This is a genomic window from Sphingomonas yabuuchiae (assembly GCF_001477495.1).
GTDB classification, from domain to species: Bacteria; Pseudomonadota; Alphaproteobacteria; order Sphingomonadales; family Sphingomonadaceae; genus Sphingomonas; species Sphingomonas yabuuchiae_A.
Window position 1 is genome coordinate 1 of sequence record NZ_LDTF01000028.1, and the last position, 57,671, is coordinate 57,671.

The 57,671-nt window shown below is 66.9% G+C and carries 45 protein-coding genes (1 of these 45 running past the window's edge); 15 read left to right on the forward strand and 30 right to left on the reverse strand.

The features are described from left to right. From NS355_RS06800 to NS355_RS06820, 5 genes are all read right to left on the reverse strand, one after another. On the reverse strand, positions 1–3,811 hold a 3,811-nt coding region (locus NS355_RS06800), incomplete at its 3' end, for an Ig-like domain-containing protein (protein WP_167345419.1). A gap of 168 nt (positions 3,812–3,979) precedes the next feature. Beyond that, on the reverse strand, positions 3,980–4,975 hold the full coding sequence (locus NS355_RS06805; protein ID WP_058745019.1) for a family 43 glycosylhydrolase: 996 nt from the start codon (positions 4,973–4,975) through the stop codon (positions 3,980–3,982). Between the two features lie 110 nt (positions 4,976–5,085). Continuing rightward, entirely contained in the window at positions 5,086–6,426 is a 1,341-nt protein-coding gene (locus NS355_RS06810) for a glycoside hydrolase family 28 protein (protein ID WP_244489581.1), read from the reverse strand. A gap of 50 nt (positions 6,427–6,476) precedes the next feature. After that, the gene (locus NS355_RS06815) at positions 6,477–7,841 is read right to left on the reverse strand and encodes a glycoside hydrolase family 27 protein (protein ID WP_084787625.1); all 1,365 of its coding nucleotides are present in this window, start codon (positions 7,839–7,841) and stop codon (positions 6,477–6,479) included. 95 nt (positions 7,842–7,936) lie between these two features. Further along, a complete protein-coding gene (locus tag NS355_RS06820) occupies positions 7,937–10,222 on the reverse strand; it encodes a TonB-dependent receptor (RefSeq protein WP_084787627.1) in 2,286 nt (761 codons plus the stop codon). A gap of 193 nt (positions 10,223–10,415) precedes the next feature. On the opposite strand from NS355_RS06820, the gene NS355_RS06825 reads away from it, so the two are divergent. Next, on the forward strand, positions 10,416–11,903 hold the full coding sequence (locus tag NS355_RS06825) for a sensor histidine kinase (RefSeq protein ID WP_058745020.1): 1,488 nt from the start codon (positions 10,416–10,418) through the stop codon (positions 11,901–11,903). A 1-nt stretch (position 11,904) separates the two neighbouring features. Here the strand turns inward: NS355_RS06825 and NS355_RS06830 are convergent, their stop codons facing one another. Genes NS355_RS06830 through NS355_RS06840 form a run of 3 tightly spaced genes read right to left on the reverse strand, consistent with a single transcriptional unit; the run spans position 11,905 to position 14,778 of the window. After that, positions 11,905–12,693 (reverse strand): kinase, encoded by a 789-nt coding sequence (locus NS355_RS06830; protein ID WP_153008092.1) that lies wholly within the window; start codon positions 12,691–12,693, stop codon positions 11,905–11,907. Then, positions 12,683–13,654, reverse strand: coding sequence for a 2-hydroxyacid dehydrogenase (locus tag NS355_RS06835; RefSeq protein WP_058745021.1), 972 nt, complete (start codon positions 13,652–13,654; stop codon positions 12,683–12,685). The genes NS355_RS06830 and NS355_RS06835 overlap by 11 nt, the downstream gene beginning before the upstream one ends. Positions 13,655–13,698: 44 nt before the next feature. Further along, positions 13,699–14,778 carry a PLP-dependent cysteine synthase family protein gene (locus NS355_RS06840; RefSeq protein ID WP_058745022.1) on the reverse strand — a complete coding sequence of 360 codons (1,080 nt, stop codon included), beginning with the start codon at positions 14,776–14,778 and terminating at the stop codon, positions 13,699–13,701. Positions 14,779–14,893: 115 nt separating this feature from the next. Here NS355_RS06840 and NS355_RS06845 point away from each other — a divergent pair, with 115 nt between their 5' ends. Together NS355_RS06845 and NS355_RS06850 are read left to right on the forward strand one after the other, a co-directional pair. Then, positions 14,894–15,913, forward strand: a complete 1,020-nt coding sequence (locus NS355_RS06845; protein WP_058745023.1) for an SMP-30/gluconolactonase/LRE family protein — start codon at positions 14,894–14,896, stop codon at positions 15,911–15,913. A gap of 190 nt (positions 15,914–16,103) precedes the next feature. Continuing rightward, positions 16,104–16,949 carry a fumarylacetoacetate hydrolase family protein gene (locus tag NS355_RS06850; protein ID WP_058745024.1) on the forward strand — a complete coding sequence of 282 codons (846 nt, stop codon included), beginning with the start codon at positions 16,104–16,106 and terminating at the stop codon, positions 16,947–16,949. A 216-nt stretch (positions 16,950–17,165) separates the two neighbouring features. Here the strand turns inward: NS355_RS06850 and NS355_RS06855 are convergent, their stop codons facing one another. The 3 genes from NS355_RS06855 to NS355_RS06865 are packed head-to-tail and all read right to left on the reverse strand — an operon-like array spanning position 17,166 to position 18,876. After that, positions 17,166–17,432, reverse strand: coding sequence for a hypothetical protein (locus NS355_RS06855; protein ID WP_058745025.1), 267 nt, complete (start codon positions 17,430–17,432; stop codon positions 17,166–17,168). Between the two features lie 37 nt (positions 17,433–17,469). Continuing rightward, entirely contained in the window at positions 17,470–18,258 is a 789-nt protein-coding gene (locus NS355_RS06860; RefSeq protein WP_058745026.1) for an SDR family oxidoreductase, read from the reverse strand. Between the two features lie 60 nt (positions 18,259–18,318). After that, complete coding sequence (locus NS355_RS06865; protein WP_058745027.1) at positions 18,319–18,876, reverse strand: TetR/AcrR family transcriptional regulator; 558 nt, start codon at positions 18,874–18,876, stop codon at positions 18,319–18,321. 98 nt (positions 18,877–18,974) lie between these two features. Here NS355_RS06865 and NS355_RS06870 point away from each other — a divergent pair, with 98 nt between their 5' ends. The 3 genes from NS355_RS06870 to NS355_RS06880 are packed head-to-tail and all read left to right on the forward strand — an operon-like array spanning position 18,975 to position 21,339. Then, entirely contained in the window at positions 18,975–19,661 is a 687-nt protein-coding gene (locus NS355_RS06870) for a DUF1349 domain-containing protein (protein WP_058745028.1), read from the forward strand. A gap of 2 nt (positions 19,662–19,663) precedes the next feature. Then, on the forward strand, positions 19,664–20,215 hold the full coding sequence (locus NS355_RS06875; protein WP_058745029.1) for a sugar O-acetyltransferase: 552 nt from the start codon (positions 19,664–19,666) through the stop codon (positions 20,213–20,215). After that, complete coding sequence (locus NS355_RS06880; protein ID WP_058745030.1) at positions 20,212–21,339, forward strand: acyltransferase family protein; 1,128 nt, start codon at positions 20,212–20,214, stop codon at positions 21,337–21,339. The genes NS355_RS06875 and NS355_RS06880 overlap by 4 nt, the downstream gene beginning before the upstream one ends. A 151-nt stretch (positions 21,340–21,490) precedes the next feature. Here NS355_RS06880 and NS355_RS06885 read toward each other — a convergent pair whose 3' ends face one another. Further along, positions 21,491–22,297, reverse strand: coding sequence for a transglutaminase-like cysteine peptidase (locus NS355_RS06885; protein WP_244489582.1), 807 nt, complete (start codon positions 22,295–22,297; stop codon positions 21,491–21,493). Between the two features lie 127 nt (positions 22,298–22,424). Here NS355_RS06885 and NS355_RS18635 point away from each other — a divergent pair, with 127 nt between their 5' ends. Beyond that, positions 22,425–22,871: a hypothetical protein gene (locus NS355_RS18635; protein ID WP_153008093.1), complete on the forward strand. Its 447-nt coding sequence runs from the start codon at positions 22,425–22,427 to the stop codon at positions 22,869–22,871. A gap of 50 nt (positions 22,872–22,921) precedes the next feature. After that, the gene (locus NS355_RS06890) at positions 22,922–24,241 is read left to right on the forward strand and encodes an exopolysaccharide biosynthesis polyprenyl glycosylphosphotransferase (RefSeq protein WP_244489583.1); all 1,320 of its coding nucleotides are present in this window, start codon (positions 22,922–22,924) and stop codon (positions 24,239–24,241) included. Between the two features lie 154 nt (positions 24,242–24,395). Here the strand turns inward: NS355_RS06890 and NS355_RS06895 are convergent, their stop codons facing one another. The 3 genes from NS355_RS06895 to NS355_RS06905 form a co-directional block, all read right to left on the reverse strand. Next, entirely contained in the window at positions 24,396–25,622 is a 1,227-nt protein-coding gene (locus NS355_RS06895; RefSeq protein WP_058745033.1) for a glycosyltransferase, read from the reverse strand. A 47-nt stretch (positions 25,623–25,669) separates the two neighbouring features. After that, positions 25,670–26,761, reverse strand: coding sequence for an acyltransferase family protein (locus NS355_RS06900; protein ID WP_058745034.1), 1,092 nt, complete (start codon positions 26,759–26,761; stop codon positions 25,670–25,672). Between the two features lie 63 nt (positions 26,762–26,824). Continuing rightward, on the reverse strand, positions 26,825–28,168 hold the full coding sequence (locus NS355_RS06905) for an oligosaccharide flippase family protein (RefSeq protein WP_058745035.1): 1,344 nt from the start codon (positions 28,166–28,168) through the stop codon (positions 26,825–26,827). A 415-nt stretch (positions 28,169–28,583) separates the two neighbouring features. Between NS355_RS06905 and NS355_RS06910 the strand changes: the two genes are divergently transcribed. Further along, on the forward strand, positions 28,584–29,033 hold the full coding sequence (locus NS355_RS06910; protein WP_058745036.1) for a PilZ domain-containing protein: 450 nt from the start codon (positions 28,584–28,586) through the stop codon (positions 29,031–29,033). A 52-nt stretch (positions 29,034–29,085) separates the two neighbouring features. Here the strand turns inward: NS355_RS06910 and NS355_RS06915 are convergent, their stop codons facing one another. The 8 genes from NS355_RS06915 to NS355_RS06950 form a co-directional block, all read right to left on the reverse strand. Continuing rightward, positions 29,086–29,859: a WecB/TagA/CpsF family glycosyltransferase gene (locus tag NS355_RS06915; RefSeq protein WP_058745037.1), complete on the reverse strand. Its 774-nt coding sequence runs from the start codon at positions 29,857–29,859 to the stop codon at positions 29,086–29,088. Further along, positions 29,856–30,899, reverse strand: coding sequence for a glycosyltransferase family 4 protein (locus NS355_RS06920; RefSeq protein WP_058745038.1), 1,044 nt, complete (start codon positions 30,897–30,899; stop codon positions 29,856–29,858). Before NS355_RS06920 ends, NS355_RS06915 begins: the two co-directional genes overlap by 4 nt. Continuing rightward, the gene (locus NS355_RS06925) at positions 30,896–31,903 is read right to left on the reverse strand and encodes a glycosyltransferase (protein ID WP_058745039.1); all 1,008 of its coding nucleotides are present in this window, start codon (positions 31,901–31,903) and stop codon (positions 30,896–30,898) included. The genes NS355_RS06920 and NS355_RS06925 overlap by 4 nt, the downstream gene beginning before the upstream one ends. 28 nt (positions 31,904–31,931) lie before the next feature. Beyond that, positions 31,932–33,275, reverse strand: coding sequence for an O-antigen ligase family protein (locus tag NS355_RS06930; RefSeq protein ID WP_058745040.1), 1,344 nt, complete (start codon positions 33,273–33,275; stop codon positions 31,932–31,934). 83 nt (positions 33,276–33,358) lie between these two features. Beyond that, the gene (locus NS355_RS06935) at positions 33,359–34,531 is read right to left on the reverse strand and encodes an acyltransferase family protein (protein ID WP_058745041.1); all 1,173 of its coding nucleotides are present in this window, start codon (positions 34,529–34,531) and stop codon (positions 33,359–33,361) included. A gap of 213 nt (positions 34,532–34,744) precedes the next feature. Then, positions 34,745–36,091: an O-antigen ligase family protein gene (locus NS355_RS06940; protein ID WP_058745042.1), complete on the reverse strand. Its 1,347-nt coding sequence runs from the start codon at positions 36,089–36,091 to the stop codon at positions 34,745–34,747. Beyond that, positions 36,088–37,221, reverse strand: coding sequence for an acyltransferase family protein (locus NS355_RS06945; RefSeq protein ID WP_153008094.1), 1,134 nt, complete (start codon positions 37,219–37,221; stop codon positions 36,088–36,090). The genes NS355_RS06940 and NS355_RS06945 overlap by 4 nt, the downstream gene beginning before the upstream one ends. Before the next feature lie 294 nt (positions 37,222–37,515). Then, positions 37,516–40,173 (reverse strand): acyltransferase family protein, encoded by a 2,658-nt coding sequence (locus NS355_RS06950; RefSeq protein WP_084787639.1) that lies wholly within the window; start codon positions 40,171–40,173, stop codon positions 37,516–37,518. A gap of 285 nt (positions 40,174–40,458) precedes the next feature. On the opposite strand from NS355_RS06950, the gene NS355_RS06955 reads away from it, so the two are divergent. From NS355_RS06955 to NS355_RS06975, 5 genes are all read left to right on the forward strand, one after another. Continuing rightward, positions 40,459–41,034 (forward strand): polysaccharide biosynthesis/export family protein, encoded by a 576-nt coding sequence (locus NS355_RS06955; RefSeq protein WP_058745045.1) that lies wholly within the window; start codon positions 40,459–40,461, stop codon positions 41,032–41,034. Positions 41,035–41,071: 37 nt separating this feature from the next. Further along, positions 41,072–41,530, forward strand: coding sequence for a hypothetical protein (locus NS355_RS06960; RefSeq protein WP_058745046.1), 459 nt, complete (start codon positions 41,072–41,074; stop codon positions 41,528–41,530). 120 nt (positions 41,531–41,650) lie between these two features. Beyond that, positions 41,651–42,958, forward strand: a complete 1,308-nt coding sequence (locus NS355_RS06965) for an outer membrane beta-barrel protein (protein WP_058745047.1) — start codon at positions 41,651–41,653, stop codon at positions 42,956–42,958. A 72-nt stretch (positions 42,959–43,030) separates the two neighbouring features. After that, positions 43,031–45,142: a GumC family protein gene (locus tag NS355_RS06970; protein ID WP_084787643.1), complete on the forward strand. Its 2,112-nt coding sequence runs from the start codon at positions 43,031–43,033 to the stop codon at positions 45,140–45,142. A gap of 49 nt (positions 45,143–45,191) precedes the next feature. After that, entirely contained in the window at positions 45,192–45,866 is a 675-nt protein-coding gene (locus tag NS355_RS06975; protein WP_058745049.1) for a hypothetical protein, read from the forward strand. On the opposite strand, the gene NS355_RS06980 is transcribed toward NS355_RS06975, so the two are convergent. The 7 genes from NS355_RS06980 to NS355_RS07010 all read right to left on the reverse strand — a co-directional run bounded on the left by NS355_RS06980 (position 45,804) and on the right by NS355_RS07010 (position 56,353). Then, positions 45,804–47,156, reverse strand: a complete 1,353-nt coding sequence (locus tag NS355_RS06980) for an O-antigen ligase family protein (protein ID WP_153008095.1) — start codon at positions 47,154–47,156, stop codon at positions 45,804–45,806. The two genes, NS355_RS06975 and NS355_RS06980, sit on opposite strands and share 63 nt — an antisense overlap. Further along, on the reverse strand, positions 47,122–49,425 hold the full coding sequence (locus tag NS355_RS06985) for a WD40/YVTN/BNR-like repeat-containing protein (RefSeq protein ID WP_058745051.1): 2,304 nt from the start codon (positions 49,423–49,425) through the stop codon (positions 47,122–47,124). The genes NS355_RS06980 and NS355_RS06985 overlap by 35 nt, the downstream gene beginning before the upstream one ends. Positions 49,426–49,572: 147 nt before the next feature. Then, complete coding sequence (locus NS355_RS06990; RefSeq protein WP_058745052.1) at positions 49,573–51,198, reverse strand: hypothetical protein; 1,626 nt, start codon at positions 51,196–51,198, stop codon at positions 49,573–49,575. Beyond that, entirely contained in the window at positions 51,198–51,647 is a 450-nt protein-coding gene (locus tag NS355_RS06995; RefSeq protein WP_058745053.1) for a hypothetical protein, read from the reverse strand. Before NS355_RS06995 ends, NS355_RS06990 begins: the two co-directional genes overlap by 1 nt. Before the next feature lie 96 nt (positions 51,648–51,743). Beyond that, positions 51,744–53,054 (reverse strand): cell wall hydrolase, encoded by a 1,311-nt coding sequence (locus NS355_RS07000; RefSeq protein WP_058745054.1) that lies wholly within the window; start codon positions 53,052–53,054, stop codon positions 51,744–51,746. Positions 53,055–53,217: 163 nt separating this feature from the next. Beyond that, positions 53,218–54,624 (reverse strand): HlyD family type I secretion periplasmic adaptor subunit, encoded by a 1,407-nt coding sequence (locus tag NS355_RS07005; RefSeq protein WP_167345420.1) that lies wholly within the window; start codon positions 54,622–54,624, stop codon positions 53,218–53,220. Positions 54,625–54,655: 31 nt separating this feature from the next. Then, positions 54,656–56,353 carry a type I secretion system permease/ATPase gene (locus NS355_RS07010; RefSeq protein WP_058745056.1) on the reverse strand — a complete coding sequence of 566 codons (1,698 nt, stop codon included), beginning with the start codon at positions 56,351–56,353 and terminating at the stop codon, positions 54,656–54,658. A 252-nt stretch (positions 56,354–56,605) separates the two neighbouring features. On the opposite strand from NS355_RS07010, the gene NS355_RS07015 reads away from it, so the two are divergent. Continuing rightward, on the forward strand, positions 56,606–57,671 hold the 5' end (the start) of the coding sequence (locus NS355_RS07015; protein ID WP_058745057.1) for a GH12 family glycosyl hydrolase domain-containing protein. 1,505 nt of this gene lie beyond the right edge of the window; 1,066 of the gene's 2,571 nt are visible here — the first part of the coding sequence; it begins with the start codon at positions 56,606–56,608; its stop codon lies off the right edge, out of view.

Below are 57,671 nucleotides of genomic sequence, written 5' to 3' on the forward strand. Positions count from 1 at the left end.
CGCCGGGCTCACCGGTGCCGTTGACCAGCGTGCCGTCCGCCGAGACGGTGCCGATGGGGGCAAGCGGCGCGGTGAGGTCGGGCGCGGTGGCGGGGCTGGGCGGGGAGGTGTTGCCCGCTGCATCCGCCTGCGTGACCTGAAGGACCTGACCGTTCAGCTGCCCAGTGGTCAGGGTCAGCGCATAGGCGCCGGAGGCCCCCGCCGTGCCGGTGCCGATGATCGTGCCATCGGGCGCGCGAACGGTGATGGTCGCGCCCGCCTCCGCCTGGCCGCTGACGATGGTGCCGGTCGCGTCGACGCTGGCGGTCAGCCCGATCGGTGCGGTGGTGTCGAGTGCGGTCAGTGCCAGCGGCGGCGAGACATTGCCCGCCGCATCGGCCTGGACCACCGACAGGGTCTGTCCGTTGAGCTGGGCGCTCGCCAATGGAACCGAGAAGCTGCCATCGGCGGCGACCGTGGCCGTACCGAGCGGCTGGCCGGCGGCGTCACGCACCGTGACGGTCGCGCCCGCCTCGCCCGTGCCGGTCACTAGCGTGCCGTCTGCCGAGATGGTGCCGATGGGGGCAAGCGGTGCGGTCAGGTCCGGCGCCACGGGCGCGAGCGGCTGGGAGACATTGCCCGCCGCATCGGCTTGGGTCACCTGCAGCGTTTCACCGTCGATCTGTGCAGGGGTCAGCGGCACGGCATAGCTGCCGTTCGCGCCGACCAGGGCGGTGCCGATGATCGTGCCATCGGGATCGCGGACGGTGACGGTCGCGCCGACCTCACCCACGCCGGTCACGAAACTGCCGTCGCCGCTGATCGTGGCGGTCAGCCCGGTCGGGGCGGTAATGTCTGGTGCGGTGACCGCGACGATGGGCGAGGCATTGCCCGCCGCATCGGTCTGGACCAGCTGAAGCGCCTGGCCATTGGCCTGGGCGGGGTTCAGCGTCACCGCGAAACTGCCGTCCGGGGCGACCTGACCGCTACCCAGCAGCGTGCCGTCGGCGGCGCGGATGGTGACGGTCGCGCCCGGCTCGCCGGTGCCCGACAGGGTCGCGCCCGCATCGACCACCGATCCGGTTGGGGCGAGCGGCGGGGTGATGTCCGGCGCGACAACGCTGGCGGGGGCGGAGACATTGCCCGCCGCGTCGGCCTGGGTCACCTGAAGCGTTTCGCCATTGATCTGCGGCGTGGTCAGCGTCGCATTGTAGATGCCGTTGGCGGCGACCGTGGCAGTGCCCAGCACCGTGCCGTTCGCATCGCGGATGGTGACGGTCGCGCCCGCTTCACCCGAACCGGTGACGATGGCGCCGTCCCCGCTGATCGTGGCGGTCAGGCCCGTCGGGGCCGTGATGTCGGGCGCGACCAGCGGCGTCGCGGGCGACAGATTGCCGCCGCGATCCGTCTGGTCGAGCGACAGTGCCTCCCCATTGGCCTGGGGCGGCGACAGCGGCGTGGTGAAGCTGCCGTCCGCGCCGACCGTCACGGTCGCGATCACCGTGCCATCGGCGGCGCGCACGCGGACCGTGGCGAAGGGCTCGCCGGTGCCGGTCACGCTGGTGCCGTCTGCGGTGATGGTCGCGAGTGGGGCCGGGGGCGCGGTCAGGTCGGGCGCGGCGACGGTGGCGGGCTGCGACGGGTTGCCCGCCGGATCGGTCTGCACCGCCGACAGGGTCTGGCCGCTGGTCTGCGGCGGGGTGAGGGTCAGGCTATAGCTGCTGTCCGCCGCCACGACCGCACTGCCCAGCAGCGTGCCGTTACCGTCGACGATCCGCACCGTCGCGCCAGGCTCGCCATTGCCATAGACCGCCGTCCCGTCCGCCGACAGCGTGGCAAGCGGCGGGGCGGGGGGCGTGATGTCAGGCGCGGTGACGGTGGCGACGGGCGACACATTGCCCGCCGCATCGGTCTGCGTTACGGTCAGGGCTTCGCCATTGGCCTGCGGCGTGGCGAGCGGCGCGCTGAAGCTGCCATCGGCGGCAACGGTGACGGTGGCGAGCACGCTGTTGTCGGGGGCGCGCACGATCAGGGTCGCGCCCGGTTCACCGGTGCCGCTGATGCTGGTGCCGTCCGCGCTGACCGTCGCCAACGGGGTGGCGGGAGCGACGAGATCGGGCGTGACCGCCGCAGTGGCGGGCGAGGCGTTCCCCGCGGCATCGGTCTGGATCGCCGAAAGCGTCTGGCCGTTGGCGACCCCCGTGGGCAGGGGCAGGCTGAAACTGCCGTCGCTGCCGACCGTCGCGGTGCCGACCGGCTGGCCGCCCGCATCGACGACCTGCACAGTGGCACCCGGCTCGCCCGTTCCGGTCAGCTGCGTGCCGTCCGCGCTCACGGTGACGACCGGGGCGGCAGGCGCGGTGATGTCGGGCGCACTGACCGTCGTGGCGGGGGAGGTGTTGCCCGCCGGATCGCTCTGCGTGACGGTCAAGGTGCCGCCATTGGCCTGCGGCGTGATTAGCGGCAGCGTGTAGTTGCCCTGCGCATCGACGGTGGAGGTGCCGAGCGGCTGGCCGGCGGAGTCGCGCACGGTGACGGTCGCGCCGGGTTCGCCGGTGCCGGTGACACTGGTGCCGTCGCCCGCGATGGTTGCGGTCGGGGCGGTCGGCGCGGTGATGTCGGGCGCGGCGATCGTCGTCGCGGGGGAGGTGTTGCCCGCCGGGTCGCTCTGCGTGACGATCAGGGTGCCGCCATTGGCCTGCGGCGTGGTCAGCGGCAGCGTGTAGTTGCCCTGCGCGTCAACCGTGGCGGTGCCGAGCGGCTGACCGGCGGGATCGCGCACGGTGACGGTCGCGCCGGGCTCGCCGGTGCCGGTGACACTGGTGCCGTCGCCCGCGATGGTTGCGGTCGGGGCGGTCGGCGCGGTGATGTCGGGCGCGGCGATCGTCGTCGCGGGGGAGGTGTTGCCCGCCGGGTCGCTCTGCGTGACGGTCAGGGTGCCGCCATTGGCCTGCGGCGTGGTCAGGGTCAGCGTATAGCCACCCTGCGCACCGACGACGGCGGTGCCCAGGACCTGTCCGGCGGCGTTGCGCACCGTCACGGTCGCGCCCGGCTCGCCAGTGCCGCTGACCGTCCGGCCATCGCCGGTGATCGTCGCGGTCGGGGTGGCGGGCGGCGTGATATCGGGCGCCGCCGCCGTGGCGGGGGGCGAGACATTGCCTGCCGCGTCGCTCTGCACGACGGTGACGGGCTGGCCGTTGGTCTGGGGCGGGTTGACCGGGATGGTGAAGGTGCCGTCGGCACCGACCGTGCCGGTGCCGATCACGTTGCCCGCGCCGTCGGTCACGCGGACAGTCGCGCCTGCCTCGCCGGTGCCGCGGATGCTCGAACCGTTGGCCGTGAAGCTGGCGGTGGGGGTTGCGGGGGGCTGGGTGTCGGCGGTGGGGCCGCCGGGCTGGTTGCCGCCATTGCCGCCGCCCGACACCGCCGCGACCAGGCCGCCGACCCCGGCCACGCCCAGGATGGCGGGCAGGACGAAGGACGAGCCGCCGCCCTCGCCGGTCGCCGCCGCGCCCATCAGGTCGTCGAGATCGGTGATCGCGCGGAACCGGCCTGCGCCGCTGGCCGATGGGTTGGCGAGCCACTGGCTGCCCCGATCGTCGCGCAGCACCAGGTCGCTGGTCTTGCCCTGCTGCTGGTCATAGAAATGGTCGATGCGAATGGTCTGGCCATCGGTCAGGCGGATGATCAGGTCGTTGCCCTCGCGCTCCATCGTCGCGACCTGCGCCCGGTCGATATTGAGCCGCACGACGCTGGGCGCGCTCAATTCGATGACGTTGGCGCTGGTCGTGGTGGTGGTGCCGGTCGCCTTTGCGATGATCTCGGTCTGCATGGCCTGTTCCTCCCATTGCATGTCGTCATGCCCCGGCACGTGGTGCCGGGCAGGGGGGCTCGGTCATGGCTGTCCTTGCGCACACACGCGGCCTCCCCTTGCGCAAATCCTAACCGCGAAAAGGAGGGAGTGATGCGAGTGGACCGTTTTCGGAATTAATTCAGATGGTTAACGGTTGTTAACTTTTTTCGTATCGCCATGGCGGGCGGGCAGGACCGGCGCGTCGTCGTCGGTCATCCGTACGGGCCGGATGCGGCCATCGGGGGCATAGGTGATCCGGTCGATCGCCACGACCCGCTCGCCCTGGAACGGACCGGGGCCGGGTGCGCGGTCCCAGCGGTGATAGACGATCAGCGAACGGCCGTCGGGCAAGGTGACGAAGCTGTGATGTCCCGGCCCCTGATGCCGCGCATCGCCGGTCAGGATCGCACCGCGATAGCGCCATGGCCCGACCGGCGAGGGTGCGGTGGCATAGTGGACCGAATAATCGGGACCGTTGAACCGGCCATGGCTGTAGGACAGGTAATAGGTGCCGCCGCGTTCGTGCATGAAGGCGCCTTCGGTAAAGTGCGGCGGAGTCGCGACCTTCACCTCGCGCGCGATGCTCACCATGTCGGGCTTGAGTTCCCAGACCCGCAGGGTCGCGCCCGCGCTGCCGCCCGCATAGAGATAGATCCTGCCCGACCTGCGATCGGTGAAGACCATCGGATCGATCGCCTCGAACCCCTTGTCGCCGGTGATCAGCGGGCGACCGCTGTCACGATAAGGACCTTCGGGTCGGTCGGCGACGGCGACGCCGATGCGACTGGGCGTCGGGTTCTGCGGTCCGACCGAGTAATAGAGATAGTAACGGCCGCCTCGCGTCGCGACGCCGGGGGCCCAGAGGAAATGCTCGGGCGCGCCGTCATCCTTGATCCAGCGTATCTGGTCGCGCCGGATCAGTTCGCCGCGTGGTCGCCAGGTCTTCAGGTCCCGGCTGGAAAAGGCGCCGAACCGGTCGGCCGCCCAGCTACCGCCCGGCCCTCCGGTCGGGAAAATCCAGAGCTCGTCGCCGATCATCATCGCATGGGGATCGGCCCCCTCGAATTGCGGGTTGCGGGCGATCCCCGCCGCCGCGACGGTCAACGCCAGCCCGGCGGCGGCGATGGCGCTCAGTGTCTTCATGATGATCCTCTCCCGCATCGTCGCGACCGCTCGTCCCGCTGATCGCGGTGTCCGGCGCGCGTGCGGTTGCAGGCTATTGCCGAGGAGGGATTTGTCCACCCGTAACCATCTTAACGGTCGCTCGGGAAGGGCATCCACGAAGAGGTGCAGTCCGGGGTGGTTCCCGCCAGCGCCAGCGACGGTCGCAGGCCCGGTGGCGTGGGGGAGACGCCGCCGGGGCCGGTGGTAATATCGGCATTCTCGATTTGCCAGACCGCCGCCGGATCGAAGCGCACGCTGTCCAGCGTCACCGCCAGCGGATGGCCCGCATCATGGCCGCGCAGCACCATGGTCCCGTCACCACCGGTCACGCCGGTCAGGACGATGTCGCGATAGACCGGAATGGCGCCGCCCCTGGCGTCTGCGTCATAGCGGGTGTCGAAGTCGATCGGCCACCGATTGCCGCGCAGGCATATCCCCTCATAGCGGACCCGCGTCACCAATCCGCCCCGGCTGGCATCGCTCTTGATCCGAAGGCCCGAGGTCGTGCCGTCGAGCGTGACGTTGCGGACCAGAATGTCGCTGACCCCGGCATTGGTTTCGCTGCCGATCGACAGGCCATGACCGGCATAGAGATGATCGTCGAGGATCGAGATGTAGCGGGTCGTGCCATGCCCGGCCTTGATCGCGATATCGTCGTCGCCGGTGCGGATGAAGCTGTGCGCGATGGTGACGTCCTGCGACGCGCCGGGATCGATGCCGTCGGTGTTGCGTGCGTCCGCCGGGGTGTCGATCCGCACGCCCCACAGGGTCGCCCCCTGCACGTCGTTCAGCACGACATGGAAATTGGGCGCGTTGCGAAAGGTGGTGCGGTAGAAGACCAGGTCGCGGGCATGATCGGCTTCGACCAGGCGAGGGTTGTTCTGCTTGCCGCCCTCGCGTTGCGCCCGTCGCGCCAGCTGCCACCAGCTTTCGCCGTGCCCGGTCATGACCGCGCCGCCCGATCCGTCGATCGCGCCGTCGCCCATGATCCCGCCGCCGCGCGTGTCTTCGAAGGAGATGAAGGGCAGGCAGGCATTGCCCTTGTCCGCGATCGTACCACAGAGGCCCTGGCCGCGATCATAGGCACGCGGGTCGGGCACGGCGACCAGCGTGGCGCCTCGATCGAGCCACAGCGTCACGCCCGATTTCATATGCAGCGGGCCGCTGACGAAACGCCCATCGCCTGCCCCCGAGACCAACCGGACGGCAGCCCCCGAGGGGCAATGGTCGATCGCCGCTTGAAGTCGCCCTGTTTCCGCCTGCCAGTCCGCCCCGTCCGGGGAAAGGCTGGTGCAGACATTTGTCGGCAGGCTGGGCTCGCGCATCGATCGGCGATCCTGCGCCATGGCGGGCGCGGTCAACAGGAGCAGCACGGGCAACAGGCGAGGGGAAAGCGGCATGACCTGATCCTCGAAGAGCATCGGCGTCATGCCACCGCCGCCCCTGATGCGGCATGGCCGTTTCAGGACGCTTTGTTCATTCAGGCCCGGAGGCGATACAATCCCGAACCGTGCGGCGGCAGCGTCTGTGCGAAGCGGTCTTTCGCGCGGCCGAGCGAGGTTCCGCTCCACAGATCGGTCACGCCGACCTCGCCCGACAGGCCCAGATCATGGAGCGCCAGACCGACCTCCCTGGATTTGTCGCCGGTGTTGAACAACGCCAGATAGCGATCCTGGGCTGCCTCCTCGGGTTTGGCGGACCAGATGCGCGCGCCGTCCTGAACGAAATGCGGCTGGTTGTCGGTCGAGGCCTGGTTGACCGCGATGACCGCGCGGTTGGTCAGCAGCGCCAGCGTGGGGGCGTCCAGATAGCGCAGGTCGCCGCCCATGATCAGCGGCGAGCGCGCGATCGACCACAGGGTCATCAAGGTGCGCTGTTCGTCGGGCGTGAACTTGGTGTCGCGCTTGCCCAGTGCCAGCCGACCCAGCGGCAGCATGTCGGCATCGGGCCACGTCCCCGGCCCGCGATAGGGTGTCCAGTTCTCCAGCCGGGTGAACTGCGCCTCCAGCATCGACCATTCGTCCCAGAAATCGTCCGAGATGCGCCACATCTGCGCGAAGCGGCGCACATGGGGCCCGCGGATCACCGGCGTTTCTCCGGGCGACAGGCTGAGGACGATCGGGCGGCCGCTGTTCTGGATCGCCTTGTGCGCCGCCTCGATCTCGGGGGCATGCGCGTCATAGGGGCGGCTCATATCGTCCATCTTGACGAAATCGACGCCCCAGGAGGCGTAGAGCGCGAACACGCTGTCATAATAGGCCTGCGCGCCGGGCCTGGTCATGTCGACGCCGTACATGTCCGGGTTCCAGGTGCAGAGGCTGGACGTGTCGGCGATGTCGGCGGCGCGGTAGCGTGTGCCGAGGATCGGGAGGTTCTTCTTCACCGCCAGCCGGGGAATACCGCGCATCAGGTGGATACCGAACTTCATGCCCATCGCATGGACGTCCGCCGCCAGCCTGGTGAAGCCCGATCCGTCCGCGCTGGACGGAAAGCGGTTGGGCGCGGGGATCAACCGGCCATGGCCGTCCATCGCAGGCACCGGCGCGGCGTTGTAGGTATAGCTGGACGCCTCGGGCTCATACCATTGGATGTCGACGGTGAAGACGTCATAGCCGAAGGGCAGCAGCCTGGCGCGCATGATCGCGGCGGTCTCGCGCGCCTGCGCTTCGGTGATGGTGGTCGCAAAGCTGTTCCAGCTGTTCCACCCCATGGGCGGGCGGGGTGCGAGCATGGTCGACCGCCCCGCCGCCGCGCCTGGGGGCGCGCCCACGGCCATTCCGCCGGTCAGCACCGCAGCCCCCGCCAATGCCTGTCGGCGGCTGATCCCGCCCCCGGTCTTGCTCATCCATCCACTCCCGTTTTCTTGTCGAACAGGTCTACGGGGTGTCGCGCGGATGGCAAGGCGGCGGGGGCATTATATGTCTGACAACCGAATGCGGCTTAGAAGCGTCCCTCGAAGCTCAGGCCCAGGATGCGCGGCGGCGAGATGGTGCCGCGCACCCGCCCATCGAAATCGGTGAAGAAGGAGGTCGGCTGCTGCCGGTCGAAGATATTGCTGGCCAGCAGATAGGCCCCGAAATGCCGCCCCTGCCAGCCCAGCTTGGCATTGACCAGCGTGATCGGGCGGATGTCGCGTCCCGTCTGGTCGATGGTGCTCTGGAACACCGCGTCGCGATAGGTGGCGTTGAGGTTGGCGAACAGCCCGTCGTCGCTGCGCCAGGTGCCGCCCCATGAGGCGGTCCAGCGCGGGGCGTTGGCGAATTCGTTGCCGGTCGCGGACCATTTCGCGATGCCGATCGGCACGGTGAAGTCGAGGAACTCGGTCCGGCTGTGCCCGATGCCCGCATAGAGATCGAGGTGGCGCGTCGGCCGCCCGCGCAACTCCGCCTCGAAGCCATAAAGGCGCGACTTGCCTGCATTGACGACCTGGGAGTCGAACACCGCGCCGGGGGTCAATTGCACCGATACCTGCTGGTCGCGCCAGTCGATATAATAGGCATTGGCATTGACGCTCAGCCGTTGGTCGAACCAGTCGGAGCGCAGGGCGACCTCATAGTTCCAGGTATATTCGGGGGCATAGGTGAAGCTCTGCCCGCGCTGCTGGTTGATCCCGGCGCCCCCGGCGCGATAGCCGCGCTGCGCCGTCGCGCTCAGAGAGGCGTCGGGCGTCACGTCCCAGGTCAGGCCCAGCTTGGGCAGCCAGGCATCATAGGTGATGGCGCGCACCGGATCGACACTGGTCGCCCCCGCCGCCGTCGCCATCAGCAGCGCATTCAGCCGGGTGACGATGGGGGCCAGGGCAGGTACGGGCAACCGGGCCGGATCGGGCAGCGTGCCGTTCAGCGCGACCGATTGGCTCGCCCCGCGCATTTGCCGCTCATTGTCGTAGCGCAGCCCTGCGCGCAGTTTCAGGCGGGTGGTCAGCGGGAAGGTCAGGTCGGTGAAGCCGGCCAGATTGCGCGTCAGGCGCGGCTGGGTCAGCAGGTTCCTGATCGGAACGACGCCGCCATAAAGGCCCAGGACCGTGTCCACCAATGGCTGCGACAGGCCCAGGGCCAGCAGCTGCCGATCCACGCCCAGCCGGGTCAGGTTCAGATTCTGCGTCGCCTCGAATCGGTAGTCGCGATTGTCCTCGCGCAGATAATAGGCGCCGATCAGACCCTGCACCCAGGGCAGGTCGATGCCCAGCCGCACTTCCTGCTGTACCGTCCTGGCCGGGTCGCTGGTGCGGCTCAACTGGCCGGGGGTGGGGTTGCGATCCGGGTCGGCAATGTAGAGCGCCCGGACGTCGGAATAGTTGGTGATCGAACGCAGGTCGAAGCCGCCGCCTAGCGTGTAATGCGCCTCCAGCGTGGCGATGTCGCTCAGCGCACGGGTGTTGGTGGCCACGTCCTCGGTGACGATGCGATCCCGGCGCGCATAGGGCGGATCGAATTCGGAGGAATAGGCGCCGCGCACATGGCGGTCGTGCATATAGGTCGCGATGATCCGCAGCCCCGGCACCGCGTCGGGGGTGAAGAGCAGCTTGCCGCGCAGCGTCTCCGACTGGCGGGGATCGGCGTCGTGGTGGAGCGTGGTGTTGTAGAGCAGGCCGTCCGACCGTGCGATTTCGCCGGCCAGGCGGAATGCGATCTGGTCGCCCAGGATCGGCCCGCCCAGCGCGGCGGCGGCGCGACGCTGTCCGTCGGGGCCGGTCAGCATCACCCTGGCCTTGCCGTTCCATTCATAGCTGGGGTCGGTCGTGCGGATGACCACCGCCCCGGCGAGTGCGTTGCGGCCCTGCACCGTGGATTGCGGTCCGCGAAACACCTCGACCTGCGCGATGTCGTACAGGTCGAGCGGCCCGGTGTTGAGCGCCGCGCGTGGCAGGACCGCCCCGTCGAGATAGACGCTGGCCAGCGCCCCGTCGCCCGCACCCGATACGTTGAAGGCATCGATGCCGCGAATGGTGAAGCTGGTCCGGTCGGCATTGATCGCGACATTGGGCGCGCGTTGCAGCACGTCGTACATGTCGATCAGATTCTGGTCGGCGATGGTCTGTCCGGTCGTCACCGCGACGCTGGCGGGTGTGTCGCGCAACGTCCGATCGGCTTTCTCGCCCATGACCACGATGTCGTTGCCCGTCTGGAGCGAAGCCGCGTCAGTGCCCTGCGCCGCCATGTTTTGCGCCAGACAAGGATCCGCCACCGAAGACAGCATCATGGCCAGCGTCGCCCGAACCCACATATCGTCACCCCCCAAATTCGTTGCGAGGGCGAACTAATAATGATGATTATGCGAGTCAATCGCAATATGGTTGGGCGTTGTCGCGGCTCGGTTTCGGACCACGTCCGCGCAGTGGCAAATTGACGCCATGATGGTTACCTTAAGCGCGGCGGCAAAGCGGCTGCCATCCCGGATCGGGAAGGATGAGCGAGCGATGCACGGACGACATGTCGAGTTCCAGCCCAGCCACGAACTGCTTCAGGCGACGATGGATGCGTCGACCGACATGATCCAGGTATTCGAGGCGATCCGTGACGAGACGGGCGGCATCGTCGATTTTCGTTGGGTGCTGAACAACCACACGTCCGAGCGCAAATATGGGGAAGTGCGCGGCGAAAGCCTGCTGCAACGCAATCCCGGCGTCGTCGAAGAGGGTATTTTCGACGCCTTTTGCCGGGTGATCGAAACCGGTCTGCCCGAACAGGCCGAGCGTCATTATGTGCATGAGCAGTTCGACGGCTGGTTCTTCCAGACGGTCGTGAAACTGGGCGACGGTGTCGCCACCACCACCCGCGACATCACCGAATGGAAGGAATCGCAGGCCGAGGTCGTGCGGCTTCGCGAGGAGGTGGTGAAGGTCAAGCTGGCCGAAACCGAGGGACAACTGGCGGCGATCTTCGCCACCGCGCCGATCGGACTGTCGGTTCTGTCGCTCGAAGGACGGTTCCTGCGTGTCAATGACGAGCTGTGCCGCATCCTGGGCCGTTCGCGCGAGGCGGTGCTGGACTTGCGCGTGCCCGATGTGACGCATCCCGACGACCTGCCGCCCAGCCTGGTGGCGATCGAGGAGGCTCTGTCCACCGGCCGTCCGGCGACCCTGGACAAGCGCTATTCGCGCCCCGACGGCTCGCTGGTCTGGGCGAGCAGCACGCTGTCGGTCCTGCCCAAGGGGGATGGTCAACCGGATCGGCTGCTGGTCGTGACGGCGGACTTGTCCGAGCGGCGCAAGGCGGACGGGGCCATGCGCCGGAGCGAGGCGTTGCAGCGCGTGCTGATCGCCGAGCTGCAGCATCGCACGAGCAATCTTCTGGGCGTGGTCCGCTCGATCGCGGAGAATACGGCGCGCGGCTCGACCAGCCTGGCCGATTTCCGGGCGCGGTTCGATGACCGCCTCGACGCACTGTCGCGGGTGCAGGGGCTGTTGTCCCGGCTGAACGAGCAGGACCGGGTCACGTTCGACGGACTGCTCCATGCCGAACTGGTCGCGATGGACGGGCGGGCCGATGCGGTGACGCTGAGAGGCCCGGCGGGCGTGAGGCTGCGTTCCTCGACCGTCAATACGCTGGCCATGGCCATCCACGAGCTGGCGACCAATGCGATGAAATATGGCGCGCTGGGGCAGAGCGGGGGACGGCTGGCGATCAGCTGGGCGCTCGAGGCGGACGGGCCGGACGGCAGGCCCTGGTTGCACATCGACTGGCGCGAAAGCGGCGTGCGGATGCCCGAAGGTGCATGGCCCACGGGCACGGGACAGGGGCGCGAGCTGATCGAGCGTGCGCTCCCGTATCAGCTGGGCGCGCGGACGACGTACCGCCTGGGCGAGGACGGCGTGCATTGCACCATCGCCATCCCAGTATCGGCCACGGTCGGCGCGGACGAGCGCGGTTCAGCGAATGGCGACGAGGTTGCGTCGGCCGCATAGGTCACGCCGCCAGGGTGCGATCCTCGGCCAACGTCAGGCACAGATCGGCACGGCCGGGCATCTCGGCCCAGATATGGCGGGTCAGCCGCTCGTGATGGCTGACGAAGCGGGCGAGCTGCATATCGTCCATCACCCCCGCGCCCGGGCCGCGCGTGCGACGCAACGCCTCTTCCTGCTGGGTACGCCAGCGCAGGACGGTGGACCAGTCGGGTGGCACCAGCAGCACCAGGGGATCGATGGGGGCAAACAGGCGCGGATAATCGCTCGCCAGCGCGGCGTTCACATGCCGCCGCCATGTCCCGTCGGCGTCCTCCGCCGCCTCCAGCATATTGAGCGGCGCGACCAGCGCAGCCGCGTCCTGCGCCCGCGCGCCGACGCACCAGCCCTCGAAGATCAGCAACTGGCATCCCTTCGGCGCGCAGGGCCATGTCGATGGCGGGGCGCGGTCGTCGATCGCCTTGTCGAAGCGCGGCAGGGGAACGGCCTCGCCCCGGACGATCGCGGCGATCGTCTCGACGCCCAGCGTCACGTCATGCGTGCCCGACACGCCTCGCGTCGCGAACAGCGGATGCACCGCGCGCGCCAGCCTCTGCCGTTCGACCCGGGTGAGGTAGAGATCGTCGAGCGACAGGATCGCGCTGCGCTCGACCTGCTTTGCCAGTCGCGCGGCGATAGTCGACTTGCCGCTTCCCTGCGCCCCGCACAGCCCCAGGATCAGCGGCGGATCGCCGGGTCGCCGTCGCGCCAGCCGATCCGCGACCAGCGCCGCGATGGCCGTTTCAGGCGACACGATCGGCCGGTTCCTCGCCGCGAGCGAAAGCGGTGAGATTGGCCGCCGCGCGCATTCCCATCGCCGTCCGCGCTTCGATGGTGGCGCTGCCCAGATGCGGCAGCAACACGGCACGCGGATGCGCGAGCAGACCCGGATGCACCTTGGGCTCGTGTTCGTACACGTCCAGCCCGACGCCGCCGATCCGCCCCTGATCCAGCGCCTCGACGAGCGCGCCTTCGTCGATCACCGGCCCGCGCGCGGTGTTCACGACGATCGCGCTGGGCTTCATCCGGGCCAGCAGGGCCGTGTCGATCAGGTGCCGCGTCTCTTCGCCGCCGGGGACGTGCAGCGACAGGATATCGCATTCCGCCGCCAGGGCTTCGAGCGATTCCGCCCGCGTGGCGTCGAGCATGCGTTCCACCTCCGGGGCGGCGGCGGAGCGGCTGGCATAGCGGACCCGCATCCCCAGCCCACGCGCCTTGACCGCCGTCGCCTGCGCGATGCGGCCGAAACCGACCAGCCCCAGCGTCTTGCCCGACAGCCCCTGTCCGATCAGGTGCGAGGGGCGCCAGCCGGTCCATGCGCCGCTGCGCAACTCGCGTTCGCCTTCGCCCGCCCGGCGCGCGGTCATCAGCATCAGGAGGATCGCGATCTCGGCCGTCGCCTCGGTCAGCACATCGGGCGTGTTGGTCACGACCAGCCCGGCGGCGCGCGCGGCGGCCAGATCGACATGATCGACCCCCGCTCCGTAATTGGCGAGGATGCGGACCCGGCGGCCCGGCGTCGCGATCAGATCGGCATCGATCCGGTCGGTGATCGTCGGCATCCAGGCGTCATATTCAGTCATCGCCTTAGCCAGCGCGTCGCGGTCCAGCGGCCGGTCGTCCGGGCTGAGCGTCGTATCCCAGCGTTCGGACAGATGCCGCTCGACATCGTCCGGCAGGCGGCGGGTCACGAGCAATTTGAGCCTGTCCGTCATGATGATCGCTCCTCCTTCGCCTCGTTCGCCCCGCGCCGTCCCGATCAGGCGCTGGCAAGTATCGCCGTCATTTGCGCGGCATGGGGCCGCCAGTCGATGCCGCGCGCCTCCAGCCACGCATCGTCATAATAGGTGCAGCCGTACCGCTCGCCCCCGTCGCACAGCAAAGTGACGACCGAGCCGCGCTGTCCCGCTTCGGCCATCTCGGCGATCAGCGTGGCGCAGGCGATCAGGTTGGTGCCGGTCGACCCGCCGACCCGTCGTCCCAGCCGCGCCGACAGCGCCCGCATCGCGCCGATGCTGGCGGCATCCTCGACCGCGATCATCCGGTCGATCACCGAGGGGATGAAGCTGGGCTCGACACGCGGACGCCCGATCCCCTCGATGCAGCTGCCGCACCCCTCGGGAAGCGACAGCGCCTGGCGGTCGGCGAAGTGCCGGTGGAAGACCGAATGGACCGGGTCCGCGACGCAGAGCCGGGTGCCGTGCCGCTGATAGGCGATGTACCGCCCGATCGTCGCGGAGGTGCCGCCGGTTCCCGCGCCGCAGACGATCCAGGCGGGCACGGGATATTCCTCCGCCGACATCTGCGCGAAGATGCTCTCGGCGATGTTGTTGTTGCCACGCCAGTCGGTCGCCCGCTCGGCATAGGTGAACTGGTCGAGATAGTGACCGCCCGTTTCCGCGGCCAGCCGATGCGAGACGTCATAGACGGTGCGCGGATCGTCGACCGCGTGGATTTCGCCGCCATGGAAGCGGATCGCATCCAGCTTGGGCGCGGCGGTCGAGGCGGGGACTACCGCGATGAAGCGCAGGCCCAGCATCTTGGCGAAATAGGCTTCGCTCACCGCCGTCGAGCCGGAGGAGGACTCGATCACGCAGGTATCCGGCCCGATCCAGCCATTGCACAGGGCATAGAGGAATAGCGAACGCGCCAGCCGATGCTTCAGGCTGCCGGTCGGGTGGCTGCTCTCGTCCTTCAGGTACAGCGTGATCCCCGGATAGCGCGGCAGGTCGACACGGATCAGATGCGTGTCGGCCGAGCGGTTATAGTCCGCCTCGATCCGCCTGATGGCTTCCATGCGCCACGCGCACAGATCGGCCTTGCTCCGCTCGACAGTCATGCTTGCCCCATTCCTCCCCATCGCGCGGCTCATAGTCGCGAATGGCCGCTTTGGGAAAGATGGCGTGCCCGTGCCGCCGCTTGCGGGGGCGGATGGCTTGGCCCATGCTGGCCCCATGATCGCCTCTCGCCGCTCCGTCATCGCCGCCGGTCTCGCTCTCGTGGCGGCCCCAGCCCCCGCCTTCGCCGGTGCGACGGAGACGACGCCGCGCCTTCGCCGCCTGTCGCCAGAGCTCGACCGGATGATCGCGCCGGGCACCGAGCCGGAGGTGATCGCCACCGGCATACGCTGGGCGGAGGGGCCGGTCTGGGTGCCGGGCGGCGGCTATCTGCTGTTCGCCGATCCGCCCGCCAATATCGTCCGCCGATGGCAGCGGGGCCGGGGCATTTCGGTGGTGCTGAATCCCTCCGGCGCGGCGGGGACCGATCCCGCGCTGGTCCGCGAACCCGGTGCCAACGGACTGGCGCTGGATGCCGGGGGCGCACTCCTGATCGCCAATAGCGGCGGGCGCACCATCGACCGGGTGAACCTGAAGACCGGCCGCCGCACCGTGCTGGCCGATCGTCATGCGGGCAAGCGGTTCAGCAGCCCCAACGACCTTCACGTCGCGAGGGACGGTGCGATCTGGTTCACCGACCCGCCTTACGGCTTCAAGGATGGCGATGCATCGCCGTTGAAGGAACAGGCGGTCAACGGCGTCTATCGGCGGCGGCCCGATGGCCGTGTCGACCTGATCGACGGCACGCTGACCCGGCCCAACGGCATCGCGCTGTCACCCGACGAGCGACGGCTCTATGTGTCGGTGTCGGACGAGGCGGCACCCGCGATCATGGTCTATGACGTCGATGCGCACGGGCAGGTCGGCAATCGCCGGATGCTGCTCGACGCGCGCGCGATGCTGGCGGCGGGCGGGGCTGGCCTGCCCGACGGGATGAAGGTTGCGCGCGACGGCACGCTGGTCTGCTCCGTCCCCGGCGGCATGATGCTGATGACGCCCGAGGCGGAGCCGCTGGGGCTGATCGAACAGGGTGCGCCCATCGCCAATTGCGCGTTCGGCGAGGCGGGCCACGCGCTGTTCATGGCGGCGAACGACCGCATCCTGCGCCTGGCGCTGCGTCCTGGCTGGCAGGGCTGATCGCCATATCGGGCACAGGCAGGAAAAAAGGCATCACGCCGTGCGGCAGGCGCGGTGAGCGCGGTAGCGCTAATGAAAGCGAGGCATTAGGGAAGGGCGTCATGGCGGCGTTCGCCCGCCTGACCGGGCGCTGCGCAAGGGTCTTTGCCGTCACGACGCGTGGCGGCGTCACGTATAGGGAGACGGATCGATGAAGTTGTTGCGTTATGGCGAAATGGGCCGCGAGCGGGCCGGGCTGTTGGACGATCAGGGTCGCATCCGTGCACTGCCCGAGGCGTTGGGCGATCTGGCAGGCGACCGGCTGACGCCGCAGGGTCTGGCGGAGATCGCCGCGCTCGATCCCGACACGCTGCCCGTCGTCGAGGGCGATCCGCGCCTGGGCAGTTGCGTCGCGCGTCCCGGCAAGTTCATCTGCATCGGCCTGAACTATCGCGCGCACGCCGCCGAGAGCAATCTGCCCATCCCGGCCGAGCCCGTCGTGTTCGGCAAGTGGAGCAGCGCCGTCGTCGGCCCCAACGACGATGTCGAAATCCCGCGCGGCTCGGAAAAGACCGACTGGGAAGTCGAACTGGGCGTCGTGATCGGCACGCGCGGCCGTTACCTCGGCCAGGACGAGGCGCTGTCGCATGTCGCGGGCTATTGCGTCGTGCATGACGTGTCGGAGCGTGCGTTCCAGATGGATCGCGGCGGCACCTGGGACAAGGGCAAGGGCTGCGACACGTTCGGCCCGACGGGCCCGTGGCTGGTCACGGCGGACGAAGTGGGCGATCCGCAGAATCTGCGCCTGTGGCTGGAGGTGGACGGCAAGCGCTATCAGGACAGCAGCACCGCCGACATGATCTTCACCGTGGCCGAGCTGGTATCCTATGTCAGCCAGTTCTGCACGCTGGAGCCGGGCGACATCATCTCGACCGGCACGCCCGAGGGTGTCGGCCTGGGCCAGAAGCCGCCGGTCTATCTGCGCGCGGGCCAGACGGTGAAGCTGGGCGTCGAGAAGCTGGGCGAACAGACGCAGCGCATGGTCGCGGCGGGTTAAATTTCCCCTCTCCCCTCGCAGAGGGTAGAGGGCTGCGCAGACTTGGCCTTCGTAAAAACAAAGGCTTAGTCGGAGCTGGGTGAGGGGTGGAGCGCTCGCCGAGCGAGCGCGCGAGCCCATGGCTTGCTCAACCCCTCACCCAAGCTGCGCTAGCCAGCAGGCTGGCAAGCTCCGCTAACCCTCTCCCCTGTCCAGGGGAGAGGGATTTTCCTTCCATCAATCCTCTGCGTCGATCTCGCTGTCCACGCTGTCCATGAAGTCGCGCGCGGCCTCACGGTCTTCCTCGTCGTCAAAGGCTTCGTCGATGTCGGGGGCGACGCCGATCATATAGGCCAGGCACCACAGCGCGAAGCGGCGGCCGCTGTCGCGCTCCAGCCCGAACTGGACGCGCAGGCGGTCGATCCCTGCGCCGAGCTGTTCGGGGGTGAGGTCGGCGATCTCTTCGGTGCCGAAGAAGCGGACGAGCAACTGGTCGAAATCCATGGCCGTCCATAGCCGACCGGCCGCCCGTTCCCAAGCCTCAGTTGCCCGACTGGATTCGGTCGCCCGCCGCCCGCTGTTCGGCGGCGCGCTTCGTCAGGTTCTTCAGCGTTTCGTCGAACTTGCCCTCGCGTTCGGCCATGCGGAACGGGCGGACCTGATCGACCAGCACCTCCGAGGGCGTCGGCGTTTGCGCGAACTGCGCGGCGACCGCATCGGCAAATTCCTCGAGCGGCACATAGCCCGGACGATGCGCCTGACCCGGCGTCAGGTCGGTCTGTACGCCCGGCGGGGCCAGCTCGATCACCTCGACCTTGCCCTCCAGCTGGGTGCGCAGAGACACGGTGTAGGAATGGATCGCCGCCTTGGTCGCCGAATAGGTCGGCGCGGCGACCAGCGGCACGAAGGCCAGCCCCGAGGTCACGTTGACGATCACGGCATCGCTCTGCTGGATCAGATGGTCGATCAGCGCATTGGTCAGCCGGATCGGACCCAGGATGTTGGTGGTCAGCGTCGCCTCGGCATCGGCCAGGTCGCGGTGCCCGGTCAGATCCTCGAACTTCATGATGCCGGCATTGTTGAACAGCACGTTCAGCGCCGGGAAGTCGGTGACGATCTTTTTGGCGAAGGCGTCGACCGCGGCGGCATCCTCCACGTCCAGCGTGACGACATGGATGCGTTCGCGCCCTTCGGCGGCTTTTTCCAACGCCTCGCGACGACGCCCGGCGATGATGACGGTGTCGCCGCGATCATGGAAGCGATGCGCCAGCGCCTCGCCGATACCGCTGCCGCCGCCTGTCATCAGGATCGTGTTGCCGCTGGTCTTCATCGATGCGTCTCCGGGTCGGGTGGAATGATCCTCCGCACAATGATCGCGACCGGCTTTCGTTCACCCCGCGCCGCCGGTGATCCGATGCACGATGTCGCTGATCGCATTTCGGTCGAGCGGAGCGGGGTCGATCGAGTTGTGGATGCCGATCCCCTCGACCAGCGCATCGAGCGCGCGGGCGGTCAGCGGATCGAAGAACCGCTCCAGCGCGGCGCGGCTGTTGTTCATCCATCCCTGCATGACGGTCGAGACCGAAGGGTGGCGCGCGGCAAAGGCGTAGAGCTCGTAACTGAGCAGCAGCGTCCGCGGTTCGGCCCAGACCGAGCCCGCGATGATGTCGATGATCGCCTCGCGCGCATCGTCGCGGCTCCGGGCCTGCGCCATGCGCGCGGCGAAGGCGTGCGACGATTCCTCCGCCAGTTGCGTGAAGGCATCGGTCAGCAACGCCTCCAGCGACGTGAAATAATAGGTGACCGAGCCGAGCGGCACGCCCGCCGCCGCCGCGATCCGGCGATGGGTGGTGGCGGGCACGCCGTGTTCCGCGATCACCGTCAGCGCGGCGGTGACGATGCGTTGCCGACGCTCCGGGTCGTTTCGTCTCGCGGATCGGTCGGCCATGCAAAAACTCCGTTGCATCGAATATGTACAAATGTACACATGCTGTCGAGATCGGCAGCGAATGGCTCTGCCGTAGCGCGAAACGGGAAAGAAGAACCATGGACGAACTGCAGGTGTCGCGCCGTATGATCCTGGGCAGCGCGGTCGCATTGACCGTGCCGCAGATGGCGACGGCAGCGGGCGCCGCAACCGAAACGGCCGTGCTGGGGCGTAAGGACGGCGTCTGGCTGAACGCGCCGAGGGGCTGGCGGGCGGAGGCGAATGGCGATCTGGTGATGACCACCGATCGCGGGACCGATTTCTGGCGCGAGACCCATTATGGCTTCACCCGCGACAGCGGCCATTTCCTGGGCTTCCCGACCGGTGACGCCTTCACCGCACAGCTGCGTATCCGGGGGCGCTACGACAAGCTGTACGATCAGGCGGGGATCATGGTCCGGGTCGACGAACGCCGCTGGGTCAAGGCGGGGATCGAACTGTCCGATGGCCGCGCGATGCTGAGCAGCGTGCTGACCGATGGCCGGTCGGACTGGGCGACCGGCCCCTATGAGGGCGATGCGGCCGATTTCTGGATGCGCGCGACGGTCGCCAAAGGGGTGCTGCGCCTGCAGGTGTCGGCGGATGGCAAGCATTGGCCGCTGGTTCGGCTGGCGCCGTTTCCGGTCGCGCAAGGCTATCGGGTGGGGCCGATGGCCTGCACGCCCGAGCGGGAAGGGCTGGAGGTGCGCTTCTCCGACCTGCGCATCACCGCGCCGCTCGGCAAAGACCTGCACGATCTGAGCTGAACATGACCGGTCAGAAACAGAGGATGCTGGCGGGCGAATCGTACATCGCCGACGATCCCGAGCTGGCGGCGGATGCCGCCCGCGCGGCGGCGTGGATGGTTCGCTACAATGGTTCGCTTGATCAGGATGCCGCCGATCGGCACGCGCTGCTGGCCGAGGGGGTGGGGCAGGTGGGGGCGGGGGCCGTGGTCCGTCCGCCCTTCCACTGCGACTATGGCTATAACATCGTGCTGGGCGAGCGGGTGTTCCTGAACTTTGCCTGCGTGATCCTGGACGTGGCGCGGGTCGAGATCGGGGCGGGAACCCAGATCGGGCCGGGCGTCCAGATCCTGACCGCCGACCATCCCCGCGATCCGGCGCTTCGGGCACAGGGATGGGAATGCGGGCGGCCGATCCGTATCGGCGCCAATGTCTGGATCGGCGGCGGCGCGCTGATCCTGCCGGGGGTGACGATCGGCGACGATGCGATCATCGGCGCGGGCAGCGTGGTGACGCGCGACGTGGCAGCGGGGCAGACGGTGGCCGGCAATCCGGCGCGCGCGCTCGTGCGATGACGACGCCCAACACCACCCGGCAGGGCAAGCCGCATTTCGAGGTGCTCGACGGCCTGCGTGGTACGGCGGCGCTGCTGGTGGTGGCCTTTCATATCCAGGGCATCACCGTCTTGTTCGAGGCGGACCGGCTGTTGCTGCCCCATGCTTATCTGGCGGTGGACTTCTTTTTCGCGCTGTCGGGTTTCGTCGTCGGCTATGCCTATGACGATCGCTGGTCGCGGATGAGTGTCAGGGGCTTTCTGGCGCGGCGGCTGGTCCGCCTGCATCCGCTGGTGGTGCTGAGCGCGATACTGGGATTGGCGAGTTACCTGTTCGATCCCTTTGCCGGGGATCGGCAGGACGCGTCGCCATGGCTGGTAGGGCTGGCCTTTGTCGCGGCGCTGCTCGCCTTGCCCTCTGCGCCGCTGCCCAACCGGTTGGGGGACAGTCATCCGCTGAATGCGCCTGCCTGGACGCTGCTCCAGGAATATATCGCCAATCTGGCCTATGCCCTGATCCTGCGCCGCCTGGGCCTGCGGGCACTGATGGCGTTGGCCGGACTGGCGGCGCTCGCTTCGGCAGTCACGGCCCTGACGCTGGGGTCCTATGACACTGGCTGGGGGTTGCACAATTTCTGGGGCGCGCCGGTGCGGCTGGCCTATCCGTTCCTGGCAGGGTTGATCCTCTACCGGCTGGGCGACCATTTGCCGCGCCTGCGACTGGGGTGCCTGCCGCTCAGCCTGATCCTGCTGCTCCTGTTCGCCGCGCCTGTCCTGCCCGAAGTCGGCGGAGTGAAATGGAACGGGGCGTACCAGGCGGTCTGCGTGCTGATCCTGTTCCCGCTGGTCCTGATCGCGGGGCGGCATTCGGCGGGCAATGCCACCACATTGCGGCTGTGCAAGGTGGCGGGGCGGCTGTCCTATCCGCTGTACATCACCCATTATCCGTTCGTGTATATCTACATGAACTGGGTGGCGACCGGCCCCGGATCGAGCGGCAAGACGGCGGTGGTCGCGGTGTCGGTGTATCTCTTCACCCTGATCTTTGCGGCGGGGGCATGGCGCTTCTGGGATCGGCCCATCCGGGCCCGCTTGTCAGGCCGTTTCCCTCACGAAAGCGACGGCGGACCGGGCCGCGTCATCTGAAACATGGCATAAGCCCATCTGGGCGGCAGCGAACCGAGTCGCCGGTCCCGGCACGCGAGAATAGGGAATCGACCGGTCGCCGATCAGGGGTCGCGCGCTCCTCCCGCCGTGTCGAAACGGGTGTGCGGCAGGCAGGAGGGGCGGCGTCGCGTCAGGCGGCGTTGTGCCAGATCATCGGGTCGTCCATCGACTGGACGCTGATCCAGCTATAGGGCGCTTTGACCCAACTGACGATCATCGAGGAGCGGCCGTCCAGCACCACATCCTCATTCTCCATGCGCGCGACCAGCACGGTGTGCAGGCCCGCCGCGCGGGAATAGACCACGGCAAAGGCCAGCCGGTTGGCGGGAAAGCCCGCCGCGACCAGTTCCGCGCGCTTCTCGATCGCCAGGTCCTCGCAATCGCCGACCGCACCACGGCCTATGCCGGTGGGCCGCCACAATTCGCCGACGCCATAGATTTCCTGGTCGGACCGCTGCTTCACCCGGTAGTTGACGTTCCGGTTGATCCGCTGAAGCATCGCCTTCTGCTCGGCGGGAGACAGGGTTTCGTGCGTGCCCGACGCGACGGGTGGCGAGGCAGACGACGCGGTTCCCTGCGGCCCGCCCTGGAACACCGCCGGACGCAGATCGGTCAGCGGGGCGGCGTGCCGAGGCGACACCCACGACGCGGCCAGTCCACCCCAGCGCGCGTCCCCGGCCAAGCCGGCGTCGGCCTGGTCGCGCAAGCCCGCCGTGGCAAAGGCCCCGGATGGGCCCTTGGGCTGCGTCGGCGAGCAGAAGCCAGGCTCCACGCCGCTGGCGCACATTTCGACAAAGCCGCGCGGGGGCGCCGTTTCGCTGCCCAGGCGGACGAATCCGCCCGGCACGCTCCTGGCCTCCGCCGCGCTCACGCCCAGCGTCGTTGCCGTCAACGCCAGCAGCGCGGATTGCATGGTCCGGTTCGTGAACGACCTCATGCCGATCTCCTCCAAATCACGGACGAAATTGGCCGATCGCTTCTTGCGGGCGGGTTCAGAGGGAAGGTTTAACGGGAATTAACCAGTTTTCCGGATATCGCCAGTTCGCCGTGACGATCGCGTAACGATGGCCACGTCACTGGGTACGGCCGCCATGCCAAAAGCTTTAGGCGCGATCCGCCACATGCAGGCCAATGGGCGGTGCTGTTTCCTGATTTCGGGGTGTCCGGGCCATGGCCCACAATGGGACAGGGGCCGCCCGGCGCGCATCGCCGTCTTTCCACAATCGGGTTATTGGATCGGCAAAGTTTTTAACCGTTACCATCGCAAAGAAACGGCGCTTCATCACGCCGCTCTGGCGAAGGCGAAGGAAAGGGTGTTCGCAACGTCGCTGTCGGCGTGTCGGCCGATCGATGATTCGGTCGCGTCGATCCCGGCCCATGACGAAGAACAGGTTCGCGAGAGGCAGGTCGAGCAAGTTGGCTCTTCATCAAGGTTGAAGCAGGGGATTTTAGATACATGCCATGGACGTTGCCTTTCTTTACGATCACGCAATCGGATCGGTGATCGATGAGCGGGCAAATTTTTCCAGGCGATCAACCGCTTGATGCCGTGGCGCGGTCGATGCGATCGACCACGCTGCGTCTGCGCCTCTATATCCTGCTGGCCTTGGCCGACGCCTTGGCCATTTCGCTGGCGATGCTGGCTCCGCTCTACATGCCGACCTATGGTGTGCAGTGGATTCCCATCCTGTTCGTGGCGCTGGCCCTGTATGGCTGGACCTCGTTTACGAAGGGCGCCTTCTCGATTCAGGCGTTGGAGGCACCGCGCTTCGGCATCCGGACCGCGCTCCACGCGCTGGCGGCGACCTTTGCGGGGCTTTTTCTGGTATCCTATTTTCTGCGTCTGGAGCAGCGGCTGCCCCGGTTGACGCTGCTGGCGGTGATGATCGGGGCGGCGCTTCTGCTGATCCTGTTCCGGCTGATCGTCGACAAGCTGGCCCGACGCCGCCATGGCCGCTCTCTGGTGTCCGAACTCGCGCTGGTCGATGGCGAGGACGGCGCGATCCTGCGCTCCTCCTGCCTCTCGACCGAAACGCTGGGGATCGAACCCGATCTCGCGAATCCGGCGATGCTCGATGCCTTTGCCCGCCTGACGCGGGGCATCGACCGGGTGGTCATCTTCTGTCCGCCCGAGCGCCGCGAACGCTGGGCGATGATGCTGAAGGGCGCCAATGTCCGGGGCGAGATCGCGACCGAGGGGCTGGAGCAGTTCGGCGTGCTCGGCGTCGAGCGCTATAAGGGACGCGTGACCCTGCTCGTGTCGACCGGCCCGCTGGCGCTGGCGCAGCGGATCATGAAGCGCATGCTCGATATTTCGGTCACCCTGCCGCTGTTGATCCTGATCTCCCCCGCGCTGCTGGCCGTGGCGGTGGCGATCAAGCTGGACAGCAAGGGGCCGGTCTTCTTCAAGCAGCGCCGCGTCGGCCGCGGCAACGCCTTCTTCAACATCTATAAATTCCGCAGCATGATTACCGAGCAGTCGGATTCCGAAGGCCGGGTTTCGGCGTCACGCGACGACAACCGGATCACGCGGGTCGGTCGCCTGATCCGTCGCACCAGCATCGACGAATTGCCGCAGCTGTTCAACGTGCTGCTCGGATCGATGAGCCTGGTCGGCCCGCGCCCGCATGCGCTGGGTTCGCTGGCGGGCGAGCATCTCTTCTGGGAGGTGAACGAACGCTACTGGCATCGTCACGTGTTGAAGCCCGGCATCACCGGCCTCGCGCAGGTGCGGGGTTTCCGGGGGGCGACCCATCACCGTCGCGACCTGGAGCAGCGGCTTCAGGCCGACCTGGAATATATCGCCAACTGGTCGCTGTGGCAGGATATCGTCATCATCATCTCGACCCTGAAGGTCGCGGTCCACCGTAACGCCTATTGATCCGGGGCGTCGGTGTTTCCCTTGGCCTTCGACTTCGCTCACGCCGAATGGAGCGAGGGGCCAGAAGGCTACGCGGATCGCGATGGGCTAGACGTGACAAAAAAGGGGACGGCGGTCGCCCGCCATCCCCCGATCGTTCAACGCCTGAAAGGCTTCAGGCGCGCGCCATCAGTCCGGCGCGGTGTGCATACACACCGTCTTCGTCGTACAGTCCGCCACTGGCCGCCGCCTGGCCGATCAGCCGGGCGAGCCCTTCACGATCGGCATGAAGCGCGGCCAGCTGCGCCGCCAGCGCCTGGGGATCGCCCGGCGCGGTGAAGGCGCCGCCGCCGTGCTGCTCGACTAGTCCGCGCGGATAGCCGGTGCCGTAACCGACCAGCGCGCATCCCGAGACCAGGGCTTCCACCAGGCACCGGGCCGACTCCGCCGTCTGGTGACAGAAGAGCAGCAGGTCGCTTTCGCGCAGGCGGCGCAGGATCACGTCATGCCGCCCCTCGAACCCGGCAAGGTCGACATGGTTCGCCAGCACGCCCTGCGACACGCGCGCCTGCATGGCATCCAGGTCGGGGCCGTTGCCGATCCAGGTGGCGCGGAACGGCACCTGCTGGGCGGCAAGGTCTTCGAGCGTCGCCAGCCAGTCGAACGGACCCTTCATCGCCGTGGCGCGGCCGACATAGATGATCTCCAGCGGGGCGCCGCCGGCGATCCGCGCCTGCTTGGCGGCGATCGCCTCGGGTGCGATCCGGTCCGACACATGGGTATGTGTGTCATAGGTACAGTGCGGCTCGGGCGCGTAGCGGGCATAATGATCGAACGTGTCGCGGCCCTGCAGCAACGCCACCTTGCTGTGGCGCAGAATGTGGCGGGTATAGGCCTCGGCCACGGGAATCAGGATTTCGGCGGCGGCGCGCTTGGCGATCGAGCCGCGCCGCGCCTTCGCACGGATGAGCGATGGCTCGACCACATCGATCCAGGCGGCATAGTCCCGCTTCTGCCGCTTGGCCTCGATCGCGGCCAGGGCGGGCCAGTCGCCGATCAGCCCGCCGATGGTGAAGCACAGGTGACGATGCCGGGCGATGGCGTCGCGCAGCGTGCGGCGGACCGCCCCATAGTGGCGCTTCATGCCCGCCAGGCCATAACCGCTCGGCAGCGCGCGCAGGTCGAGGCGGCCGTCGAACATCGCGTCGTCCGCCGCTACCCAGCCTGCGGGCGGGCTGCTGTCCGGCGCATGGTCCTGCGCTATGCCATAATAGGTCACGCGGCTGAAATACCGGCACCACTGCGCAATCCCGGCGGCGGTCTGGCCGTCGATCCAGGCACGGTTGCCCGCGATCCGCACGGGAACATGGGTGACGAGGAGAAGCGAGTGATCGTCCGACATGGCGATAGTCCTTCAGATCGTGGAGCCGCAGGGGAGTGCCGACGCCCTCAGCGGGGCAGACCCGCCGGAGCCGTGCGGTTCGGGCGTACGAGAAGCGATTTGGCCAGCCGCACCAGCGGCTGCTCGATGACCAGCGAGATGACCACGCCGACCCCGATGGCGAGCAGCGAGACGCCGGCCAGGATCACCCAGCCGCCCGGATCGAAGCCCAGTTTCGCGCGCACCGCCAGCACGCTGGCCAACACATGCGAATGGAAGAGGTAAATCGAATAGGAAGCGTTGCCGAGGAGTATCCCGATCCGGGTGACGAGTCCGGGGGGGCAGGCGACCCGGACCGACAGCGCCACGATCAGGCCGCCCATCACGCCCATCAGGCCCGTGGTGATCAGCGTCTGCCCCTGAAGGCCCAACATCCCGCACACGGCAAAGGCGGCGATCGACAGCGCGGTCAGGATGAAGAGCGGATTGACCGGCATGACCAGGTCGCGCTTCGGCGGGTAGCGGACGAACAGCAGCCCGACGATCAGCCCGGCGCCGAACTCCAGATTGGTCGAGCTGAACAGGATCGACGCGGTCGTGTCGATATAGCCGGTCGTCGCCGTCCAGGAGCCGAGCGTGGCGACATAGGCGAAGGGAGACAGCACCCAGAGCAGCAGGATCCAGCGTGCGGGCCGGATGGTGAAGAAGGCGAGGCAGAACAGGATGTAGAAGACCAGTTCCTGCCGCAGGGTCCAGATGATCGTCGGGCGCAGGAAGGAGTCGGGCCAGAGCACCATCGCGCGCAGATAGCCGCCCCATTCGGCGGGGGCGCGGACGAAGACGGCCTGCATCGCGGCATAGGACAGGATCGCGATCCACATCAGCGGCACGATGCGCGAGAAGCGCTTCTCGAAGAAGGAGGCCGCGCTGATCTTCGGCGTGAAGTCGGATCCGCGCAGCACGACCGCGCACATGATGAAGGCGCTGATGACGAAGAAGATGTCGACGCCCAGGAAGCCATATTCCAGCGCGCCGCCGAGAAGGTTGAAACCGCCATATTTGGGATCGCCCAACATGCCCGCAGTGTGGTCCACCACGACGGCGGTCGCGCAGATGCCCCGCAGCATCTGCAATCCTTCCAACTCCTTGCGCTTCGCCACCTCACATCTCCCTGTCGAGCCGATCCCTTGCCGTGCGCGCGTCACCCCGCGCCATGAACCGGCCTAGTGGATCATGCTCCATGGCACGCCCAGGCCAATCGCCATGCGAATGCCGACCCATCCCGCCACGACCAGCACCAGCACCAGGGTCAGCGCCAGATCCTGCCGGACATAGGTGATCCGGGCCCGGCGCTGGGCGGCAAGCAGAATGCCGTAACGGCACAATTCGGTGGCGGGCAGGGCCAGGATCGCTCCGGCCAGGCCGCCGATCGCAAAGCCCAGCGGCAACAGCGCGGCGATGACGGCGATGCGGATCGTGTTGGCGAAGCTTACCACCTTGGGCTGGCCGCAGCCGAAGACGATCGCCTCGTTCAACTGGGCGACCACCGCGATCCAGCTGCCGATCAGCAACAGGCAGAGCATCCACCCCGCGTCCAGATAACGCTGGCCATACAGCATGTGCACCGCGACGTCGGACCAGGCCATGACGGTGGCGATGCCGCCGGCGACCAGCAGCAGGAAGTGCAGGCGGGTGCGCCCCAGTTCCTTGCGCGCGGGCTCGGCGAAGGCGCCGCTGGCGCCGTCCCGCTTGTCCGCCACGAAGGGGAAGACGATCTGAAAGGCCAGGCGTCCGGCGACGGTCGCGGGCAGATCCGAAATCGCCTTGGCGAGGCCGTAGATGCCCAGCGTCGCCAGCGTCACCACGCGGCCCAGATACAGCCGGTCGATATAGACCGCGGCGTAGAAGGCGAGCGAGGATATCATGATCCATTTGCTGAAATGGAAGATGTCCCAGGCATGGGCCTTAGAGAGGGTCAGCCGGTGGCGGGGATGCGGCAGCCAGTAGCTGAGCGCCGAGCGGAACGCGATGGCCAGCAGGATGCCGAAAATCGGCGCCCAGACATTGCGCAGCGTGAAGGCGAGGATAACGGTGATGACCAGGCCCACCGCCTCCGACGCGAGGTCGTAGAGATTGCGCGTCCGGACATCGAGCCGTTTGGCGAGCGTATAGATGCCGGTCGACATCATCGCGCTGATGAAAGGGGCCAGGCTGATCGCGAACAGGACACGGGTATCGACGCCGTAGAAGCCCGCCAGCAGCGGTGACAACGCCAGGCAGACCAGCGAGATCAGGATGCCGCGTATGACCTGGATGGTCCAGGCGGTGTTGAGGAAATCCGTATCCTCACCCGCCGGACTGTGGATGACATTCTGTTCCAGCCCGACATCGGACAGCAGGTCGGTGCCGACGCGGACGGCCTGCGCGATCACGACGATGCCCAGGATTTCCGGGCCGAGCAGACGCGACAGGACGATGTTGGACGCAAAGCGGATGCCCGCCGAAACCACATAGGTCCCGATGGTCCACAGCGATTTGGAACCGATGCCCGAACGCGCGTTGCTCACCGGGCGTCCTGTCCCGCGTCGTTGTCGACGAATTCAACCAAAGCCGCTGTCCCCAAAACGCGCCGAAAACCCATGGCCGCGCTCTGGTCTCGTATGCGACGCGAGGGGCATTTGCCACCGAAAGCTGTCGGTGCCGACTGCCCTTGGGCATAGGCCCAAAAGGAACCGAAAACCGGTGCTTACCCCTCCGATCCGCTAAGTGAATCCAGCTTTTGGGTATGTTTGCGCCGCGTGACGGACAGAGGGCCGCTGCGCGCGTGCGTCTCATTGGGGGACAATGGTGGCGCGATCGCCCGATGATGGGCTGGCGTCGATCCGATGTGGTGCACGGCCCGTTAACGATCCCGTTTAAGCAAATTTTGGACGTTCCAAGGCATTAGGGTTTCACCGCAGCAAAGGCCCGAACATGTCGTCAATGAACGCATTGCCCAAAACCGATGAGCGTCGCGCCTCGCCGCGTGTGCCGCTGGGTCGGACGGGAACGATCCGTCTGTCGGGCGAGCCCGACTCGCGTGAGGTGGTCATCAGCAACCTGACGCGGGACGGTTGCCGGATCGAAGTCACCGCCGATTTCCAGGCGGAGGATGTCGTGGTCATCGGCGTGCCAAGCATCGGCCGCGTGGCGTCGCGCATCGTTCATCGCGACGAACGCGGCTATGGATGCGCCTTTCTGGAGCCATTGCCCAAGGGCGGGGTGACCGCTGCGTATACGGGCAACAACGTCGCCATGTTCCCCGGCCAGCCGTCCTCTACGCGGCAGCGCCGCCCGGAACGCGGCAACCTGGCCGTGGGGATCGGCATCGTGGCGGCGATCAGCCTGGTCGGCTGGGCCGCGCTCGCCGTCGTGGCGACCCAGCTCCTCTGAACACCTGGCCCGGCGCCCGGCGCAGATAGGCCGGGCCGGGAGGCGTGCGGCATCAGCGGGCGCGGCGTTCCTCCGCGCGGACCCGCCGGACGTGCCGGACAAAGGCCAGCCCGTCCTTGACGTAGCGCGAGGTCAGCCGCTTCGGTTCCTGGAGCAGGCGGTACATCCATTCCATGCTGATCGACTGGACCCATTCGGGCGCGCGTGTCTTGACCCCCGCGACGAAATCGAGCGAGGCCCCCAGGCCCAGCGCATAGGTGGCGGGCAGCGTGGCGCGGTGCTGCATGATCCACTTTTCCGACTTGGGCGCGCCCACGCCCATGAACAAATGGGTCGGGTCGATCGCCCGGATCGCGCTCAGCAGCGCTTCGGTCTCGGAGGCATCCTTCTCGAAGCCGAAGGGGGGCACGGCCACGCCGATCGCCTCGCGCGTGAAGCCCCGCGCGACCATATGCTCGACCAGCCGTTCGGCCACCGTGTCGGTGCTGCACACGAAGAACATGCGGTGGTCGGCGGGGCGCAACCCGTCGAGCAGTTCGGGGAACAGGTCCGATCCCGTGATGAGCGGCGGCTCGACCTTGTAGAGGATCTTCGAGGCGAAGTTCAGCGGGCGGCTGTCGACGGTCGCCACCCAGGCGGCGCGATAGGCGTCCAGAAAGGCCGGATCCTGCTCGATCAGATAAAGATGGTCGAGATTGCAGGTCACGACCAGGCGCACGGAATCGGCGCGCTCGTTCAACAGCGCGGTGACCAGATCGGCGCGGTTGCCGGTGTAGAAATCGATGCCGAACAGGCGGTCCGTCTTCTTCACGAAGCCAGCGCTCATGCCATTTTCTCCAATACGCCCTCGGCAACGAGGTCGTCGATGATCCGTCCGCGCGCATATTCGCGCGCCTTTTCCTGGCGGTCCGCGATCAGCTCGGCCGGGATTCGGCGATCCGCAATGGCGCGGACGGCCTGCGCGATCGCGGGCACGTCGCCCGGCGTCACGGTCAGCGCCGGACAATCGACGAAGCGCGGTCCTTCGCCGACCGTGGTGATGACGCAGGGCGTGCCGCGCGCGAAACTTTCCAGGATGACGAGCGGGAAGGCGTCGACATAGCTGGGATAGACGACGCCCTCGGCCCCGTCATAGGCCGCCGCGATGGCCGCCGGATCGGCGAGCCGCCCACGCAGGACGATATCCTCGGACAGGCCGAGCGCGGCGATCTTGGCCTTCAGTTCCTCCAGGAACGCGGCGTCGCCCGTGCCGTACAGGTCGAGCGGCGCGCGAAAGCCCTCGCGATGGAGCAGCGCCCAGGCATCGACCAGATCGAGCACGCCTTTCTCCGCCACGAGACGGCCGACATAGACGAAACCACGTCGGTTGGCCTGGGCCGGGGCGGGGGCGTCATAGGCGGGGTGGATGATCGTGTGGATGCGATGCGGGCGCGCCACGGCGAAGACATCGGCCTGGTTCTGCGCCAGCACGAACAGGCGGCGCAGCCCGCGCTTCAGAATCTGCCCGGTCGGCGCGAACATCAGCGGCGAGGTGACGTGCTTCCACGATTCGGAGCAGTGCGCGATCGCATAGATATTGTCCGAGAAGGGGCGCAGCGCGGCGATGGCCAGCACGTCCAGGAAGCTACCATATTGGACCAGCACCGGCGCACCGGGATTTTCGCGGATCGCCTGGATCGTGCCGCGCAGGCGGTGGAGATAGGCGGCCTTGGTCGGCTGGTCGGGCGATGCCTCCTGGACATGGATGACGCGGTAGCCATCCAGCAGGGAACGCAGGTTACGATTGAACAGCTCGACCCCGCCCGGCGCGTGGCGATTTTCACGCGAAAACAGGATGACGGTGCGGGACGGCTTCATGGTGTTCATGCCCGGCGCTCCGACAGGTCGACGCTGGCCAACGGTCGCGACGGCGCGACGCGCGGGCGGAGGAACCCGCCGAGAAAGCCAATCGCCCCGACATTCCACTCGACGAACGAATACAGGCCCAGCTTGAACCCGCCGCGCCGCCAGGAGAGGAACAGGATCGGCCCGGCGACAAGCGCCGCCAGCACCGCGATCGCCGTCCAAGCGGGCCGGACCAGCAGCGCGGTCAGGAGCAGCGCCAGCCACCAGGCGGCGATGACCATCGTGAAGCGGATATGCTGTAATCCGCGCAGCACCAGCGGCAGGTGACGCTGGCCCAGCGCGGCGCGCAGCACTTCGCCCGCCGCGCCCGCATAGCCGGTCTTCAGCCGCCGCCACAGCAGTTTGTAGCCGCTGGTCAGGTGACCGTAATGATCCACCGCGGGCAGGTCGATCCGGGCCAGCTTCCAGCCGCGTGCGCGCAGCCGTGCAGCGAGATCGAACTCCTCAAAGGCATGGAGATTGCGGTCGGCGAACCAGCCTGCTTCGCGCAGGGCAGCGACCCGGTAGAGGCCGCCGCAGTCCAGCCGGTCGACTTCGCCGGGATTCCAGTGGCCGGTCGTCTCCAGCACGCGCGCGCGAATCTGGAAACCCTGGCCGACCGTGTTCATCTCGCGCACCCGGCCGCCGACACCGGCATGATCCGGATGGGCGTCGAGAAAAGCGATGCCCTCGCGTACGAAGGTCGGATCGATGACCATGTCGCCGTCGAGCAGGTAGAAATAGGTCCCGGTCGCGTTCTGGAAGGCGAGCTGTGCGCCCGCACCGCAGCAGCGCTCGTCCAGATTGGCCAGCTGGACGACCCGGATCGGGTAATCCGCCGCGATGCTCAGCGTCCGGTCGGTCGATCCGCTATCGGCCAATACGACATCGCCGCCGACGGGGACCGCCGCCGCCAGTGCGCTTTCGATCGAACGGCCGATATGCCGCTCCTCGTTCAGGGCCTTGATCCCGATCGTCACGGTCATGACATGATTGCTCCTAGGTTCCGGGACGTCATGATCGACCGGCAGGTATAGAGGGAAGGTGTCGCCGCGCCGGTGACATGGCGGGTGAGGCATGGGCGGCGTGCTCGTCCTCCCCCAGCCCGTCGCGCGGTGAGGGGCCGGTGTGCGGCAGGCGCGGGACACGGGTCGTGGCGATCATATTGTCCACGCAGGCCACGATGAAGGCCAGGATGAGGTTGCCGAAAAAGTCGCGCATCAACATCGTCGATTCGGTGAAATTCTGCCCCAGCTGCAGGATCAGGACGCCGACCGCCGCCGCCCCGTAGCGGGCGGGCACCCGCACGATCAGCAACTTGGTGAGGGGCACGACGAAAAACACCGCCACCGTCAGCACCAGTCCGAAAATGCCCAGCTGCGTCCAGTTGTCGAGATAGCCATTATGTCCCTGGGCCACGACGGAGGATACCCAGCTGCGACCATAGATATTGGCCGGGCTGATCGGGCCTGCGTCCCAGAAGCTGCCAAAGCCCGCACCCCACCAGGGATGATCCTTCAGGAAGCCGATCATCGTCTGCCAGATCTGGATGCGGCCGGTAAAGGCGTCCTCGCTGCTATCGAGCGAGGAGAGCAGCGAGGGAATATAATCGTTCCCGGCATAGACCAGCACCGCCCCCAGGATCAGCAACACCGGAACGAGCAGGACGCGATAGGCGGGGTTATAGTGGTAGTGCAGCCAGCCCGCGAACAGACCGACCCCCACCAGGCCGATCGACGTCTTGGAATGGGTGCGCAGCAGGAAATAGGCGGCCGCCGCGATCAGGACGAGCCGCAGGCCTAGGCGCAGACGGCCCATGCCGAAGCTCAACAGGACGATGGTGACGGCGGTGATCGGGCCGGCGTCGTTCTTGTGCGGGATGATCCCGCGCCAGTTGCCGCCCAGCGCCGGATCGCTTCCGCCATAGCGATGGACCGCCGCCGAAGTCGTCCCCACCGCCAGGTAATTCGCCACGAGAATGCCGACCAGCGTCCAGACCATGATGTTGATGGCGCGCCGATAGCCGAGCCCATCGACGATACGGAACATCAGCCAGATCACGATGAAGGTCAGGCCCAGGCGCCGCAGCCCGACAAAGGGTGTCGCCGACCAGGTGAGGCTCAGCAGGCAGAAGGCGAGCAGCACATACATGCGCGGCGGAAACGGCACGAGCCGCGACGGCTGTATCAGGGGGCGCGACGCCAGCAGAGTGATGATGACGCACGCAAAATAGATACCCTGCCGAAGCGCGCTACCGCTGCCCTCGCGCGCAGCGGTTTCGACGCCCTCCGGCGCAAAGCTCATCAGCAGCGTGGCCGAGGTAAGGGTCGCGCACACCAGCGCCAGACCCAGGACCATGTCGAGGGCCGCTTCTATGTCGATACGGCGCCATGTATTGAGGACAGGCGTGGTTAGCCTGCTCGGGGACCGCATCTGGGCGCTCACGACGCGTGCGACCGATCATGGATCAGGTCGGTGGCGTGGACGGGCTTTTCGAATTCGTCCGTCCTGGCCGAATGAAGGCGGTGGCGCCATGCCGCCAGCGGTCGCTCGACCCAGCGATACATCGCCGCCGCATAGAGGAAGGCGAGCATATAGGCGACGGGGACGGACAACAGGCGGCTCGCGATGAACTGGCGGAGCAGCAGCAGCAGCGGTAGATGGATGAGATACAGCGTGTACGAGTAGCGCGCGACGATCACCGAAAACGGGCTTGCCAGCAGCCGAGCCAGCCGCCCGCTGTCCCAGATCGCGTAGCTGAACAGGATATAGAGCGCCACGCCCTGCAACGTGTAGCGCAGCGTCTGGCGGAACAACTCGTCGCGGACGATCAGGCTGATGAAGAGGATCGCGATTGCGAGGATCGCATGGGTGGAATGCGGCCGCCAGGCATCGCGATCGAGCCGGGGATTGTTGAAAAGCGCCAGCGACACGCCGAACATGATCGAATCGATGCGCGTATGCGACCAATTGTAGTTGCCGCTATAATCCGCGAGCGTCAGGGCATAATAGATGCGGAAGCCGAGCGGTATCGCACAGACCAGCAGGCAGAACAGAAGCTGCTGTTTTTGCGAAAGCTTGCGGACGAGGAAGACATAGCAAAGCGGGAAGAACATGTAGAAATGCTCCTCCACCGCCAGTGACCAGATTCCCGTTAGAGGTATGCCGATCGGATTTCCGAACAGGCTGGCATAATTCTGGAAAAAGAAGACCTGGGAGACGACGCCTAGCCATTCCGGAGAACGCGGCAAGACAAAGATGCCGCTCGCGATCAGTATCTCGCAAAGCGCGAGCGAGATATACAAGGGCGGCAGGATACGGATGAAGCGGCGGATATAGAATTGCGCGAGGCTGACGGTGCCGGTCTGCCTGTTCTCACTGCGCATCAGCGAGGTGATGAGAAAGCCGCTGAGGAAGAAGAACACGGTCACGCCGAACCCGCCGGGGATCAGCGAGCCCAGCCCGCCATGCGCGCCCATGACGAGCAGGACTGCGATGGTCCGTATACCGTCCAGCGCAGGAATGCGCGACATCAGCAAAGGCGTGTCCGAACGCGCGGACACGATGCCTTCCGCCCCGCCGTCGTCGACCTTGCCGCTCAAGGTTCGCATCATCTCGATACCTCGCCGATCCGTACCCGTCGCATTTGCCCCACCGCCATCGTCCTTATGGACACGCCGAATGCTCGCATTAACCATAATGAGCCCCCCGGCTCATGTTGCTCTGCAGCAATACCAAGCATTCTGTGCCGATGCACTAAAGCGATCGTTCGAGACATCCCGTTCGTGGGTCGACTGGTGCCCAATTCAGGGACAAAAAGGTATCAATTATCCGTTTCGGGTCGATCGATCGCCCTTGGCGGCGTTGCGCACGCGAAAGGCCCTGGGGCCGGGCGTGGGCGATTTTCGAGCGAGATTCTGGATGACTGCTATTGCGAACGCGAGCATCAGATTGCCGAACGTATCGCGCGCCATCATGGTCGTTTCGGTCAGATTATGGCCCATCAGGAAGATCAGCAGGGCCGCCGCCGCCGCCGCATGATATTTCGACGGCATGGTGGCGATCAGCAAGCGGCCGCCGGGGATGACGAAGAGCACCGCCACGGCCAGCAACAGGCCGAAAATGCCCAACTGGGTCCACAGGTCGAGATAGCCGTTATGACCCTGCGACACCATGGCCGAAACCCAGGATCGGCCATAGACATTGGCCGGGCTGACCGGGCCGGCATCCCAGAAGCTGCCGAAGCCTGCCCCGAAAACCCAATGCTCGCGCAAATAGGCGGTCATCGTCCGCCAGATCTGGATGCGGCCAGTGAAAGCGGTCTCGCTGCTGTCCAGCGAATCGAGCAGCATCGGGACATAGGTGATCGCGGCATAGGCCGCGACCGCGCCGCCCAGCATGAGGACAGGGATCAACAGCGCGCGATAGGCCGGTCGGTAGCGCAGATAGGCCAGGCCGGTTGCCAGCCCGACAAACACGAGACCGAGCGAGGTCTTCGAATGCGTCCGGTAAAGAAAATAGCCCGATGCGAGCAGCATCGCCAGCCGCCAGACCATGGTCAGCCGTCCGCAGCCGAACGCCAGCAGGATGATGGTTTCGGCAAGGACGGGACCGGTGTCGTTCTTGTGCGGGATCAGGCCATGCCAGTCGCCCGCCAGCCCGGGATCGGTGGCATCGCCGCCCTGATGGATCGCGGCGGGGGTGGATGCGACATAAGCATAGTTGATGAACAGCAGGACCAGCAGCGTCGCCACCATATAGTCCATCGCCCGCCGATACCCCAACTCGTCGACGCAGCGAAAGACGGTCCAGATGATCATGACGGTCAGGATCAGGCGTCGCACCGCGACGCTGGGCGCGTCAGACCAGCCGATGCTGGCGACGCAGAAGGCGAGTAGCAGCAAAATGGTCGGCGGGATCGCCACCAGCCGCCATCCGATCTTGACCGGCCGCGACGCGATCAGGACCATGCCGACGCACAGACTGTAAAGCCCCTGGCGCAAGGCATTGCCCGCGCCGAACTGGGCCGTGTATTCGGTGGCGCTCGGCGGGATCGACTTGATCTGCGTCGCCGACACCAGGATCAGCAGGACGAAAGCACCGACCAACAACCAGTAGCGCAACTGGTCGAGAGAGATGTCGATGATTTTGCGCGAGCCACGTTTCGCCGTCACGCCGAATGCCTAGGGGAAAGGCGATCCCGCAGGCGCGTCAGGATCGGCTTTTCGATGTAGAGGTGAACGCCGATGCCGACGATGACCGACCCGACCCCGGCGGCGACAAAGTAGACGACCCCCGGTATCCACATCAGCGCCTTCGACTGCAGCGACCCCGCGACCGAAAGCACGGCGGAGTGGACCAGATAGATCGAATAGGACGCGTCACCGATCAGCAGCAGGGTCGGGGAGGAGAACAGGCGTGGATAGGCCTTTTCCGCGACGAGGCAGATGGCCAGGACGAACAGGACAGGCAAAGCGACCGCAAACAGCGCCAGATTGTCATGGTCGAAATTGGCGCGCGGCCCCACGATGCCCGACACGGCCACGCAACTGATGCCCAGGCCCAGCAGCAGCGGAATCAGCGCGCTGGCCCTCAGATGAGGCATCGCCCGCCACAGCAGGGCACCGAGGATGAAGTACAGATTATAGACGTTGAGGGGATCCAGGGCGTATCTGTGGAAGACAAACACGGACACCAGGATCGCGACCGTCCAAAGGGGCCATAGCAGTCGCGACGCGTGACGGCTCAATATCGCCAGCGCGAACAGGCCATAGAACATGACCTCGAACAACATGCTCCAAGCGACCTTGAGCGGCAGTTCCGGGTCCTGCACGAACGGCAGGAGCATCACGGTGGTCAGGAGATTGCCTGGGCGCAGGTCGAGCGGGCGATAATCGGGTTTGAAATAGGTTGCGATCAGAAACGCGACCGCCATCAGCCAATAGATCGGATAGACGCGGACGAAACGCCGCCACGAATATCGGGCCAGGCGCTGCGGGACGCCGACGTCGCGATGATGCGCGAGAAGAATCGTGAAGCCCGAGATCATGAAGAACAGGTTGACGCCAAGCCAGCCCCACTCGGCCAGACCGCCGAACTGGGAATTGGTGCCATAGTTTCGATGCCCGAGGATGATGTCGGTGTGATACAGGACGACCGCACAGGCCGCGAAACCGCGCAGGACCTGGATCGACAGCACGCGCGACTTGGTACCCCCGACACCGGCAAGCGTAGGCGAATCGGGCAAGGACTTGTCAGGCAGCGGCGCGGTGGCGGTCATCGCCGTCTCCATGCGGGCGTTCAAGGCATGCTCCTTACGGAATCAGGAATGCGGGTCACGAGGTTCGAGAAGGGCCATGCCGAATTCATGATCCAATTACCATGGTCGATGGCGGACCGATGACTTGAAGCGATGCGATGATCCAGCCAAATCAGCAATATAAGCTGTGCCGTTAGGGTTCATGGACCGACCGTAAATCGCGATTGCATGCTCACCCTTTCCGTGCTGCTCCGACAAGATTAGTCCGTAAGTATGAACAGGTCGTTCAACGGTCTGCCCGATAAACTGCCTCTTTTGGAGTGTTGCGGCCAGCGAAAATCACCGTCCGATGACGGGCAGGCTGATGAGCGGCATTTTCTGAACGACCTTGTGGAGCAATATCGGCAGCAGGACGGCCCCGATCATGCAGAGGACGAAAGTCGCGCCCAGGCCGATGTCGAGCCGCTGCAGGATTGCACGGACTGCCCCGTTGGCGAGCGGATGCCACAGATAGATGGTCATCGAATAGGGCTTGAGCGCGGCCAGCAGCGGAACTTTGGGAACGTAATAGAGCAGGGGGGGCACCACGGCGAACCCGGCGATCAAGGTCAGGAAGGGCTCGAAAGACGGTACGGGTGCCGTCCCTGTCCGCCAATAGAGTTCGAGACCGAGCATGGCGAGGCTGATGACGGCGCCTGCGCGGACCGTCAGCGGATTGTACAGGAGTTCGGGCAGCCGTTTCAGATACATGCCGAGCAGAAAATAGGGCAGCAGGTAAAGGACGTTGGGGATGACCAGCCATTCGGCGGTCCGGGCTGGCAGGACCAGTCCGACGCCCAGCACAGCCATCGCGGCCGCCAGGGTCAGCGGCATGGGGCCGCGTCGCTCTGCCAAAGCTATGACGACGAACACTACGAACAGCGCATTCAGATACCAGAGGTGCAGACTGCCGACCAGTAGGGCCAGCAGCAGGCTGGGCTGGTCGATATGCATCTTGGCGCGGATGGCCCACATGACCGCCCCTACGAAAAATGCGGGGATCAGCAAGCCGCGTGACTTGCGTCGGATAAAGGTGGGCCGCGGCAGGTCGAGATAAGGCTTCAGCGCATAGAGATAGCCCGCCATGGCCGTGAACAGCGGCATTCTGATGAACCGGATCGAATCGACGACGCCGTGCCAGGGCGAATCCATCGGAAGCTTCATGCCGGTGTCGGAATTGAGGCCGACGACATGGAAGGCGACGACCAACAGGCAGGCGATGCCGCGCAACGTGTCGAGATTGCTGAGTATCAGCGGCGGCGAGGCGAGTGCCGGTACGGCGGCATCCTCGGCGCGGCGGGCCAGCGCGGCGATACTGGTCGCCTCCCATCCGTCGGGAAGCTGGCCCAATCGTTCCTCCAGGGCCTTTGCCATGGTCGCATGGAGGAAGGAATGGCCGCCAAGCGACCGGAAACTGGCCGAATCGTTCTGGGCGGCGTCGCCGAACATATAGACGAAAATGTCCCGGATCGGCGTATGTCGGTCCGGATGCGGCATGGGGGCGGGCGGACGCCGCTCCTGAAAGTCGAGTCGCAGGCGCTGATGATCGACCTCGCCCGTGGCCAGGCGCGGCGCGTTGGACAGGCAAAGGATGGCGATACGGGCGGGCGGAAGACCCAGTTCTTCTGAAAGCAGCGAAACGATGCTCGCCCCTTCCGCGTCTGGACCGACCAGTATGAAGATCTGATCGTCATTGCCGGTCACCACGGCGGATATGCCGGCGCGGGCCAGCCTGTCCTCGACCCCGGCCAGATCGATCATCCGGCCGACAATCCTGACCGTCCGTCCAAGGTGACCGACCAACCGATATGAGCCCGAAGGCAGCCGCCGTGCCAGATCGCCGGTCGGCAGCACGGGTTCCTGCGGCGGAAGCGCCAGGTCCTCCCGGCGGGTGGCATGGCCCATCAGAACGCCGGGGCCGTGATAGAGGAGTTCGCCAACCAGGTCGGTGCCCTGGACGCTTTGGCCCGCATCGTCGCGCAACGTAAGGTGCCCGCCTGGCAACGGGCATCCGATCGTTTCCAGATCGGTGTCCGGGTGGTGAAGCGGCAGGCACGCCATCGGGCCGCTGGCCTCGTTCCGGCCATATAGCACCGGAAAGCGCCAGCCCCGGCTTCGCGCCAGCGTCGCGTAACGGGCGGCTCGTTCGGGCGGCAGATGCCCGTCCGCGTGGATCAGCCGACGCAGGCTGGCAGGGGCCTGCGCGGCGAGATCGACCTCGACGAGCCGGTCGAAGGACTCCGCATCGCCTGCCACGCCGGTCACGCCCAGTTTTCGAGCCGAGGCCCATAAGGCCGGGTCCGTCGGGTCGCGCGGATCGAGCACCAATGTGGCTCCGGCGAGCAGATGGCTGCCGAGCATCGCCAGCCCATGTGCTCGGTCGAGCGGCAGCAAGGACAGCGTGCGGTCGTCCGGGGCGATGTCGCAGCCAACCCGCATCGCCTCGGCGCCGGCGGTCAGATTGTGGCGGGAGAGTCTAATGGCTTGAACTTCGCTACCCCGGCCGCCGATCGGTAGCAGAACAGCCAACATAGGGTGCATCGCGGGTCGGCCGTCGACCGGCTCGGCTCGCACCAGCCGGGCGATCGCATCGCCGCTATCGCCCGCCTTCGCAACCCAGTTCGGCGAGAATTGCCGGGTCAACCGCTCCAGGCTCAGGGAATCGTCTGGCGGGCAAAGGATTATGCCATGGCGACCCGTCCAAGCCGCAAGGCACAGGATCACGGTCGATACTGTTGGTGTGGCCTCCACCAAGAGAAGATGCCGATCTGGTCCGATATGGTCCAGAAGCGTCGTCAGATGTCGGGACAGCGCCGCAAAGCTGGTGGAATGGGCGTCCGGCCCCTGGATGATGGCGGTCGCGTCACCGCGCGTCCGCCACTGCTCGACAAGGGCTTCGACGGAAACATCCGGAGCATGATCATGCCCCTTCTCCGAAGGGCGCGGTTCATGGTGCATCGCATATATTCCAGACGTGGCCGGCCGCAATTCGGCATGGTGCCGGTCTGTTTATCAATTGGCGCGCCTCGGCTGGTCGAGACACATGAGTTAATAAAATCAGCTTGGCGCGGAACTTTTCCGGCGGGAAAGTCTTTCGGCGTCGGGCTAACATGGGGTGACCCTATACGTCATTCATCAGGTCGCCCGGGGGGATTGTGCATTGTGTCATTATGGGGCGATGCGCGCGACCGTCGGCTTGCGGTTCGGCGGCAGCATATCTAGGCAAAAACAGCCAAATAAGGGATGTCGGTTTTGCGTTTCATCACCTCTCTGTTGCTGCTTTTGCTAGCGGCCTGTTCCACGGCTGGCGGTCACGCGATCAGCACCGGGGAGCGGTATGTCGCGCCTGGTGGCAAGGTCGACAACTATACACTCGGTGTCGGCGACAAGGTGCGCCTGATCGTCTACAACGAGGCGTCGCTGTCGGGTGAGTTCGAAGTCAATTCGGCCGGTGCGCTGGCGCTTCCCCTGATCGGCGATGTCGCGGCGCAGGGCAAGGATATCGACAGTCTCAGTAAGTCCATTCACGACAAGCTCGCCAATGGCTATCTGCGTGATCCGCGGGTGAGCGTCGAGGTGCTGACCTATCGTCCGTTTTTCATCCTGGGTGAAGTGCAGACGCCAGGCCAATATCCTTATGTCGTCGGGCTGACCGCTCTGAATGCGGTGGCATCCGCCAAGGGGTTCACGCCGCGGGCGGACAAGAAGGCGATCTTCATTCGCCGGTCCGGCTCCAGCGAGGAAGAGCTTTATCGCCTGACGCCCGACCTGCGCATCTGGCCTGGCGACACGCTGCGTGTGGGCGAGCGGTTGTTCTGATGCGGGGCGCGTCAATCCATAACAGTGGGGATGTCTAATGCGGATCGTCAATCAATGGCGGGCAGGCGCGGCAATGGCTTTCGCCGTCATTCCGGCCGCGAGCGCCATGGCGTTGCAGGAAGCGCCGCAGGCGGTCGTGACGCCTGCCAAGGCCGATGAGGCGGCGACGAAGGAAGACGCGGAGTCCATCGCACGGAGGGTCTGCGAGCGGATCAAGACGATCGCACCCGATAGCGATGCCACGCGGTTCGAGGCGGAGATTGTCTTTGCCCTCAGCCAGACCGACGTCGACCTGAAGGTCAAGCAGGACGCGCTGAGCACCGCGGGGTCGTTGTGCCCGATGGGAGCGGCGATGACCCTGGCGCTCAACAATGCGTCGTCGAGCATCGGCACGGGCGGTACGGCGGGTCTGGCGGATGCATTTTTTCCGGGCAGCACGGGCTTTTCGTCGCCATCGGTCGATGTCGGCGGCGGGTCGGTCAACTACGCGCTGTAAGAGCCCGACGATAAAGGCGTCGATCCGTTCGGGGTCGGTGTGAACGATAATGGCGGGAGTGGACCAGGGACACTGACCGTAAAAAAGCGGGGCATCATGGTGGTTAAGAGCGGACGTCCCATGTGGCGGTTTTTGATGGGTGCCACGGTGCTTGGCGGCATTTGGGCTCCGGCGGCGCAGGCGCAGGTCTCGACCGTGGTGCGTCCGGTGGTGGCCGCCGACTATAATCAGGACCGCAACGTGTCCGTCGAGGAACGCGCGCGCCCGGACTATGACGCGTTGGGAATTCGCAGCGGCGGGATGCTGATCCTCCCGCGGCTCGATCTGGGCACGGTCGTCGCCGACAACGTCTATGCATCGCCGACCGATCGCACCGGCGACGTGTATTTCGTCGCCGCCCCGTCGGTGTCCGCTCGGTCGGACTGGTCGCGTCACGCGCTCCAGCTGTCGGCGGGCGGCGCGTTTCGCCGTTACGCCAATCAGCCCGTCCTCAATCGCGAGGAATGGAATCTGCGCGCGCTCGGCCGCCTCGATATCCTGGATTCGATGAGCCTGACGGGCGAGGGCCAGGCCGCGCTGATCCGCGAAGAGCCGTTCTCCAGTCAGCTTTCGGCCCCGTTGGCGGCGCTGTCCACCTATCGGCGCGATTTCCTGTCGACCAAGTTCGAGCGGCAGGTCGGGCGCACGCGCCTGATCGCCACCGCCGACTATACCGATCTGCGTTTCCGTCCGCTGGAATTCCGCAACGGCGTGATCCAGAGTCAGGCCGATCGCAATCGCCAGATCGTGAACGTGCAGGGGCAGGGCGAATATGCCCTGTCGCCCGGTTTCGTCGTGTTCGGTCAGGGCACCTATACCGACATCAACTATGACCGGACGCTGCTGAACGGCAATCCCAACCGGGATTCGGGCGGCTGGCGTGCGCAGGCGGGCTTCAATGCCGATATCTCGGCGTTTTTCCGTGGCACCCTCGCGGTCGGCTATGCCCAACGGAACTACAAATCGCCCATCTATGCCAATGTCGGCGGTTTGTCGGCGCAGGGCGAGCTTACCTATTTCCTGAGCCGCAACACCGACATCACGCTCGAATTGCACCGGCAGTTGGACGATGCCGTCATTGTGGGCAACGGCGCCTTTTTTGACTCCGCGGTCGCGCTGCGGGTCAATCACGAGTTGTTCTCGAACGTCCTGCTCGAAGGCAATGTCGCCTATCAGAACCAGGATTATGCCAACTCCAACCTGTCGTACGACATCGTTCGGGTCGGCGGTCATGCCGATTATCTGATTAATAACCGATTCCGGGTACGGTTCTCGACGGATTACGGCTATCGGACCTCGCCATTGTCGACGACGGTCGGTCAGGGCCTGATCGGGTCGGCCAAGATCGAACAGTTCAATGCAGGCCTCTCGCTGATCATACAGCGTTAAGCCCGCCAATATAATGGTATCCCCGTGCTGAACAGACGCCCTCAGGAAGCAAATGACGGCGAAGCCGTCGCAATGTCCGCTGGCCATCGCCGTCGCCTGGGCGATGTGGCGGCCGACCTTGGCTCCGCGTTGCGGCGTCGAATCTGGCTGTTGCTGGGGATCGCGATCCCGCTCTTCGTGGTGGCGGTCATCGTCATTTCGATGCTGCAGCCGCGCTACGACGCGACCACGCGCATCCGGATCGACCCGAGCCGCAACCCGATGGCGCAGGACCAGGCGCAGAGCATGGTCAATTCCGAGGCGATTGAGACCGAAATCGGGGTCATGACGTCGCTGGAACTGGCGCGCACCGTGGTGAAGACGCTGCATCTCGACCAGGACCCCACGTTCACGCGCGGCCTGCCCCCCGCCGGCCAGATGAGCGAGACCGAGCGTCTCAACATCGTGGCGCGGCGTGTGATGCAGAATCTGGCGGTGGGCCGTGACAAGCTCAGCTACCTGATCGCGATGTCCTATCGTGCGCGGGACCCGAACAAGGCTGCCGATATCGCGAACGCCTTTGCCGACGATTACATCAAGCTGCGGGTCGGATCGCAGGTCGGGACCTCGGAGCGTCAGGCGGACTTCTTCCGCGATCGCCTGTCCGATCTGGGTCGCGAAGTCCGCGCGGCCGAGAGCGCGCTGGCAAGCTATCGTGCGCGCAACGGCATTTCGAGCAACACCACCGAGGGTACGGTGGTCGACGAGCAGATCGGATCGCTGTCGTCGCAGCTCGCGACCGCCGAGGCGACCGCCGCTGCCGCCCGTTCCAAGGCGTCGATCGCCGCCGCCCAGGTGGCGCGCGGCGGGCTGGACGCCGTGTCGGAAGTCCGCAATTCGAACGTCATCTCCGATCTGCGCCGCCAGCGCGCCGAGATCATCCGCAACATGGGTGAGGTGCAGGCGCGCTACGGCGACAAGCATCCCGAATCGATCCGCGTCCGCGACCAGCTGAAGGCCGTCGATGCGCAGATCACCGACGAGGCGGCGCGGGTCGTCAACTCGCTGAAGGCCGATGCCAACGCCGCCGATGCGCAGGTCGCCTCGCTGCGGTCGAGCATGCGCGGCCTGGAAGGCGATCGCGCGAAGAACACCCGTGCCTCCGCCGAGGCGCTGGGTCTGGAACGCGAAGCCGCCAGCAAGCGGGCCGCCTATGACCGCATGTCGCAGCTGTCGCTGGACAGCACGCAGAGCGCGCGCGGTTCGATCGCGCAGGCCGAGATCGTCGATCGCGCGCGTCCGCCGAGCGCCCCGACCTCGCCCAATCGCAAGCTGCTGATCGTCCTGGCGGCGGTCGTCGCGATCGCGACCGGGCTGGGCGTGGTGCTGGTCCTGGAGATGTTCCAGGGCGGCTTCCGCACCATCGCGGAGGTCGAGGACGAACTGAACCTGCCGGTGCTCGGCTCGATCCCGATCGAGGGCAGCCGTCGCCGGATCGGCAAGAGCGGCCGGTCGCCTGCCGATGGCGTGCTGGGCAATCGCGCCACCATGTATAGCGAGGCGATCCGAAACGTCCGGGCATCGATCGTGGGCCATGGCCAGAGCGTGTCGCCGACCGTCGTCGCCTTCACCTCGGCGCTGCCGGACGAGGGCAAGACGACGCTGGCGTTGTCCTTTGCGCGCATGGCGGCGATCAACTCGATGCGCACGCTGCTGATCGACTGCGACCTGCGCAATGCTGGACTTCGCAAGATCACCTCGTCCTCGATTCCCGAAAACGACGTGATCCAGGTGCTCGAAGGCACGTGCCCGCTGTCGCAGGCGGTGGCGCCGGATCAGGTACCGGGGCTGGACCTGCTGGGGGTCAGCCAGCCGCTGTTCACCTCGCAGGACCTGTTCGCGCATGGTGCGATGGAGCGGCTGCTGGCCGAGGCCAAGAAGTCCTACGACCAGATCATCCTCGATCTGCCGCCCGTCCTCGGCGTCGCCGATGCGCGGACGATCGCGACGATCGCCGACACGACCCCGCTGGTCGTGCGCTGGGGCAAGACGCCGCCCAAGGCCGTCAAGCTGGCGCTGACCGCGCTGGAAGGGGACGGCGCGGTGGTGCCCGGCATCGTCCTGTCGATGGTCGATCCGATGTCGGACGCGGTGGGCGGCTTCTATTACTCCAGCCGCTATGCCAAATATTACCAGTCGAACTGACGATCCTCGCCGCCGCCCGTCTCCCCGACGGCGGCGGCGATCCTGGGGTGTGGCGGGGCCGATCGGGATCGGCCTGGCGTTTGTCATGGGGCTGGCATTGTTCGATGTCGCCCGCCAGTCGGCGATCGTCGTCAGCCGGGCCAGGCTTGCGAACGACACCGCGCCGAACCCCGACCAACCATGGGGCATTACGGCCCAGACCCTGCCGATCATCGGCTCTCCTGAACAGCAGATCCTTGACGCGCTCTGGACGGCGCGACAGGCCGCCGCTCTGAAGCCTAGCGCGCATCGCGCGGCCCTGGTCGCCAGCGCGGTGGGCGAGGCATTGGAGGCTCGTCCAGCGCGTCCCGAATGGGGCGAGGCCGACCTCGTGCTCGCCTATGCGGCCAGCCTGGGGGACAGCGCGGCCGATCAACGCCTCGCGCGACAGGCGCTGGTGGCCAGCTATGGCAGCGCACCCCTGCTTCACGATGCGGGCCTGTGGCGGATCGGTTACGGCGTGAAGGTCTGGCCGATGCTGGGCCGATCGACTCAGGACGCGATCATGAACGAAGGCGTGTGGATGCTGGGCGTCGACCAGAGTCGCTGGGCGCGGGTCTTCGACACGTTTCGCGCCAGCCCGGCCTATGTCCCGTTCATGCTCCGCTGGCGCACCATATTGTCAGGCGCGCCCGAGAATCCGCCGGGCCTGTCCGAAGCTCAGGCCGACCAGCGTCAGGAATAGGGCGGCCGTCGCCGGAACCTCCAGCACGATATCGACCATCGCGCCCAGCAGGATGATCGCCGCCGACGCGAGCAGCCCCGTCACATCGGTCCGCAACCGCCCGTAGAGCAGCGCCAGGCCGATCGCCCGCAGCACGAAGGCGGCCGCGACGATATGGGCGAGCAGGAAGACGATGCCGCCCTCCAGCAGGAAATGCAGGACGATGTTGTGCGGCGAATTGACCATCCAGAGTTGCTGCGCGACGTCGATCGTGCCCGGGTAGCGCAGATTGACCATCGGGAAGCTGCCCAGGCCATAACCGCGCCACAGGGCGGCCGAGGCGATGTCGGCATAATGGGTCCAGAGCAGCCAGCGCCCCGACGCCCCCTCCTGCATCGCGTCGAAACGGCTGCTGACCATCGCGGCGAGCGGGGTGGCAAGAAGGGTTAGCAGCATCATGGCGACGACGACCGCCATGATGCCGCCGCTGCGCTGCCGTCCCCGGGCGCGGGCGACGCGCAGGGCGATGAGCAAGGCCGACATGGCGGCGACGGTCACGATCGTCGTGCGTGATCCCGTCGCGACGATCGCGCCCAAGGCCAGCGGCAGCATCGCGGCGCAGAACCAGAAGCGGACCTTGTCGCTGCGGCGGCGAATCCCGTTGCGGCGGGGCGTGCGCAGGTCGAGCAAACGGCAAAAGGCGAGGAGCGCCACGACCGCATAGACATTGGCCGCCACATTGGCGTTGTTCAGCGTACCCATGAAGCGCGGGCCATGCGCCCGTTCCCAGAAGACGAAGAATCGCGTCTCGTCGTCCAGGCGCAACAACAGGCCCGCGATCAGGCCCAGGGCGAGAAACACGATCAGCCATTCATTGTCGCGCTCGAGCGAGCGACGCCGATAACCGATCAGTGCGGCTAGGGTGAAGACGAGGGTGTTGCCGATCAGGCCGATCAGCTGGTTCAGGATCAGGTCGGGGGCCAATGCACGGCCCAGGCCCGTGGCGGTACTGGTCCACCATCCCCAGAGCGCGGCCAGCGTCATGGCGGAGAATACGGGCAGGAGCGCGCGGCCCATGTCGCGGGGGATCGGATCGCGGGCGATCTGCCAGAACAGCAGCATCGCCGCCGCCAGGCAGATCAGGCCCTTGCCAAGGCCATTGTCCAGCCCGCCGAACAAGAGCCCGACCCCCAGCAGGGCGGGCCAGATGGGTGCCGGGATGGCGGTCCGCGCGGCGCGGAAGGTGCGATGGACGCGCGGGCTTTCGATCGGCGTCCTATCGGACGGCGACGCATTCGCTGACGGTGTCACGACCAATCGGCACCGGTCGGCAGGGCGTCGGTTCGCCGTAAAGCCACCCCGATCCGGCATAGGCGACATAGACGCGGCCGAAATGGTCCGGGTCCGCGCCGATCGCCACCAGATCGGTCAGACGGCCGAGCGGCCGCTCCCCGATCATCTGCCAGGTAGCGCCGTCGTCGATCGAGCGCCACAGGCCCGTTCGCCCCGAAATCTTTCCTGCGATATAGATGGTGGGGGTGGCATGGCCCGCCGCCGCCTTGCCGAAGGCGATATCGGTGGCCTGCTCCACCGGATCGAGCGTCTGCCACGTCATCCCCCCATCGCGGCTGTGCCGCAGCCCGTTATTCCCCGGCCCGCGTTGTCCGTTGGTGAAGAACCAGCGGTCCCGCACCCCCGGCATCGCGCGCAGCTTGGCACTATAGCCATTGGCGGGCGCTATATCACCCGCCATGATCCGCGTCCAATGACGCCCGCCATCATCGGTACGCCACAAACCCTTCAGCGCCGCATTCGCTCCCAGGCCGCTATGGAACAGCAGGAAACGCCCCGGCACCACCGGATCGGCGGCCAGGGTCCGCCGGACATAGGGATAGCGTTCATAAGATCCGGTAAAAGGCAGCACTTCGCCGGGCAGGACGACCCGCTGCCAGCTTTTGCCATTGTCGAGCGTGTAGAAGGGCGAGCGGCCGAAGGCGGGTTCCCATATTACATTGTCCGGGTCGCCCGACGACACCGCGATGGTGCCATAGGACATGGCTTTGGGATCATCCGGCTTGGTGCCGGGCGGAACCGGCAGGGTCGGGAAGCGGTGCCAGGACGCGCCGCCATCGCGACTATAGCCCGCCAGGACCGTTTCGCCGTCCTCGAAGCAGCATTCGCGCGTGTCGGTGGCGTTGGTCACCAAGGCTTCGGGATGGCCCGCGCTCCAGGCCAGGTCCTGCGCGGCGATCAGCACGCGGGGGCGCGGCCCCCAGGTCGTCGAGAAACGATCCAGATCGGCGCGCGCATGGATGCCGAAGTCCCAGGCCGTGAACAGAGGAATGCCGCCGGGGGGATGGGCGACGCCGGTCGCCACCAGCTCCTCGATGCCGCGCGCCTGGCTCGACCAGGTCAGCCACAATTTGCCGGGCGGCGGATCGGCGCGGAAGGGGCCGACGCCCGCCGAGGCCCAGAGCCGCCCCGGGACGACGGGATCCGGGATCACGTCGGCGACGATCAGCTTGTTGTTGAACGAAAGCGCGCTCAGCCAGGACGGCTCGCTCGCCGGAGCGCCGCCTATGCGGGTCGGCACCGGCCACCAGCTGGCGCCATTGTCCCCCGACCGGAAGACCGATCCATAGGGCGAAAAGGCGTAGAGCCCGTCGTCGCGGGGATCGGCTACGACGGCGGCAACCTCGCGCTCCTGGCCGTTGCTGACGACGGGGTAGCGAGTCCAGCGGCCGCCATCGGCCTGCCAGACGGCATGGCCTTCCTGGTCGGCACCGCGGAAAACGCCGTGTCGGTCGAACCCGCCCCGGCGCAGCAATTGCGGGGAGGGGCCGTCCTTGGTGAGGGGGGCGAAGGTCCGCGCGGCCGGATCGGTCGACACGACCATGCCGATCCCCTGCGCCATGATCCAGGCGCGCGATCCGTCCGGCGTGAACCAGATGAGATCGGGCCGCCCCTTGGTCTTTGCGGCGGTTTCGGGCGGCGCGGCGGGAATATCGGCGAGCCGTGCCCAGCTCACGCCGCCATCCTCGCTGCGCCACACCCCGTCGTTTTGGGTCGACAGCAGCACCAGGTCGGGATTGCGCGGCGATACGGCGAGGAACGGTCCAGTTATGCGATAGGGGCCGTTGGCGTCGAGGTCGAGCGGCACCCCCTGCGGCCAGGCGCGGACGAAATGCTGCCCACGATCGTCGGAGCGGAAGACGGCCTTCTGCATGGCCATATAGAGGCGCTCGGGGCGCGAGGGCGCCACGGCGATCTCATAGACGCCGCCCCATACCCAGTCGCTGTCACGCTCGGGCGCGGGCAAGGTCGCGGCCGTGGCCAGCTGCATCCACTGATCGCGATCGGCATTCCACAGATAGGCCCCGGCGACATCGGTGCGCGCGACATGGGTCTTGCCGCGCGGATCGATCGCCTGGCCGGTGATGAAGCCGCCCCCGCCGATCGCCACCGGCCGCCAGCCATAGCGTTCATTGGCGACGGGGCCGGTCGTGCCCGCCCGGGTCGGTCGCAGATCGGGCGAGGCAGGCGCCACCGACGCCAGCATCGCCCAACAGGCGGCGAGCATGATCCAAACGCCGCGCGCGGACCTGCGTCCGGGGGCCACTTTGCCGGGGGAAGTCCTTAGCGTCACGCTGCAACGCAATATCATGGTCGGCCGCCCGTTGCACGGCCGATACGCGGCGAAGCGCCCGGCTTCGCCGCGAACCGTGGCTCAATAGGGTTTGATCGTGCCGGTCTGGGCCTGTCCGGCATAGGGAGACGCGGTCACTTGGGGCATGCCGTCCGGCGCGGTGACGTTGCGATAATAGATGGTCCCGCCCGAACCGCCGCCCTGCTGGTTGTTATAGGCCCCCAGGATATAGGTCATCGGTCCGATGACGGTCAGGCCGTCGACCCAGATTTTCGTCGTCTGCGGCCCCGTCTCGTTATAATAGCCCGCCGCGACCGCGACCGCCGCCGCTTTCGCGCCGTCCTTGGGAGGCGTGAGCAGTCCGCTCGCCTCCTGGGTCGCGCGGGTCGACGGGCCGACCGTCATTCCCAGGCGCCAGGACCGGGCATCGCCGATGTCGTGGACCGTCCGATTGGTGTTGAATCGATAGACGGTGTTGACGCTGACGCCGACCGAATGGCGATGCTGGGTCGAGGCGTTGGCGGAGCCGTCCTCGACCGTCTGGCCATAGCCGCCCCACTCGGCGATGCTATCCAGCTCGTACCAGGTGAAATAGCCGTTCTCGCTCGCCTCGGTCCCGGTGCCGAACGCATCGATGCCATAGTCCGAGATGACGCTGCGTTCCCAGACGACCGACCCCGCCGTGGTGAACAGGCTCGCGCCGTTGGTCACATAGCCTTGATAGGTATCGACCAGCGAGATCGCCCAGGTCGAGCGGTTCGGCCATCCGTTGAGCTGGAAATATCCGCCCCATTGATCGACCTGCCGCATGTAGAGTGAGAAATTCAGGTCGGGCGTGATCGCCAGATACAGCTGCCGCCCCGTCGCGCTGATATGCACATCGCCATCGGGCGCACGACCGTCGGACAGCCGCACCCAGAGCTTCTTGGCCGTGGTGTCGAGGAAAAAGGCGCCCTTGCCGAACCGATCGGCCGCCGCATTGATCTCGGCGATCGGATTGGCCGTGTTGGCGATCCCGTCGGTCGGAACCGGCAGCAGGCCCAGCGGCCTGCCGAACCGATTGGAATATTTCTCATCCCACATCGCCCGGTCGAGCGGCTGGTTGGTGTAGCTGGCGACGAAGACGCGGGGGTCCGCGGTCGCGGTGAAGCCGGGCAGGGCGGCCTCGTGCGAGGACACGACCTGTGCCGCCCGCGAGAATCGGCCGTCGCTGGCGGGCAGCGGCTGACCGGCCTTGTCGCAGGGTTCGATGACCAGGTTCCGTGCCCCGAGCCATGCCCCGAAATCGTCGGGGATACCGGCACCGTCGACGCTGGTCGCCCGGTAGATGGCCGCCTGCGCGAGGATCCGGACGACCTGGGTCACGGGCTGCGCGCCCGCCCGCACCATGGCCTGGCGCAGGCTGCGGCAGCGCGTCGCCCAGCTGAGGCAATTGGCGCTGTTGTCGCCGCCCGGCCCGACATAGATGGTGACGGTCGGCGTCGGGCGCCGGGTCGTCACGTCGAAGCTGTGGCGATAGGTCCCATCCGGTCGCCGCGTGACGGTGAAGGGCGGCACATGGCCAAAGCCGTCCGGTGGCGGCACGACCTGCGTTCCCACCGGCTGGCCCCCGCCCGAGCCCGTTCGGACCAGATAGCGCGAGGCGGCACCGGCCGGACTGGCGATCCACGAGGCCAGCGCGGCCACGAGAAGGATGACGCCCCGCATCAGGGCACCCGCGACAGGTTGGCGGCGCAGCCGCTGGTCCCCGACAGATCGACGCGGACGATCGCGTTGGACCCCAGCGCCACCCCGACCGGCGCAGGGTCGGCGGCGGTGCGCGTCACGATCGTCTGGAAGCTGGCGCCATCGGCGGCCAGCACCTGAAGCGCGATCGTGCCATAGGCGGTGCAGCTTTGTCCGAACAGGTAATCGCCGCCATAGACGGTCTGCGCCGCCATCGCCGTGTTCCCGCTTGCCAGCAGGGCAAGGTCCTGGCGCGGCGCGACGGGCAGGGGATGCGCTTCGTCCACCGCCGTCCAGCCATTGCCGGGCGCGCCATATCCGATGGCGACGCCGGGGCTGTAACCACCGGGCAAGCGAACCTCCTGCGCGGCGGCGGGCGCGCATCCCATCATGGCGATCGAGAGCCATAAGGCGCGAACCGATAACTTCATGCGACATCTCCCGTTGAAGGAGTGTTCCCTATATGTTCGTTCGGGACGTGTAGGACATCCCCTTTCCGCCAGCGGGACGCGATTGCGGCCCGGCGATCAGCTGGTGCCCGGAATACACTGGCTGGTGTCTTCGCGCGCGACTTCGCGGCAGTTCCACCGTGCCGTCTCGTTGCCGGGACCCAGCCGTTCGTAGAGGAAGGTCGCGGTCCGTCGCGCCTGATCGCTGACCCGGTTGTCGCGCGGCACGCTGGCGGCATCGCGCCACCCGGCCACCCGGCAGGGGGTCCGCCCCTTGCACAGCTTGTAGGCGATCAGGGCATAGCTGCCCGCAAAGCCGCCGGGGGTGAGTTGCAGGATGAAGCTGGCCTGACTCGGATCATAGCCGCGCACGCTGTTCCCGCCCAGATCGGCGGCGGGCAGATCGACCGACGGCATGGCCGGCGCTTGCGCCAGTTCGGTGGAGGTCGGCACGGTCGGATCGGGCAGGGTGGGCGTGCCGGGCGTTTCCTCGGACGGCACCATCAGGCTGGCGATGCGCGGATCGATCGTCTCGCCGCCCGCATAGTTGCGGCGCGACGCGGCGGGTTCGCCCCAGCCGCCGGGCCAGCGATAGAAGAGATGGGTATGGACCTGGGCAATCTTGACGAGCTGGCTGCGCCAATAGGGGACGACCCAGTCGGTGTGATAATGGGTCGCCTGACCGACCGGGCTGTAGACGAAGCCGGTCAGGGCCAGTGTCGCCGCCTGTCGCGCGCGCTGCCAGATCGCCGGGACCGGGCGGCGGGTCAGCGCGCCGTCGCAGGTGAAGGTGAACTGGCAGCCGGTGCGCCGCTCCGCGCCCTGGAACACCACGCCGCACACCGTCGCCGGAAAGGCCGGGTGGCGGACGCGGTTGAGTACGACCTGCGCCACCGCCGCCATGCCCGCCGGATCGTTACCGGCCTCATAATAGGCCGCCGCGGCGAGACAGGTCGTCGCCTGTTCGCGATCCGCCGCCGCCGTCGTACTGGGCAGCGAGAAGGGTCGGGCGGCGACCAACTGCTTCGGAAAGAAGGGCTGCTCGGCATTTTGCCGCCGGGCTTCGTCCGGCGTCATCTCGATATTGGTGTTGGGTGCGATTTCCGGCGGCGGGGCGGCCAGCGGGTCGGTGCCCTGGCCCGCGCGGCCGTGCAGTCGCTCGACAGGCAGGCGGTCGCCTCCCGTCACGCCGATCGGTGCATTATAGGCGGACCAGACGAGATAGGCGGTGCCCGCAAAGGCGAGCAGCACCAGCATGAGCAGCAGCCCCAGAAAAGCGGGCGGCACCGGCTGCCGCATCGCGCGAGGGCGAAATTCGGGCAGCAGCTCTTCGGGATGGGGGGCGTCCGCGTTCGGGCGCGACGGCCGCGATGGGGAGGGATCATCCACAGGGCGGGCTTCCTGACATCGCGCGGCTTGTAGAGTGTGTCGGGCAGGCGGCGCAACCGCTACCTGCCCGAGCGATGTGTCTTAGATCTGGATTGAAAACGCGCGAATGGGGCAACGGGCGCGGTGCCGCGAAACGTGCCATCGGCACGTTTCAAACGGCCTCTTAATGCTCGCCGCCGCTGCGGCGGAAGACCTGAAGCAGCGGCTCCAGCCAGTAATCGAGTAGGGTGCGGCGGCGCAGCGTCACCATCACCTCGGCGGGCTGGCCGTTGCGCAGGGTCTGGCCCGGCGTGCTGGCCCGGATCGCATCGATCGCGGCGCGCGGCACGGCGACTTCGCCGGTGAAGTAGCGCGTGCCGGTCTTTTCTTCGACCACGCTGGCGGCCGAGACGCGGGTGATCTTGCCCTCGACCGGCGCAAGGCCGCGATTGGCGAGTTCGGGGAAGCGGATCTCGGCCTTCTGACCCACCGCCAGATCGTCGGCATCGGCCGGGGCGATCATCAGGTCGACGGTCAGCGGGCGGGCGTCGGGTACGATCTCCATCAGCTTCTGGCCCGGCGCGATGACGCCGCCCACGGTGGATACGGCCAGGCCGACGACCTGGCCGGACACCGGGGCGCGGACGATCTGCTGTTCGACCTGGCGCCGCAGTGCGGCCCATTTCGGCATCAGCTCGCCCAGCGACTGTTCGACCGTGGCCAGGCGTTGCGACGCCTCCACCTGCTGCTGGCTGCTGACCTGAAGCGCCTGCATCCGCGCCTCGCCGATCTGTTCGCGGGTGGCGGCGGCGCTGGCGCGCAGATTGGCGCTTTCGCCGACCAGCGCGGCATTGGCGCGCTCCATCGCACGGACCCGGTTGATGCTGGCGAAGCCGCGCTTGGCCAGCTGGCGCAGGCCGTCGGTTTCGTCGTCGATCAGCTTCGACTGGCGGTCATTGGCCTTGATCTGGTCGCCGATGCCCGCGATCCGCGCGGACAGCTGCGCCTGTTGCTGCTGGACGATGCCGTTGCGGGCCCGCGCCTGGCGGTACCAGTCGGCCAGCTGATGTTCCTGCAGCGCCAGCGCGTCGCGCGCGAGCACCGCGTCCTCGCCGGTCAGGCCGATGAAATCGGCCGGAGGCGCGATGGTGGTCGCGCCGCTCTGTTGCGCCATCAGCCGGGCGCGTTCGGCCTGAAGCCCCAGCGCCTGCGCCGCGAAGGCCCGCTCGCTGGCCCGGACATCGCCGCCCGCCAGTTCGATCAGGATGTCGCCCGCATGGACATGCTGTCCTTCGCGGACGTGCAGGCTGCGGATGATGCCGCCGTCGCGGTGCTGGACGGTCTGGACGTTGCCCGCCACGCCGATGGTGCCGGAGACCGTCGCGGCGGCGTCCATATGAACGAAGGTGGCCGATGAGACGAGCGCCACCGCACAGGCCGCGACCAGCCAGCGGCCGATGCGCGATTCGACGGGGACATGATCGATAGCCGCAGGTGAGACGGCCGGGGCCGAAGGCGGCGTCGAGGGAGACGGCGCGAACGGCGCGAGGAGCCGGTCGACCACCGGATTGCCGGAGAGGATGGCGTTCATGGGAAAGCTCTTCTTTTCGCGGGTGTCGGGGTCAGGCGGCGTCGGCGACATCGGTCCGCTGACCGATGCGTTCGATCCGGCCGTCCTTCATGACGAGCAGGCGGTCGGCGGCGGCGATCAGCGATCCGTGGTGAAGCGCGACGATGACGGTCGCCTTGCGGGCCCGCAGCGCCCGGATCGCCTTGTCGAGACAGGCCTCACCCTCGGCATCCAGGCTGGCATTGGGTTCGTCCAGGATCATCACGCAAGGGTCGCCGTACAGGGCGCGGGCCAGGGCGACGCGCTGGGCCTGACCGGCCGACAGGGTCACGCCGCCATCGCCGATCACCGTATCATAGCCCTGGGGGAAGCGCAGGATGACATCGTGGATCCCCGCCGCCTGCGCCGCACGGACCAGGCCGGCATCGGTGGAGGCAGGGTCGGCCAGTTCGGTGTCGAAGCGCGCGATATTCTCGCGCAGCGTGCCCCGGAACAGGGTCGGCGACTGCGGCAGATAGCCGATGGCGCGGCGACGCTGATCGACCGGCCAATGGGCGAGGTCCGCGCCGTCGAGTCGCACGCTGCCGCGCTGCGGCTCGATCGCCCCGGCCAGCGCGCGGAGCAGGGTGGACTTGCCCGAGCCGGACGCCCCGGCGACGACGATCATCTCGCCCGCCTCGACGCTGAAGTCGATGCCGTGCAGGATCGCCTGGGCGGGCTTGTTCGGATCGGCGACGACGCGCAGTTCCTCGACCCGGATCTGTCCGGTCGGCTCGGGCAGGGCGGGGGGCGCCACGCTGTCCTCGCGGGCCAGCAGCGCGTCGAGCGTCTCATAGGTCGCGCGCGACTGGACGATGCCGCGCCAGGTCGCCGTGACCAGCTCGATCGGTTGCAGCGCGCGCGCCATCAGCAGCGACGAGGCGAAGATTGCGCCCGCCGAGACGCTGCCGCGAATCGCCAGCCATGCACCGAGGCCCAGCGCCAGCGACTGGAGCGCGAGACGGGCGGCCTTGGTGATGCTGACATAGGTGGCGGCGGTGAAGCCCGCGACCGTCTGGAGCCGCGCGCTTTCCGAACGGTGGCGCAGCGCGCGGGTGGCGAGCCCGTCGGCCATGCCGAGTGCGACCGCGACCTCGCGTCCGCGCAGCATCTCGTCGATCGCGCCATAATGGGTCTGCGATGCGCTCAGGGCGCGACGGGCGGGTTCGGCCGTCGCGCGCCCGTTCAGGACCGACAGCAGGATCAGCAGCGCACCACCGACCAGCGCCAGCGCGCCGAGGGCCGGATGAACCAGGAAGCAGATGACGAGGTAGATCGGCGCCCAGGGGGTGTCGAACAGCGCCATGACCCCGGCCCCGGTCAGCGTCTGCCGTGCGGCATCGAAGTCGCGCAGCACGGCGGCGGTCGCCGCCTCGCTCCGCCGTGCGCTCAGCAGGCGATCCATGATCGGGCGGGCCAGCTGGTGGTCCAGCCGCTCGCCTGCGCGCACCAGCAGCCGGGCGCGCAACAGGTCGAGCGCGGCGCTGGTCATCACCGCGAGCAGGAACATGCCGGTCAGCATGGCCAGCGTCGCGCCGCTGCGCGCGGGCAGGGCGCGGTCATAGACCTGCAGCATGTAGATGGAGGGCGCGAGGTACAGGATGTTGACCACCGCGCTGAACAGCGCCGCATCGGCGAAATATCGACGGCAGGCGCCGCGTGCCTGCGCCAGCGTGGAACTGGTCGGTGACGAAAAAATCAAGCGGAGCATGATGTTAATCTCTCGGCGAGCGGGACCGAACAGAGGTGCCGTGCTTGGCGTCGTTTAGCGCCGATCCGGTTAAAGAACGTTGAAAGGCCGGTCGGGCCGCTTTGGGCCCTAAATATCGCTAACTGCTTGAGATAACGGTTACTGCGGCGTTCATCTCGTTACGAATTGGTTAACGGCGCCTTTGCCAGTTCTCTGAAACTATCATTGGAATTCGGCGGGTTACCTGGAATTCGAACCAAGAGGGTTATCCGCATGTATCTGAACGCCAAGAATGTCGGGCTGTCGCTGTCGGCGGCTAGCCAATCCACCCGTTATGCGACGGTCGCGAACCCGATTCTCAACGGGACGGACGCCAACGAACTGTTGGGCGGGACCACCAATTCGGTCCTGTCCGGCGGCAAGGGCGACGATTATTACGTGCTCTGGGATATCACCGGCAAGGCGATCGAGAAGGCCAATGAAGGCAATGACACGGTCGAGGTGAAGTTCGCGGGCGGCTACATCCTGCCCGACAATATCGAGAATCTGGTACTGAACTCGCCCTGGGCCTGGTGGGGCACCGGCAACGCCCAGGACAATATCCTGATCGCGGGCAATATCGGCGCGACGCTCGACGGCGGCGGCGGCAATGACGTGCTGGTCGGCGGTGCGGGCGCGGACGTGTTCAAGGTCACGGCGGGCAAGGGTTCGGACGCGATCTACAATTTCCAGTCGGGGTGGGACAGCGTCCAGCTTCAGGGCTATGGCATCGCCAGCTTCGCGGACCTGAAGGCCGCCGCGACCCAGGTCGGCGACGACGTCCAGATCGGCTTTGCCAATGGCGAAAAGCTGGTGCTGCGCGGCGTGCAGCTGAACAACCTGACCGGCGCCGATTTCGGCTTCTCGTCGATCGGGGGGACGGTGAACGCCAGCAAGATGGCTTTGGGCGACACCACCACCAAGATCATGAACGGCGCGACCAACGCCTGGAACACCAACGGCGTCTATCTGCTCAACCTGGCGTGGAATCCGGGCAGCCTGAAGTACGGCACCGATTACCAGATCGAATCGGTGTTCAATCAGGCGGATACGAGCAAGAACGCGACATTCAACTGGGCCTTCCCGGTGTCGACCGACCCGAATTTCAGCATCAAGGCCTATCCCAGCATCATGTTCGGGGTCAGCCCGTATGGCGATACCAAGAACGTCGCCGACACCGCCCACACCTTCCCGGTCAAGCTGGCCGACCTGGTTTCGATGACGGCCAATTTCGACGTCGCCATCGCCGGGAACAAGGGCGGTTTCAACGTCGCCTATGACATTTGGTTCACGAACACCC

Bases quoted from the DNA above. Each gene is read 5' to 3' on its own strand.
- NS355_RS06805 (WP_058745019.1), bottom strand. From the start codon at position 4,975: ATGAAGACACTGAGCGCCATCGCCGCCGCCGGGCTGGCGTTGACCGTC.
- NS355_RS06810 (WP_244489581.1), bottom strand. From the start codon at position 6,426: ATGACGCCGATGCTCTTCGAGGATCAGGTCATGCCGCTTTCCCCTCGC.
- NS355_RS06815 (WP_084787625.1), bottom strand. From the start codon at position 7,841: ATGAGCAAGACCGGGGGCGGGATCAGCCGCCGACAGGCATTGGCGGGG.
- NS355_RS06820 (WP_084787627.1), bottom strand. From the start codon at position 10,222: ATGTGGGTTCGGGCGACGCTGGCCATGATGCTGTCTTCGGTGGCGGAT.
- NS355_RS06825 (WP_058745020.1), top strand. From the start codon at position 10,416: ATGCACGGACGACATGTCGAGTTCCAGCCCAGCCACGAACTGCTTCAG.
- NS355_RS06835 (WP_058745021.1), bottom strand. From the start codon at position 13,654: ATGACGGACAGGCTCAAATTGCTCGTGACCCGCCGCCTGCCGGACGAT.
- NS355_RS06840 (WP_058745022.1), bottom strand. From the start codon at position 14,778: ATGACTGTCGAGCGGAGCAAGGCCGATCTGTGCGCGTGGCGCATGGAA.
- NS355_RS06845 (WP_058745023.1), top strand. From the start codon at position 14,894: ATGATCGCCTCTCGCCGCTCCGTCATCGCCGCCGGTCTCGCTCTCGTG.
- NS355_RS06850 (WP_058745024.1), top strand. From the start codon at position 16,104: ATGAAGTTGTTGCGTTATGGCGAAATGGGCCGCGAGCGGGCCGGGCTG.
- NS355_RS06855 (WP_058745025.1), bottom strand. From the start codon at position 17,432: ATGGATTTCGACCAGTTGCTCGTCCGCTTCTTCGGCACCGAAGAGATC.
- NS355_RS06860 (WP_058745026.1), bottom strand. From the start codon at position 18,258: ATGAAGACCAGCGGCAACACGATCCTGATGACAGGCGGCGGCAGCGGT.
- NS355_RS06865 (WP_058745027.1), bottom strand. From the start codon at position 18,876: ATGGCCGACCGATCCGCGAGACGAAACGACCCGGAGCGTCGGCAACGC.
- NS355_RS06870 (WP_058745028.1), top strand. From the start codon at position 18,975: ATGGACGAACTGCAGGTGTCGCGCCGTATGATCCTGGGCAGCGCGGTC.
- NS355_RS06875 (WP_058745029.1), top strand. From the start codon at position 19,664: ATGACCGGTCAGAAACAGAGGATGCTGGCGGGCGAATCGTACATCGCC.
- NS355_RS06880 (WP_058745030.1), top strand. From the start codon at position 20,212: ATGACGACGCCCAACACCACCCGGCAGGGCAAGCCGCATTTCGAGGTG.
- NS355_RS06885 (WP_244489582.1), bottom strand. From the start codon at position 22,297: ATGAGGTCGTTCACGAACCGGACCATGCAATCCGCGCTGCTGGCGTTG.
- NS355_RS18635 (WP_153008093.1), top strand. From the start codon at position 22,425: ATGGCCACGTCACTGGGTACGGCCGCCATGCCAAAAGCTTTAGGCGCG.
- NS355_RS06890 (WP_244489583.1), top strand. From the start codon at position 22,922: ATGCGATCGACCACGCTGCGTCTGCGCCTCTATATCCTGCTGGCCTTG.
- NS355_RS06895 (WP_058745033.1), bottom strand. From the start codon at position 25,622: ATGTCGGACGATCACTCGCTTCTCCTCGTCACCCATGTTCCCGTGCGG.
- NS355_RS06910 (WP_058745036.1), top strand. From the start codon at position 28,584: ATGAACGCATTGCCCAAAACCGATGAGCGTCGCGCCTCGCCGCGTGTG.
- NS355_RS06915 (WP_058745037.1), bottom strand. From the start codon at position 29,859: ATGAGCGCTGGCTTCGTGAAGAAGACGGACCGCCTGTTCGGCATCGAT.
- NS355_RS06920 (WP_058745038.1), bottom strand. From the start codon at position 30,899: ATGAACACCATGAAGCCGTCCCGCACCGTCATCCTGTTTTCGCGTGAA.
- NS355_RS06925 (WP_058745039.1), bottom strand. From the start codon at position 31,903: ATGACCGTGACGATCGGGATCAAGGCCCTGAACGAGGAGCGGCATATC.
- NS355_RS06930 (WP_058745040.1), bottom strand. From the start codon at position 33,275: ATGGTCCTGGGTCTGGCGCTGGTGTGCGCGACCCTTACCTCGGCCACG.
- NS355_RS06935 (WP_058745041.1), bottom strand. From the start codon at position 34,531: ATGATGCGAACCTTGAGCGGCAAGGTCGACGACGGCGGGGCGGAAGGC.
- NS355_RS06950 (WP_084787639.1), bottom strand. From the start codon at position 40,173: ATGCACCATGAACCGCGCCCTTCGGAGAAGGGGCATGATCATGCTCCG.
- NS355_RS06955 (WP_058745045.1), top strand. From the start codon at position 40,459: ATGTCGGTTTTGCGTTTCATCACCTCTCTGTTGCTGCTTTTGCTAGCG.
- NS355_RS06960 (WP_058745046.1), top strand. From the start codon at position 41,072: ATGCGGATCGTCAATCAATGGCGGGCAGGCGCGGCAATGGCTTTCGCC.
- NS355_RS06965 (WP_058745047.1), top strand. From the start codon at position 41,651: ATGTGGCGGTTTTTGATGGGTGCCACGGTGCTTGGCGGCATTTGGGCT.
- NS355_RS06970 (WP_084787643.1), top strand. From the start codon at position 43,031: ATGTCCGCTGGCCATCGCCGTCGCCTGGGCGATGTGGCGGCCGACCTT.
- NS355_RS06985 (WP_058745051.1), bottom strand. From the start codon at position 49,425: ATGCTCGCCGCCTGTTGGGCGATGCTGGCGTCGGTGGCGCCTGCCTCG.
- NS355_RS06990 (WP_058745052.1), bottom strand. From the start codon at position 51,198: ATGCGGGGCGTCATCCTTCTCGTGGCCGCGCTGGCCTCGTGGATCGCC.
- NS355_RS06995 (WP_058745053.1), bottom strand. From the start codon at position 51,647: ATGAAGTTATCGGTTCGCGCCTTATGGCTCTCGATCGCCATGATGGGA.
- NS355_RS07005 (WP_167345420.1), bottom strand. From the start codon at position 54,624: ATGAACGCCATCCTCTCCGGCAATCCGGTGGTCGACCGGCTCCTCGCG.
- NS355_RS07010 (WP_058745056.1), bottom strand. From the start codon at position 56,353: ATGCTCCGCTTGATTTTTTCGTCACCGACCAGTTCCACGCTGGCGCAG.